62 protein-coding genes and 1 tRNA gene (2 of these 63 running past the window's edge) are annotated in these 54,282 nt (G+C 61.9%); 26 read left to right on the top strand and 37 right to left on the bottom strand.

What is annotated here, in order from left to right; all coding sequences use genetic code 11:
- Both pncB and gcvA (OHD62_RS02170) read right to left on the bottom strand, forming a co-directional pair.
- Positions 1 to 241, bottom strand: the start of a protein-coding gene (gene pncB / locus OHD62_RS02175; RefSeq protein WP_263780586.1) for a nicotinate phosphoribosyltransferase. 1,064 nt of this gene lie to the left of the window's left edge; only the first 241 of its 1,305 coding nucleotides appear in the window; its start codon is at positions 239 to 241; the stop codon falls past the left edge of the window.
- A gap of 245 nt (positions 242 to 486) precedes the next feature.
- A complete protein-coding gene (gene gcvA, locus OHD62_RS02170; RefSeq protein WP_263780585.1) occupies positions 487 to 1,458 on the bottom strand; it encodes a transcriptional regulator GcvA in 972 nt (323 codons plus the stop codon).
- A 210-nt stretch (positions 1,459 to 1,668) separates the two neighbouring features.
- Here gcvA (OHD62_RS02170) and speB point away from each other — a divergent pair, with 210 nt between their 5' ends.
- The 5 genes from speB to OHD62_RS02145 all read left to right on the top strand — a co-directional run bounded on the left by speB (position 1,669) and on the right by OHD62_RS02145 (position 5,630).
- On the top strand, positions 1,669 to 2,730 hold the full coding sequence (speB, locus tag OHD62_RS02165; RefSeq protein WP_263780584.1) for an agmatinase: 1,062 nt from the start codon (positions 1,669 to 1,671) through the stop codon (positions 2,728 to 2,730).
- Between the two features lie 82 nt (positions 2,731 to 2,812).
- Entirely contained in the window at positions 2,813 to 3,613 is an 801-nt protein-coding gene (locus OHD62_RS02160) for a transporter substrate-binding domain-containing protein (RefSeq protein ID WP_263780583.1), read from the top strand.
- Positions 3,614 to 3,696: 83 nt separating this feature from the next.
- Positions 3,697 to 4,365 carry an amino acid ABC transporter permease gene (locus tag OHD62_RS02155; RefSeq protein WP_263782267.1) on the top strand — a complete coding sequence of 223 codons (669 nt, stop codon included), beginning with the start codon at positions 3,697 to 3,699 and terminating at the stop codon, positions 4,363 to 4,365.
- A complete protein-coding gene (locus OHD62_RS02150) occupies positions 4,362 to 5,009 on the top strand; it encodes an amino acid ABC transporter permease (RefSeq protein ID WP_263780582.1) in 648 nt (215 codons plus the stop codon). The genes OHD62_RS02155 and OHD62_RS02150 overlap by 4 nt, the downstream gene beginning before the upstream one ends.
- 255 nt (positions 5,010 to 5,264) lie before the next feature.
- Positions 5,265 to 5,630, top strand: a complete 366-nt coding sequence (locus OHD62_RS02145; RefSeq protein WP_263782266.1) for a hypothetical protein — start codon at positions 5,265 to 5,267, stop codon at positions 5,628 to 5,630.
- A 55-nt stretch (positions 5,631 to 5,685) separates the two neighbouring features.
- Here the strand turns inward: OHD62_RS02145 and OHD62_RS02140 are convergent, their stop codons facing one another.
- Positions 5,686 to 7,089 carry an MATE family efflux transporter gene (locus OHD62_RS02140; protein ID WP_263780581.1) on the bottom strand — a complete coding sequence of 468 codons (1,404 nt, stop codon included), beginning with the start codon at positions 7,087 to 7,089 and terminating at the stop codon, positions 5,686 to 5,688.
- Positions 7,090 to 7,351: 262 nt separating this feature from the next.
- On the opposite strand from OHD62_RS02140, the gene OHD62_RS02135 reads away from it, so the two are divergent.
- Positions 7,352 to 7,930, top strand: a complete 579-nt coding sequence (locus OHD62_RS02135) for a histidine phosphatase family protein (protein WP_263780580.1) — start codon at positions 7,352 to 7,354, stop codon at positions 7,928 to 7,930.
- A gap of 8 nt (positions 7,931 to 7,938) precedes the next feature.
- Here OHD62_RS02135 and OHD62_RS02130 read toward each other — a convergent pair whose 3' ends face one another.
- From OHD62_RS02130 to gcvA (OHD62_RS02090), 9 genes are all read right to left on the bottom strand, one after another.
- Positions 7,939 to 9,525: an FGGY-family carbohydrate kinase gene (locus tag OHD62_RS02130; RefSeq protein ID WP_263780579.1), complete on the bottom strand. Its 1,587-nt coding sequence runs from the start codon at positions 9,523 to 9,525 to the stop codon at positions 7,939 to 7,941.
- Positions 9,522 to 10,205 (bottom strand): HAD family hydrolase, encoded by a 684-nt coding sequence (locus OHD62_RS02125; protein WP_263780578.1) that lies wholly within the window; start codon positions 10,203 to 10,205, stop codon positions 9,522 to 9,524. The genes OHD62_RS02130 and OHD62_RS02125 overlap by 4 nt, the downstream gene beginning before the upstream one ends.
- 13 nt (positions 10,206 to 10,218) lie before the next feature.
- Complete coding sequence (locus OHD62_RS02120) at positions 10,219 to 11,697, bottom strand: mannitol dehydrogenase family protein (RefSeq protein WP_263780577.1); 1,479 nt, start codon at positions 11,695 to 11,697, stop codon at positions 10,219 to 10,221.
- Positions 11,698 to 11,769: 72 nt separating this feature from the next.
- Positions 11,770 to 12,540 (bottom strand): L-iditol 2-dehydrogenase, encoded by a 771-nt coding sequence (locus OHD62_RS02115; protein WP_263780576.1) that lies wholly within the window; start codon positions 12,538 to 12,540, stop codon positions 11,770 to 11,772.
- Complete coding sequence (locus OHD62_RS02110) at positions 12,537 to 13,541, bottom strand: ABC transporter ATP-binding protein (RefSeq protein WP_263780575.1); 1,005 nt, start codon at positions 13,539 to 13,541, stop codon at positions 12,537 to 12,539. The genes OHD62_RS02115 and OHD62_RS02110 overlap by 4 nt, the downstream gene beginning before the upstream one ends.
- A gap of 50 nt (positions 13,542 to 13,591) precedes the next feature.
- The gene (locus OHD62_RS02105) at positions 13,592 to 14,416 is read right to left on the bottom strand and encodes a carbohydrate ABC transporter permease (protein ID WP_263780574.1); all 825 of its coding nucleotides are present in this window, start codon (positions 14,414 to 14,416) and stop codon (positions 13,592 to 13,594) included.
- Between the two features lie 10 nt (positions 14,417 to 14,426).
- Positions 14,427 to 15,299 (bottom strand): carbohydrate ABC transporter permease, encoded by an 873-nt coding sequence (locus OHD62_RS02100; protein ID WP_263780573.1) that lies wholly within the window; start codon positions 15,297 to 15,299, stop codon positions 14,427 to 14,429.
- Positions 15,300 to 15,420: 121 nt separating this feature from the next.
- On the bottom strand, positions 15,421 to 16,731 hold the full coding sequence (locus OHD62_RS02095) for an ABC transporter substrate-binding protein (protein ID WP_263780572.1): 1,311 nt from the start codon (positions 16,729 to 16,731) through the stop codon (positions 15,421 to 15,423).
- Between the two features lie 223 nt (positions 16,732 to 16,954).
- A complete protein-coding gene (gene gcvA, locus OHD62_RS02090; RefSeq protein ID WP_263780571.1) occupies positions 16,955 to 17,863 on the bottom strand; it encodes a transcriptional regulator GcvA in 909 nt (302 codons plus the stop codon).
- Positions 17,864 to 17,973: 110 nt separating this feature from the next.
- Between gcvA (OHD62_RS02090) and OHD62_RS02085 the strand changes: the two genes are divergently transcribed.
- Positions 17,974 to 18,162 carry a hypothetical protein gene (locus OHD62_RS02085; protein WP_263780570.1) on the top strand — a complete coding sequence of 63 codons (189 nt, stop codon included), beginning with the start codon at positions 17,974 to 17,976 and terminating at the stop codon, positions 18,160 to 18,162.
- 112 nt (positions 18,163 to 18,274) lie between these two features.
- Here the strand turns inward: OHD62_RS02085 and OHD62_RS02080 are convergent, their stop codons facing one another.
- Positions 18,275 to 19,231 carry a sugar-binding transcriptional regulator gene (locus tag OHD62_RS02080; protein ID WP_263780569.1) on the bottom strand — a complete coding sequence of 319 codons (957 nt, stop codon included), beginning with the start codon at positions 19,229 to 19,231 and terminating at the stop codon, positions 18,275 to 18,277.
- 261 nt (positions 19,232 to 19,492) lie between these two features.
- On the opposite strand from OHD62_RS02080, the gene OHD62_RS02075 reads away from it, so the two are divergent.
- On the top strand, positions 19,493 to 20,128 hold the full coding sequence (locus OHD62_RS02075; protein ID WP_263780568.1) for an HAD family hydrolase: 636 nt from the start codon (positions 19,493 to 19,495) through the stop codon (positions 20,126 to 20,128).
- On the opposite strand, the gene OHD62_RS02070 is transcribed toward OHD62_RS02075, so the two are convergent.
- From OHD62_RS02070 to ureC, 8 genes are all read right to left on the bottom strand, one after another.
- On the bottom strand, positions 20,129 to 20,896 hold the full coding sequence (locus OHD62_RS02070) for a class II aldolase and adducin N-terminal domain-containing protein (RefSeq protein ID WP_263780567.1): 768 nt from the start codon (positions 20,894 to 20,896) through the stop codon (positions 20,129 to 20,131). It lies immediately after the preceding gene.
- 86 nt (positions 20,897 to 20,982) lie between these two features.
- Positions 20,983 to 21,624 (bottom strand): urease accessory protein UreG, encoded by a 642-nt coding sequence (gene ureG, locus OHD62_RS02065; protein ID WP_263780566.1) that lies wholly within the window; start codon positions 21,622 to 21,624, stop codon positions 20,983 to 20,985.
- Complete coding sequence (locus OHD62_RS02060) at positions 21,621 to 22,061, bottom strand: DUF3995 domain-containing protein (protein WP_263780565.1); 441 nt, start codon at positions 22,059 to 22,061, stop codon at positions 21,621 to 21,623. The genes ureG and OHD62_RS02060 overlap by 4 nt, the downstream gene beginning before the upstream one ends.
- A complete protein-coding gene (locus tag OHD62_RS02055; RefSeq protein WP_263782265.1) occupies positions 22,058 to 22,729 on the bottom strand; it encodes an urease accessory protein UreF in 672 nt (223 codons plus the stop codon). Before OHD62_RS02055 ends, OHD62_RS02060 begins: the two co-directional genes overlap by 4 nt.
- Positions 22,722 to 23,324, bottom strand: coding sequence for an urease accessory protein UreE (locus OHD62_RS02050; protein WP_263780564.1), 603 nt, complete (start codon positions 23,322 to 23,324; stop codon positions 22,722 to 22,724). The genes OHD62_RS02055 and OHD62_RS02050 overlap by 8 nt, the downstream gene beginning before the upstream one ends.
- Positions 23,325 to 23,373: 49 nt before the next feature.
- Positions 23,374 to 23,967, bottom strand: a complete 594-nt coding sequence (locus tag OHD62_RS02045; RefSeq protein ID WP_263780563.1) for a hypothetical protein — start codon at positions 23,965 to 23,967, stop codon at positions 23,374 to 23,376.
- Between the two features lie 63 nt (positions 23,968 to 24,030).
- Positions 24,031 to 24,525 carry a DUF29 domain-containing protein gene (locus tag OHD62_RS02040; RefSeq protein ID WP_263780562.1) on the bottom strand — a complete coding sequence of 165 codons (495 nt, stop codon included), beginning with the start codon at positions 24,523 to 24,525 and terminating at the stop codon, positions 24,031 to 24,033.
- 66 nt (positions 24,526 to 24,591) lie between these two features.
- Complete coding sequence (gene ureC, locus OHD62_RS02035) at positions 24,592 to 26,304, bottom strand: urease subunit alpha (RefSeq protein WP_412177335.1); 1,713 nt, start codon at positions 26,302 to 26,304, stop codon at positions 24,592 to 24,594.
- 178 nt (positions 26,305 to 26,482) lie between these two features.
- Here ureC and OHD62_RS02030 point away from each other — a divergent pair, with 178 nt between their 5' ends.
- Entirely contained in the window at positions 26,483 to 26,866 is a 384-nt protein-coding gene (locus OHD62_RS02030; RefSeq protein WP_263780561.1) for a hypothetical protein, read from the top strand.
- Between the two features lie 126 nt (positions 26,867 to 26,992).
- Positions 26,993 to 27,487, top strand: coding sequence for a hypothetical protein (locus OHD62_RS02025; RefSeq protein ID WP_263780560.1), 495 nt, complete (start codon positions 26,993 to 26,995; stop codon positions 27,485 to 27,487).
- A 127-nt stretch (positions 27,488 to 27,614) separates the two neighbouring features.
- Here OHD62_RS02025 and OHD62_RS02020 read toward each other — a convergent pair whose 3' ends face one another.
- From OHD62_RS02020 to OHD62_RS02000, 5 genes are read right to left on the bottom strand one after another with little or no spacing between them, the layout of a single operon-like run.
- The gene (locus OHD62_RS02020; RefSeq protein ID WP_008872958.1) at positions 27,615 to 27,920 is read right to left on the bottom strand and encodes an urease subunit beta; all 306 of its coding nucleotides are present in this window, start codon (positions 27,918 to 27,920) and stop codon (positions 27,615 to 27,617) included.
- 8 nt (positions 27,921 to 27,928) lie between these two features.
- Complete coding sequence (locus tag OHD62_RS02015; RefSeq protein WP_263780559.1) at positions 27,929 to 28,522, bottom strand: HupE/UreJ family protein; 594 nt, start codon at positions 28,520 to 28,522, stop codon at positions 27,929 to 27,931.
- Positions 28,523 to 28,554: 32 nt separating this feature from the next.
- Positions 28,555 to 28,809, bottom strand: a complete 255-nt coding sequence (locus tag OHD62_RS02010) for a DUF1272 domain-containing protein (RefSeq protein WP_263780558.1) — start codon at positions 28,807 to 28,809, stop codon at positions 28,555 to 28,557.
- A gap of 25 nt (positions 28,810 to 28,834) precedes the next feature.
- Positions 28,835 to 29,137 (bottom strand): urease subunit gamma, encoded by a 303-nt coding sequence (locus tag OHD62_RS02005; protein ID WP_006325996.1) that lies wholly within the window; start codon positions 29,135 to 29,137, stop codon positions 28,835 to 28,837.
- Positions 29,138 to 29,180: 43 nt separating this feature from the next.
- Positions 29,181 to 29,966 (bottom strand): urease accessory protein UreD, encoded by a 786-nt coding sequence (locus OHD62_RS02000; RefSeq protein WP_412177351.1) that lies wholly within the window; start codon positions 29,964 to 29,966, stop codon positions 29,181 to 29,183.
- Positions 29,967 to 30,224: 258 nt separating this feature from the next.
- Between OHD62_RS02000 and OHD62_RS01995 the strand changes: the two genes are divergently transcribed.
- The 3 genes from OHD62_RS01995 to OHD62_RS01985 all read left to right on the top strand — a co-directional run bounded on the left by OHD62_RS01995 (position 30,225) and on the right by OHD62_RS01985 (position 32,531).
- Positions 30,225 to 30,479 (top strand): acyl carrier protein, encoded by a 255-nt coding sequence (locus tag OHD62_RS01995; RefSeq protein ID WP_006325998.1) that lies wholly within the window; start codon positions 30,225 to 30,227, stop codon positions 30,477 to 30,479.
- A gap of 4 nt (positions 30,480 to 30,483) precedes the next feature.
- The gene (locus tag OHD62_RS01990; protein ID WP_263780556.1) at positions 30,484 to 31,692 is read left to right on the top strand and encodes a beta-ketoacyl-[acyl-carrier-protein] synthase family protein; all 1,209 of its coding nucleotides are present in this window, start codon (positions 30,484 to 30,486) and stop codon (positions 31,690 to 31,692) included.
- 131 nt (positions 31,693 to 31,823) lie between these two features.
- The gene (locus tag OHD62_RS01985; RefSeq protein WP_263780555.1) at positions 31,824 to 32,531 is read left to right on the top strand and encodes a glutathione S-transferase family protein; all 708 of its coding nucleotides are present in this window, start codon (positions 31,824 to 31,826) and stop codon (positions 32,529 to 32,531) included.
- Between the two features lie 15 nt (positions 32,532 to 32,546).
- On the opposite strand, the gene OHD62_RS01980 is transcribed toward OHD62_RS01985, so the two are convergent.
- The 3 genes from OHD62_RS01980 to OHD62_RS01970 form a co-directional block, all read right to left on the bottom strand.
- Positions 32,547 to 32,918, bottom strand: a complete 372-nt coding sequence (locus tag OHD62_RS01980; protein ID WP_263780554.1) for a hypothetical protein — start codon at positions 32,916 to 32,918, stop codon at positions 32,547 to 32,549.
- Between the two features lie 87 nt (positions 32,919 to 33,005).
- Complete coding sequence (locus OHD62_RS01975; RefSeq protein ID WP_263780553.1) at positions 33,006 to 33,626, bottom strand: nucleoside/nucleotide kinase family protein; 621 nt, start codon at positions 33,624 to 33,626, stop codon at positions 33,006 to 33,008.
- Between the two features lie 82 nt (positions 33,627 to 33,708).
- Positions 33,709 to 34,833, bottom strand: coding sequence for a hypothetical protein (locus OHD62_RS01970; RefSeq protein WP_263780552.1), 1,125 nt, complete (start codon positions 34,831 to 34,833; stop codon positions 33,709 to 33,711).
- Between the two features lie 270 nt (positions 34,834 to 35,103).
- On the opposite strand from OHD62_RS01970, the gene OHD62_RS01965 reads away from it, so the two are divergent.
- The 3 genes from OHD62_RS01965 to OHD62_RS01955 all read left to right on the top strand — a co-directional run bounded on the left by OHD62_RS01965 (position 35,104) and on the right by OHD62_RS01955 (position 36,435).
- On the top strand, positions 35,104 to 36,045 hold the full coding sequence (locus OHD62_RS01965) for a D-alanyl-D-alanine carboxypeptidase family protein (protein WP_263780551.1): 942 nt from the start codon (positions 35,104 to 35,106) through the stop codon (positions 36,043 to 36,045).
- Between the two features lie 21 nt (positions 36,046 to 36,066).
- Entirely contained in the window at positions 36,067 to 36,234 is a 168-nt protein-coding gene (locus OHD62_RS01960) for a hypothetical protein (protein WP_412177334.1), read from the top strand.
- 124 nt (positions 36,235 to 36,358) lie between these two features.
- Positions 36,359 to 36,435, top strand: a tRNA-Arg gene (locus tag OHD62_RS01955).
- 148 nt (positions 36,436 to 36,583) lie between these two features.
- On the opposite strand, the gene OHD62_RS01950 is transcribed toward OHD62_RS01955, so the two are convergent.
- Positions 36,584 to 37,546: an AraC family transcriptional regulator gene (locus OHD62_RS01950; RefSeq protein WP_263780550.1), complete on the bottom strand. Its 963-nt coding sequence runs from the start codon at positions 37,544 to 37,546 to the stop codon at positions 36,584 to 36,586.
- Positions 37,547 to 37,760: 214 nt separating this feature from the next.
- Here OHD62_RS01950 and OHD62_RS01945 point away from each other — a divergent pair, with 214 nt between their 5' ends.
- The 4 genes from OHD62_RS01945 (at position 37,761) to OHD62_RS01930 (ending at position 40,718) form a co-directional block, all read left to right on the top strand.
- On the top strand, positions 37,761 to 38,531 hold the full coding sequence (locus tag OHD62_RS01945; protein ID WP_263782262.1) for an alpha/beta hydrolase: 771 nt from the start codon (positions 37,761 to 37,763) through the stop codon (positions 38,529 to 38,531).
- Positions 38,532 to 38,724: 193 nt separating this feature from the next.
- A complete protein-coding gene (locus OHD62_RS01940) occupies positions 38,725 to 39,585 on the top strand; it encodes an alpha/beta fold hydrolase (RefSeq protein ID WP_263780549.1) in 861 nt (286 codons plus the stop codon).
- Between the two features lie 68 nt (positions 39,586 to 39,653).
- Positions 39,654 to 40,148, top strand: coding sequence for a DUF302 domain-containing protein (locus OHD62_RS01935; RefSeq protein ID WP_263780548.1), 495 nt, complete (start codon positions 39,654 to 39,656; stop codon positions 40,146 to 40,148).
- 186 nt (positions 40,149 to 40,334) lie between these two features.
- Complete coding sequence (locus OHD62_RS01930; RefSeq protein WP_318528727.1) at positions 40,335 to 40,718, top strand: DUF924 family protein; 384 nt, start codon at positions 40,335 to 40,337, stop codon at positions 40,716 to 40,718.
- Here OHD62_RS01930 and OHD62_RS01925 read toward each other — a convergent pair.
- Both OHD62_RS01925 and OHD62_RS01920 read right to left on the bottom strand, forming a co-directional pair.
- The gene (locus OHD62_RS01925; RefSeq protein WP_263780546.1) at positions 40,624 to 41,850 is read right to left on the bottom strand and encodes an oxalate decarboxylase family bicupin; all 1,227 of its coding nucleotides are present in this window, start codon (positions 41,848 to 41,850) and stop codon (positions 40,624 to 40,626) included. The two genes, OHD62_RS01930 and OHD62_RS01925, sit on opposite strands and share 95 nt — an antisense overlap.
- A gap of 257 nt (positions 41,851 to 42,107) precedes the next feature.
- The gene (locus OHD62_RS01920) at positions 42,108 to 42,689 is read right to left on the bottom strand and encodes an HdeD family acid-resistance protein (RefSeq protein WP_263780545.1); all 582 of its coding nucleotides are present in this window, start codon (positions 42,687 to 42,689) and stop codon (positions 42,108 to 42,110) included.
- A 380-nt stretch (positions 42,690 to 43,069) separates the two neighbouring features.
- On the opposite strand from OHD62_RS01920, the gene OHD62_RS01915 reads away from it, so the two are divergent.
- The 4 genes from OHD62_RS01915 to rpoH all read left to right on the top strand — a co-directional run bounded on the left by OHD62_RS01915 (position 43,070) and on the right by rpoH (position 46,711).
- Complete coding sequence (locus OHD62_RS01915) at positions 43,070 to 44,509, top strand: ATP-binding protein (protein WP_263780544.1); 1,440 nt, start codon at positions 43,070 to 43,072, stop codon at positions 44,507 to 44,509.
- A complete protein-coding gene (locus OHD62_RS01910; protein ID WP_263780543.1) occupies positions 44,506 to 45,174 on the top strand; it encodes a response regulator transcription factor in 669 nt (222 codons plus the stop codon). The genes OHD62_RS01915 and OHD62_RS01910 overlap by 4 nt, the downstream gene beginning before the upstream one ends.
- A gap of 117 nt (positions 45,175 to 45,291) precedes the next feature.
- A complete protein-coding gene (locus OHD62_RS01905; protein WP_244734480.1) occupies positions 45,292 to 45,666 on the top strand; it encodes a response regulator transcription factor in 375 nt (124 codons plus the stop codon).
- 154 nt (positions 45,667 to 45,820) lie between these two features.
- Positions 45,821 to 46,711 (top strand): RNA polymerase sigma factor RpoH, encoded by an 891-nt coding sequence (gene rpoH / locus OHD62_RS01900; protein WP_263780541.1) that lies wholly within the window; start codon positions 45,821 to 45,823, stop codon positions 46,709 to 46,711.
- 451 nt (positions 46,712 to 47,162) lie between these two features.
- Here the strand turns inward: rpoH and OHD62_RS01895 are convergent, their stop codons facing one another.
- A complete protein-coding gene (locus tag OHD62_RS01895; RefSeq protein WP_263780540.1) occupies positions 47,163 to 47,378 on the bottom strand; it encodes a hypothetical protein in 216 nt (71 codons plus the stop codon).
- Positions 47,379 to 47,722: 344 nt separating this feature from the next.
- Here OHD62_RS01895 and OHD62_RS01890 point away from each other — a divergent pair, with 344 nt between their 5' ends.
- Positions 47,723 to 48,079: a hypothetical protein gene (locus OHD62_RS01890; RefSeq protein ID WP_263780539.1), complete on the top strand. Its 357-nt coding sequence runs from the start codon at positions 47,723 to 47,725 to the stop codon at positions 48,077 to 48,079.
- 284 nt (positions 48,080 to 48,363) lie between these two features.
- Here the strand turns inward: OHD62_RS01890 and OHD62_RS01885 are convergent, their stop codons facing one another.
- The 4 genes from OHD62_RS01885 to OHD62_RS01870 form a co-directional block, all read right to left on the bottom strand.
- Positions 48,364 to 49,902 (bottom strand): efflux transporter outer membrane subunit, encoded by a 1,539-nt coding sequence (locus tag OHD62_RS01885; RefSeq protein WP_263780537.1) that lies wholly within the window; start codon positions 49,900 to 49,902, stop codon positions 48,364 to 48,366.
- Between the two features lie 2 nt (positions 49,903 to 49,904).
- The gene (locus OHD62_RS01880) at positions 49,905 to 51,491 is read right to left on the bottom strand and encodes a DHA2 family efflux MFS transporter permease subunit (protein ID WP_263780536.1); all 1,587 of its coding nucleotides are present in this window, start codon (positions 51,489 to 51,491) and stop codon (positions 49,905 to 49,907) included.
- Positions 51,488 to 52,786 (bottom strand): HlyD family secretion protein, encoded by a 1,299-nt coding sequence (locus OHD62_RS01875; protein ID WP_263780535.1) that lies wholly within the window; start codon positions 52,784 to 52,786, stop codon positions 51,488 to 51,490. Before OHD62_RS01875 ends, OHD62_RS01880 begins: the two co-directional genes overlap by 4 nt.
- 429 nt (positions 52,787 to 53,215) lie before the next feature.
- Positions 53,216 to 53,752, bottom strand: a complete 537-nt coding sequence (locus OHD62_RS01870) for a hypothetical protein (protein ID WP_263780533.1) — start codon at positions 53,750 to 53,752, stop codon at positions 53,216 to 53,218.
- A 219-nt stretch (positions 53,753 to 53,971) separates the two neighbouring features.
- On the opposite strand from OHD62_RS01870, the gene OHD62_RS01865 reads away from it, so the two are divergent.
- Positions 53,972 to 54,282: the 5' end (the start) of an efflux RND transporter periplasmic adaptor subunit gene (locus OHD62_RS01865; protein ID WP_263780532.1), read on the top strand. Its footprint extends 862 nt past the window's final position; only the first 311 of its 1,173 coding nucleotides appear in the window; it begins with the start codon at positions 53,972 to 53,974; its stop codon lies off the right edge, out of view.

The following is a 54,282-nucleotide window of genomic DNA, read 5'->3' as shown; positions in this document are numbered from 1 at the left end:
AGCGCAAGGTGCGGGCATGGTCGAGCTGGTCGCGCAGCTCCGCCTCATCGATCTCGTCGGCAAGGCGGACCGGGGTGGTGCGGTTGATCAGCGAGAAGGTGGCGTCGACCTTGGGATACATGCCCCAGATCATCTGCAGCATCAAAAGCTTGTAGAAATCGGTGTCGAGCAGGCTGCGGACGATCGGGTCGAGCTTCCAGGTGTGGTTGTAGACGCGCCGCGCTATATCGGTCTTAGCCATATCTCGATGCCGCCTTCGCTGCTCGCTTAAGCCTTTGTTTTATGCATGTCGTTTTTCCCAAAACCGCTACGCACCCTCGGGTCAAGCCCGAGGGCATGCTTTTGGGCGACATGCATTGGCCGAATGCCTATTGGGGCCGAATGCCTATTAGCATTGAATTTTCGAAAGCGCTGCCCGCTTTGCGGGCTGGCCTGACAAAAAGAAAATCTTGCGGCATGCACTGCGTTTCATCCGAAGCGGCCTCACTAGGCCGGTTTGGCGCCGATGACCCTGAGCGCCGGGCGCTTGCGGCGGATGCCTATGCGGCCCGCCACCGGTGCGTCGGCGCGGCTGTCGGCCTGCTCCTTCTCGGCGAATAGCCAGTCGATGAACAATTGCACGATCGGCGTCGAGCGCATCTCGTTGCGGCAGACGACGTAGAAATCATCGACCGCCGGCACCGACAGGCTGAACGGCGCGACCAGCAGTCCTCTGGCAAGCAGCGTGCTGGCGGTGACGGAATCGCCTAACGCCACGCCATGGCCGTGGACTGCAGCTTCGGTTGCCGTGCGGGCGTCGCCGAGATGGTGGCGGCGGCCGCGCTCCAGATCCAGCCCGTCGGCGGCCGCCAGCCAGGTGTGCCACTCGCGGCCGTCGTCGCCATGCAGGAAGACGTGGTCGGCGAGATCGCGCACGGTGCGGATCGGCCGGTTGTTGATCAGCGTCGGGCTGACCACCGGGAACAGTTCGAGGCCCGACCATTTGCGCATCCAGCAATCGGTCCAGCTGCCATCGCCATAGTGCACGCAGACGTCGATTTCAGGCGCGCGGATGTCCCTGGCGTCATTGGAGGGGATCAGCGTCAGCCTGATATCAGGATATTGCGCCATGAAGCTGCCCAGCCGCGGCGTCATCCAGAGCAAGAGCAGCGCCGGCACACAGGACACCGAGAGCGTGCCGGCGCTGGCCGGCCTGGTCATGCGCTGTGTGGCGGCGGCTATGCCGTCGAAAGCGGTCGACACCGCCGGCAAAAGTTCGGCACCGTGCGGTGTCAGCTTCACCCGCTGTCCCGTGCGTTCGAACAGCCTGACGCCGAGCGATCGTTCGAGCGCCTTGATCTGATGACTGATGGCGCCATGGGTGACGTTGAGCTCGGCGGCTGCCTTGGTCAATGAGGCGTGGCGGGCCGTCGCCTCGAAGGCACGCAGCGGATTTAACGGAGGCAAACGTTTGGCCATGGATAGCCGGATCCACTGTGAGATTTTCTCACAATCGACACCCTAACAATATCAATTGATTTTTCAATGCGGCTGCCAGACACTTTGCCTGCAATAACATCAAGACGTGACATCTGCAGGCAGCCAGCGGGACAGCGTCTCGGTCGGATGACGGTCATCGCCGAGCGTCGCCGATGGTCGCACTAGACCAGCCATCGAGGAGAAGCGGACATGGGTTATAATAGCGGCAAGCTCGAAGCGTTGCGTCGCAAATATGGCGAAAGCCATGGCGGCGAGATGTTCGACCCGAAATTCCGCAAGGTCGCCGACAAGATCTTTTCCAAGAGCGGCACGCGGCTGGCGCCCTATTCCGGTATCCCGACCTTCCTCGCCGCGCCCTACCGGCAAATCGCCGCCGACAATCCGGATTTTGGCGACCTGCAGGTGGCGATGATCGGCGTGCCGATGGATCTCGGCGTCACCAACCGGCCGGGCTCGCGCTTCGGACCGAGGGCGCTGCGCTCAATCGAGCGCATCGGCCCCTACAATCATGTGCTGGAATGCGCACCGACGCATGAGCTTCGGGTGGCCGACATCGGCGACACGCCTTTCCAGAGCCGCTACCGACTGGAGACCAGCCATGACGATATCGAGCGCCGCACCAACCAGATCGTCGATGCCGGCGTAATTCCGTTGTCAGTCGGCGGAGATCATTCGATCAGCCATCCGATCCTGAAGGCGGTCGGCAAGAAGGCGCCGGTCGGCATGATCCATATCGACGCCCATTGCGACACCAGCGGGTTGTTCGACATGACCAAGTTCCACCATGGCGGGCCGTTCCGCAACGCGGTGCTGGACGGCGTGCTTGACCCGACCCGCACCATCCAGATCGGCATCCGCGGCTCAGCCGAATATCTGTGGGAGTTCACCTATGAATCCGGCATGACCGTGGTGCATGCCGAAGAGGTGACCGGCCTCGGCGTCCCCGCCATCATCGAGAAGGCGCGCAAGATCGTGGGCGACGGTCCGACCTATGTCTCCTTCGACGTCGACAGCCTCGATCCGGCCTTTGCGCCGGGGACCGGCACACCGGAAGTCGGCGGCCTGACGACGCGCGAAGTGCTCGAACTGCTGCGCGGCCTCAAGGGCCTCAACATCGTCGGCGGTGACGTCGTCGAGGTGGCGCCGCAATATGACGCGACCACCAACACGGCACATGCCGGGGCGCAGGTGCTGTTCGAAATCCTCAGCCTGATGGTGTTCAGCCCGGCAATCACCGGCAAGCGCGCCTGACCCACTGACAAATCGAAGATGGCCGCCGCGCTGGAGCCGGCGGCCATACTCAACAAAACAAGCTTCCAGCAGGGGAACGACAATGACACTTCACATAAAGCTCAAATCATCCATCGCCGCCGCGCTGATGCTCGCCGGCTTTGGTTTCACCACTCAGGCCAACGCCGACGCGGTCGACGACATCACCAAGGCTGGCGCCATCAATGTCGGCATCTTCTCGGACTTTCCGCCCTTCTCCTCGGCCAGCGCCGATATGAGCATCAAGGGCTATGACGTCGACGTCGCGCAGGCAATCGCCGATTCCCTGAAGGTGAAGCTCAATTTGGTCAGCGTCACCGGCCAGAACCGCATCCCGTATCTCACCGACAAGCGCGTCGACATACTGATGAGTGTCGGCTACTCCAAGGAGCGCGAGCAGGTGATCGATTTCGCCGCTGCTTACGCGCCCTACTACATCGCCGTCATCGGTCCGGCCGCACTTGCGGTCAAAGGCAAGGAGGACCTTGCCGACAAGTCGATCGCCGTTAACCGCGGCACGCTTGAGGATACTTCGCTGACCGAGGCTGCACCATCTTCAGCCGACATCCGCCGCTTCGACAACTACAATTCCGTCATCCAGGCTTTCATCTCCGGCCAGACCCAGCTGATGGTCGTCGGTAACGATGTCGGCGCCCAGGTGCTTGCTCGCCAGGAGGCGCTGAAGCCGGAGCAGAAATTCCAGCTGCTGACCTCGCCCTCGCATATTGGCCTCAACAAGAACGAGGACCGGCTGAAGCAGGCGGTCAACGACGCCGTCGCCAAGATGCTGGCCGACGGCAAGCTGGATGAGAGCTCGAAGGCCTGGCTCAAGACGCCGCTCAATCCCGACAACCTCAAGGATTGATCTCCAGAGCCTGTTCCATCCCGATGGAATCGGGATGGGGCTCTGTTTTGGGGATCATGCTCCAGAGCGACAGGACCATTGCGATGGGCTATGGCCTAGACTTCGGCTGGCTTGCCGACGCGACGGGCGCGATTGCGCGCGGTGCGGTCACGACGATCCTGTTGATCGTCGTGACCACGCTAGCGGGCACGTTCCTCAGCATCCTCGGCGCGGCGGGGCGGCGAAACGGCCCCATGCTGCTCAAGCGGGCAATCGGCGTCTATGTCGAGGTGATGCGAAACACGCCGTTCCTGGTGCAGCTCTTCTTCATCTTCTTCGGGCTGCCCAGCATCGGCATAAGGCTCGATCCGATCCTGGCCGCCATGCTGGCGATGACGCTCAACATGGCGGCCTACACGATCGAGATCGTCGGCGCCGGGCTGGACGCGGTGCCGCGCGGACAGACGGAGGCAGCGCTGGCGCTTGGGCTCAGGCCACGCCAGGTGTTTATCAAGATCGTGCTGCCGCAGGCGCTGAAGGTGATCTATCCGGCGCTGACCAGCCAGATCATCATCATGATGCTGGAATCGGCCGTCGTGTCGCAGATCGCGGTGCGTGAACTGACCTATGAGGCCGACATGCTGCAGGCGCGCACCTTCCGCGCCTTCGAGACCTATCTGGTGGTGACGATTGTCTATCTCGTCTTGTCAATGGGGCTGCGCCGGCTGCTGGTGTCAGGCGGGCGCCGGGTTCTCGGAGCCGGCGTGTCATGATCGAATTCACCTTCTGGGACATTTTGCGCAACCTGCTGCTGGCAGCGCGCTGGACAGTGCTTCTGTCGCTGGCCGCCTTCGTCGGCGGCGGCGTGGTCGGCTTGGTCGTGCTGTTCTTCCGCATAGCCAAGAATAAATGGAGCCGGCGCATTGCCTCGGGCTACATCGCGCTGTTCCAGGGAACGCCGCTCCTGATGCAGCTCTTCCTGATGTTCTTCGGCCTGCCGATGCTTGGGCTTCGCATCGAGCCGTGGACGGCGGCAGCACTTGGCCTGACCTTATTCGCCAGCGCCTATCTGGCCGAGATCTGGCGCAGCGGCGTCGATGCGCTGCCGCGCGGCCAGTGGGACGCCGGCGCCAGCCTCGGCCTTCACTATCTTCAGGAGTTGAGGCTGATCATCCTGCCGCAGGCGTTTTCGATCACCCGCGCGCCGACCGTCGGCTTCCTGGTGCAGCTGATCAAGTCGACGGCGCTAACCTCGATCATCGGCTTCGAGGAGTTGGTGAGAACCTCCAACGCGATCAACAACGCGACCTTCGAGCCGTTCAAGGTCTACGGGCTGGTCGCCTTGATCTTCTTCGTCATGTGCTTTCCACTGACGCAGTACGCTCGCTCGCTCGAACGGCGCGCGGCTGCAAACTAGGAAGCTGTCTCGGCGGTTAATGGTCAGCAGTCATTCGGGATAGTCCGGTTCTGCGTTATAAAGAACGATTGATAACGACAACCGTGTTTCCGGCTGCCTCATCGGAGCTAGCGCCTTGTGGGACGAAGAGTTCTGTGTACTTTCCACGATGTTCTGGAGCAATTCCAGGAAAAGTGTGTAACGGTTTTCCCGGGAAAAGCGCGTAGCGCTTTCCCTAGGGAATTGCGTAAAAACAAATACTTAAAAGGCTTCGGGATGAGAATTGCAATGCTGGTCGCGTTGACCGCGACATTGGCTGGATGCGTGACCTCTCCGGTCGAGTACGAAACGTCGCTTTCGCAGCAGGACCCGAAATGGCTGTCGCCGGAATGCCAGCAAGCTCGCATGGCGGCTTCTGACTACGACGCTCGCGAAAAAGAGCATCCGGGGTGGGGCTTCGGCGTCTTGCTTGGCCCCTACTCACTAGGGCTCGTGGCAGCCATCAAGGAGCACGAGCAGAAGCAACGAAAGTTGTTCGCCCGCGAGGTACACTTGCAGTGCTCAGGTCTGCCACTGCCGAAGGAGCTGCAGGGCGATTCGAGCGCCCAGGACGCGATTGCAAATCAGACGAAATATCCATAGGCATCACGACCCACCCTCCTTCGCCGACCAAGGCTCTACGAGGGGGTACCGGCCATCAATGGCCGAAGGCGAGCGGCGGCGCGATGCGGTCGCGTCGCAGCCAGCGGGCCATGAGCAGCGCCGCCACCACCGCCAGTCCCGACGACAGACCGATCCAGATGCCGACGCCATTGAAGCCGAAATGGAACGCCAGCAGCACGCCAAGCGGCAGCCCGACGCCCCAATAGCCGATCGCGGCGTAGATCATCGGCACCTTGGTGTCGTGCAGGCCGCGCAGCATGCCAGAAGCAACCGCTTGGGCGCCGTCGAAAATCTGGAAAAGTGCTGCAAAGGCCAGGAACGACACGGCAAGTGCGATCACTCTGGCGTTGGCCGGATTGCCGAGATCGATGAAGGCGCTGATCAAGAGATGCGGCCACAGGATCATCACCAACCCCATCAGCGCCATGAAGGACACGCCGATGACAAAGGCGGTCCAGCCGGCACGGGAAACACCTTCCGGATTGCCGGCGCCATGGGCAAGCCCGACCCGCACCGTGGCGGCCTGGTTGAGGCCAAGCGGCACCATGAAGGAGATCGAGGCGATCTGGATGGCGATGGCGTGTGCTGCCAGCGAATCCGCGTCGATCAGACCCATGAGCAGAGCCGCCGCATTGAAGATCGTCACCTCGAAGGCAAGGATGCCGGCAATCGGCAGGCCGAGCCGCAGCAACCCCTTGAAGCGCGGCCAGTCGGCCCGCCAGAAGCGCCCGAACAGACGGTAGCGGCGAAACTTCGGCTCCAGCATCAGCACCGCCGCCATGCCGGCGAACATCAGCGTGCTGGACAGCGAGGTGGCGAGGCCCGAGCCGGCAATGCCCATCGCCGGCACGCCGAGATTGCCGAACATGAACACCCAATTGAACAGGGCGTTAAAGACGACAGCGACGAAGACAATGATCAGCGCCCAGCCCGGCCGCTCCAGCGCCGAGATGAACGAGCGCAGCACGATATAGCCATAGAAAGGCAGCACCGCCCATTCCAGCCAGCGCAGATAGATGCCGGCCTGATGCGCCAACGCTGGCTCCTGGCCCATGGCCAGCAGAATTGGCTCGCCGTACCAGAGAAAGATGAAGATCGGGATCGAGATGAGGATCGCCAGCCACAGGCCCTGCCGCACGGTGCGGCGCAGGTCACGCACGGAATGGCGGCGGCGGCCGAGCTCGGTCGCCATCATCGGCGAGGTCGCCAGCATCAGGCCGAGCCCGAAGATCATCGGCATGAAATAGAGGTTGGCGCCGAGCGCGCCGCTGGCCAGCGTGTCCGGCCCCAGCCGGCCCATCATCATGACGTCGGTGGCGGTCATGGCGGTCTGGCCGAGATTGGTCAGCACCATCGGCCAGGCGAGCGCCAGCATCGCCCTGATTTCCTGACGCCAAAGATTTTCCGGCGCGCGAGCGCCGGCTTCTACCGCAGACATTGTTTCGCCTATCCGATTGCGGCGCATCGGCCGAAAGCCGGAAGCCGCGTCTCAGCGCGGAAAGTGGCCATGGTCGGCCCGGATTCCGCATTACGGCACGGCTTGTCCACGAAATGGGCAGCTATGGCAAGAGGCTGGTCTCGGCAAAGGTTAAGCCAGCAAGCTGCGTGGTATTCAAACTCGCACTTGGCGGCGCTGCGGAAGCCGCTATGGTTTGCGCCACCGGCAGTTCTGCCGGAAACTGCCATCGAAAGGCATGCGGATGAGCGCGTTTGCGGAAATCACTCTGGTCCGGCACGGGGAGACCGAATGGAGCGCATCCGGAAAGCACACGGGGCGGACCGACATACCGTTGACCCCTGCCGGCGAGGAGGCCGCCCGCCGGGTCGCTGAGCGCCTGCAGAGCCTGTCGTTCCGGGCCGTGTGGTCGAGCCCGTCACAGCGCGCCTTCAGGACCTGTGCGCTGGCCGGCTTCGGTTCGGCTGGCCTGAAAAAGCCTGATCTGGCGGAATGGGACTACGGCGCCTACGAAGGGCTGACCACGAAGCAGATCCTCGCCGAGCGTCCCGGCTGGCGGCTTTTTCGCGACGGCTGTCCGAACGGCGAGATGGCGCAGGATGTGGGCGCGAGGGCGGACCGGATCGTCAGCAAGCTGCGTGCCGTCAACGGCAATGTCCTGGTGTTTTCAAGCGCGCATTTCCTGCGGGTGCTGGCGGCGCGCTGGCTCGGCCTGCCGCCGCAACACGGCGCCCTCTTTGTCCTGGATACCGCCAGCATAAGCGTGCTTGGCTACGAGCACGACCTTGGCGAACCGATCGTCCGGCGCTGGAACCAGAGATAGCGGCGAAACTACCTGACCTCGTCCAGCGCCCGCCTCTGCCGGTGCATCTCGAGGAATACATGGTAGTCGCGGTCGAACTGGCCGGCGGCGGCTGGGTTCGACGCTCGCTTCTTGCCGCCCTGCTGCATGGCGACGCAGGCGGCATTCAGACCGGGAAAAAGTCCGGCGGCGGTGGCCGCCACCATGCCGGTGCCGAGCAGCACCGCTTCGTCGGCCAGCGGCTCGACCACCGTGCAGCCGGTCGCGTCCGCATATAACTCCATCAACAGCGGGTTCTTGGTGTGGCCGCCGGTGACATGCAGCGTGTCGATCAGATAACCGTTCTCATTCAGCGCCTCCAGCACATGGCGCACGCCAAGCGCGATGCCGACGGCGGTGCGCCAATAGAGCTTGCACAGGCTGTCGAAAGAGGAATCGAGCGTCAGCCCGCTGATGACGCCGACGGCATGCGGATCGGCGAGCGGCGAGCGGTTGCCGTGGAAATCCGGCAGCACATGCAGCCTTCCCGCCAGGTTCTCGCCATCGGCGGCGCGCAGTTCGGCGACACGCCGGGCGATCCTGGCATGCATGGCGGCGTCCGGCTCGCCGCCGGCGCCATGCCAGCGGATGATGTGGTCGAGCAGCGCGCCGGTGGCCGACTGGCCGCCTTCCGACAGCCATAGGCCGGGAAGGGCCGCGCCATAATACGGACCCCAGACGCCGGCGAAGGGCTGCGGATCGGGCGACATCGCCATGACGCAGCTCGACGTGCCGGCGATCAATGCCAGGTGCCGGCCGATATTCTTGTCATCGCCGGCGAAGCCGCCGAGAACGCCGAGCGCGCCGGCATAGGCGTCGATGACGCCGGCGCCGACGCGGCACTTTTCGGTCAGGCCAAGCTCCGCCGCGGCTTCGGCGCTCAGCGAGCCGATATCGGCGCCGACCGGACTTGCCTTCTCCGGCAAATTGCCGTGTTCGAAGAGATCGCCCAGTCCGACCGTTTTGAAGAAGTCGCGCCGCCAGCCGGTCTCCTCATGCGCCAGGTAGGTCCATTTGGCGGTCAGCGTGCATTGCGAGCGCGCCAGCGAGCCGGTTGCTTTCCAAGTCAGGAAATCGGCAAGGTCGAACAGATAGCCGGCTTCATTCCATGTGCCGGGCAGATTGCGCTTCACCCACATCAGTTTCGGCGTTGCCATTTCGGGCGACATGACGCCGCCGATATAGTCGAGCACGGCATGGCCGCTTGCAGTGCATTCATCGGCTTCGGCAATGGCGCGGTGGTCGAGCCAGACGATGGTGTCCCAGCGCCTTTCGCCTGACACCGAGACGCTGAGCTGGCCGCCGTCCCTGTCCCGCACGACAAGCGAACAGGTGGCATCGAAGGAGATGCCGACAATGTCCTTCGCTGCCACGCCCGACTTTTCGCGCGCGGCGCGTACGGCAGTACAGACCGCCGACCAGATATCTTCAGAATTGTGCTCGGCGTGATCGGCCTTGGGCTGGTTCATGGCGATCGGATGCTCGGCGCGGCCGAGCAAGGTGCCTTTGACGTCGAGAATGCCCGCACGGGCGCTCCCGGTGCCGACGTCGACCGCGCAAACGAAACTATTGGTCAAGATGCTTTTACTCTCGCTCCCAGGCCTGCAATCAGATCGGGCAATTGCAGCATGTCAGCGAATATAAAGTCCGGCTCACTCGACGCAAGCCGCGCTTTCAAAGCCGGGTTGCCGGCATGCGAGCCGCCGGTGAAGGCAAACACGCGCATGCCCGCCGACCGCGCCGCCGCGATGCCGGCCGGACTGTCTTCGATGACGAGGCAGTTCCTCGGATGTGCCCGCATGCTGGCTGCAGCGTGGAGGAAGAGGTCGGGTGCGGGTTTGCCGCGCGCCACCATGGCGGCGCTGAACAGATGCGGCTCCATGAGCTCGAGCAGCCCGGTGACATCGAGTGCGTAGCGGATGCGGTCGAGCGTGCCGGAGGAAGCAACGCAGTATGGCACGCCGAGCCTCGGCAGCACCTCGTTGACGCCAGGGATCGGCTTCAGCTCCTCGCGAAATTTGCGCATCAGCTCGACGCGCATCGCGGAGAGATGCCCGTCGGTGATGTCGAGCCCGAAGTCGCGACTAAGGATTTCGCGGACACTCTTCATGCTCTTGCCAAGGAAATGCTCATAGGCGGCATCCTCGCCGATCGTGCCGCCGGCGAGGGCGATCATGCCGAGCAGTGCGGCGACCGACAGCGCCTCGCTGTCGACCAGCACGCCGTCACAGTCGAAGATGACCAGCTCGGGCGTCATCGCAGTGGCGATCTCAGAGCTCGCCGGCGAGATATTGGGTCAGCGTCGCACGCGTGCCATTCGCCCAAAGCAGTTTGAGCGCACGCGCGAAAGCCTCGGCAAAAGGCGCCGAGCGGCCGACATCGCCATAGATATCCTCCATGGCAAGCCAGGCGGCCGGCGCATCCTTCGCTGCTTTTGCCGTCGTCTGCAGCCGGTCCCAGCTCGGATCGTTGGGCTCGATGACGGCGCCGCTATCCGTCGTGCCGAAGCAATAACGGCACCACAGAGCCGATTCCAGCGCGAGACCGGTTACGCTTTTTCCCGCTTTCAGCCGGTCGGCGATGGTCGGAATGATGAATTTTGGCTGGCGGTTGGAGCCGTCGAGACAAAGCCGCCTGATGGTGTCGCCGATCTTCGGGTTGGAGAAGCGGCTCTCGATGAGCTGGTAGTAATCTTCCAGCTTCGTGTTCGGCACCGGCGGCACTGTCGGGATGATCTCGTCATGTTCCAGCTTGGCGAGAAAGCCGCGCACCAACGGTTCCTGCATCGCCTCGTGGACGAAATGGATGTCCATCAGCCCGGCCGGATAGGCAATGGTTGCATGGCCGCCATTGAGGATACGGATCTTCATCAGCTCATAGGGCGCGACATCCGCAACGAACTGCACGCCGACCTTTTCCAGCGGCGGCCTTCCCTCGGTGAAATGGTCCTCCAGCACCCATTGCCGGAACGGCTCGCAGAACACCGGCCAGTTGTCCTCAATGCCGAACTCGCTGGCCAGGATGCCGCGCTCGCGGTCGGTGGTGGCCGGGGTGATGCGGTCGACCATGCCGTTCGGAAAGGCGACGTTCTGGCTGATCCAGTCGGCGAGATCCTCGTCGATCAGGCGGGCGAGGCCGATGACGCCATCGGACGTGACATGGCCATTGTGAGGGATGTTGTCGCAGGACATGACCGTGAATGGCACGATGCCGTCGTCGCGGCGGCGTATCAGGCCGGCAAGGATAATGCCGAAGACCGTCTTCGGTGTCGCCCCCGGCTGAGCGTCGGCGACGATGTCGGGATGGGAAGGATTGAACAGGCCCGACGCGGGGTCGATGAAATAGCCACCCTCGGTGATGGTCAGCGAGACGATCCTGATTGCCGGATCGGCAAGCTGCTTGATGATCGCCTCGGCATCGCCCGGCATCAGGAAGTCGATCATGACGCCGGTGACGCGGGCGCTCATATGGCCTGAGTCCTGCTCGACGACGGTGGTCAGCCAATCCTGCTCCTCGAGCTTGCCGCGGCCGACCTTCTCGCCTTCGAATACGCCGGCGCCAACAATTGCCCAGTCATGGCCGGCACCCGAATTGAACAGATCGTCGAGATAGATCGCCTGATGCGAGCGGTGAAAATTGCCGACGCCGAAATGCACGATACCGGCCTTCAGCGCGGCGCGATCGTATTTCGGGCCAGCAACCTTGGCAGGAAGATTGGCGAGGCTTGACGAAGAAAGTTTCACGGTCATCGGCTTTTTTACCCTTTGGCGGGACAGCTCTTCTCCTCGTGGAGGGACGGGGAGAAGAGCGCCCTCACCCCCTCAACTCATCCACTGGCCGCCATCGACATTGTAGGTCTGGGCGACAATGTATTCAGCCTCGTCGCTGGCCAGGAACACGGCCATGCCTGTCAAGTCTTCCGGCTTACCCATGCGGCCGTAAGGCACGCCTTCGCCGACCAGCCTCCTCTTCTCGCCCTTCGGCCGGTTCTCGTATTTGGCGAACAGCGAATCGACCTCGTCCCACATGTCGCTGTCGACGACGCCGGGCGCGATGCCGTTGACGTTGATGCGGTGCTTGATCAGGGCGAGCCCGGCCGACTGGGTGAGCGAAATGACAGCGGCCTTGGTAGCGCAATAAACGGCGACCAGAGGCTCGCCGCGCCGGCCGGCCTGGCTCGCCATGTTGATGATCTTGCCACCCTTGCCCCTGGCGATCATCGAACGGGCTGCCGCTTGCAACATGAACAGTGTGCCGGCGACATTGACGGAAAACAGCTTTTCGTAGCTCGCCTTGGTGATCTCGACGATCGGCGCCAGGTCGAAAAGCGCGGCATTGTTGATCAATATATCCAACCCGCCGGTCCTGGTTTCGACCGCCTTGACCGCCGCCTCGATCGAGGACAGGTCGGCGACGTCGAGCCTGACCGCATAGGCATTTTTGCCGATCTCCGACGCGGTCTTTTCCGCGGCTTCGAGATTGATGTCGGCAATCGCCACCGTGGCGCCTTCGCGAACATAGGCTTCGGCGAAGGCCTTGCCGATGCCGCGCGCCGAGCCGGTGATCAGCGCCGATTTACCCTGCAGTCTCACTGCGCCATCGCCTTTCCGTCGGCGCCGAAGCGGTGCAGCTTCGCCTTGTCTGGAGTCAGATAGATCGTGTCGCCGTGATGGACGGCCAGTTCGCCGTCGGCACGCACCGTCAATGGCCCGACGCCGTCGGCTTGCACGTGCAGGAAGGTGTCGGAGCCGAGATGCTCTGCGACGCCGACCGTGGCTTTCCAGTCGCCCGACGTCGTCGAGATGTTCATGTGCTCGGGCCTGATGCCGACGGTTTTGGCGCCATATTTGGCCGCCGGCGCGCCTTCGATCAGGTTCATCTTGGGCGAGCCGATGAAACCGGCGACGAACAGGTTTCGCGGCGTCTTGTAGAGCTCCATCGGCGAGCCGACCTGCTCGATATTGCCGGCATTAAGCACGACGATCTTGTCGGCCATGGTCATCGCCTCGACCTGATCATGGGTGACGTAGATCATCGTCGTCTTGAGCTGATGATGCAGCTCGCTGATCTCGAGGCGCATGGTGCCGCGCAGCGCCGCGTCGAGATTGGACAGAGGCTCGTCGAACAGGAAGGCCGAGGGCTGGCGCACAATGGCGCGGCCGATAGCAACGCGCTGGCGCTGGCCGCCGGAGAGCTGGCCGGGGCGGCGATCGAGATAGTTGGTGAGGTTCAGCACACGCGCGGCGTCCTTCACCTTCCTGTCGATGGTCGCCTGGTCTTCGCCAGCCATCTTCAGCGGAAAAGCGATGTTCTTGGCCACCGTCATGTGCGGGTAGAGCGCATAGGACTGGAACACCATGGCGAGTTTGCGCTTGGCCGGCGCCTCGCCCGTCACGTCACGTCCGTCGATGTCGATATTGCCGCCGCTGGTGTCCTCGAGCCCGGCGATCAGCCTGAGCAGCGTGGACTTGCCGCAGCCCGACGGACCGACGAAGACGACGAACTCGCCGTTCTCGATCACCAGATCGATGCCCGGGATGATGACCGTCGACCCGAAGGACTTGGAGACGTTCTTGAGCGTGATGTTTCCCATGGTTTCCTCCCCGAGGGGTTATTTTTCGCCAGATGCTTTGAGCAACGTCCCTATTTCACGGCACCGAATGTCAGGCCGCGCACCAACTGCTTCTGGCTGAACCAGCCCATGATCAGGATCGGCGCGATCGCCAGCGTCGAGGCCGCCGACAGCTTCGCCCAGAACAGGCCTTGCGGGCTGGAGAAGGAGCTGATGAAGGCGGTGAGCGGCGCTGCTTCGGTGGTGGTCAGCCGGATCGTCCAGAACGCCTCGTTCCAGGCCAGGATGATGTTGAGGAGCATCGTCGAAGCGATGCCCGGCACCGCCATCGGCGTCAGCACATAGACGATCTCGTTCCACAGCGAGGCGCCGTCCATGCGCGCCGCTTCGAGGATCTCGCCCGGGATTTCGCGGAAGTAGGTGTAGAGCATCCACACCACGATCGGCAGGTTGATCAGCATCAGCATGATCATCAGGCCGATGCGGCTGTCGAGCAATCCGGTGTCGCGGAAGATCAGGTAGATCGGGAACAGCACGGCGACCGCCGGCATCATCTTGGTGGACAGCATCCACATCAGGATGTCCTTGGTGCGCTTGGTCGGCGAGAAGGCCATCGACCATGCCGCCGGTATGGCGACAAGCAAAGCCAGGATGGTCGAGCCGACCGACAGCAGCACTGAGTTGAGGAAGAACTTGAAATAGCCGCTCTGCGCCTGGACCTCGGAATAGCTTTCCATGGTTCCCGACGGGAACAGGTTGAAGCCCTGGATCGCCTCCTGTTCCGACTTGAACGAGGTGATGACCGTATAGAGGATCGGGAAGAAGATCAGCAGGGCGACGATCCAGGCGGCCGCGGTCGCGAACGTCTTGTGCTGGGTGGTGACTGCACGTGCCATCTTGTCCTCCCTATTTGTCCAGGTTCTTGCCGACGGCGCGCATGGCGAAGAAGGCAACGATGTTGGCGAGAATGACGGCGATCACGCCGCCGGCGGATGCCTGGCCGATTTTGAACTCGAGCAGCGCCTTCTGGTAGACGAGGAAGGGCAGGTTGGTCGAAGCGTAGCCCGGACCGCCATTGGTGGTGACCAGGATCTCGGCATAGACCGACAGCAGGAAGATCGTCTGAATCAGGATGACGACGGTGATGGCGCGCGACATGTGCGGCAGCGTCAGATAGATGAAGCGGCTGACGAAGCCGGCGCCGTCCATCTCGGCGGCTTCCTTCTGCTCGCCGTCGAGCGACTGCAGGGAGGTCAGCAGGATCAGCGTCGCAAAGGGCAGCCACTGCCAGGCGACGATGATAATGATCGCGGTCAGCGGATATTGCCCGAACCAGTCGATCGGCTGCCCGCCGAAGAAGCGCGCAATGTCGGCAAAGACGCCGTATTGCGGATGCATGATCATGTTCTTCCAGACCAATGCAGCCACCGGCGGCATGACGAAGAACGGCGAGATGACGAGGATGCGCACGATGCCTTGTCCCCACATCGGCTGGTCGATCAGCAGCGCCAGCAGGATGCCGCCGATCACCGTGATCAGGAGCACGGCGACGACGATGGTCAGCGTGTTGAGGATCGACTGCAGGAAGGCTGGATTGGAATAGAAAAGCGCATAGTTGGAGAAGCCGACGAACCCATCGCGGATCGGATTGAGCGGATTGTACTGCTGGAAAGAGAACCACAGGGTGAATGCCAGCGGCACGATCATCCAGACGAACAGCAGCACCACGGATGGCGCCATCATGAGACGGGCAAGCGAACGGGTCTGTTGAGTAGCCATGACGGTCACCCTTCAAAGGTCAGCCACAATTTTCAGGTGGTGAAGGTGGCCGCCCGAACTGGGATTCGGGCGGCCGTTACCGGTCATGATGCGCTACCGGCTTTCGGCACCGGGAGGAGCCTTACTGGATATAGCCGCCTTCGGTCATCGCCGCGGTGGCGGCGTCCTGGGCCTGCTTCAAGGCATCGTCGACGCTCGACTGGCCGGCGAGTGCCGCCGAGAAAAGCTGGCCGACCGTGGTGCCAAGTCCCTGGAATTCGGGGATAGCGACGAACTGGACACCGACATAAGGCACCGGCTTGACGGTCGGATGCGTCGGATCGGCGGCGTTTATGGAGTCCAGCGTCATCTTGGCGAAGGGCGCTGCCTTCTGGTACTCGGGATTGGCGTAGAGCGAGGAGCGCGTTCCGGGCGGAACGTTGGCCCAGCCTTCCTTCGAAGCGACGAGTTCAGCGTAGTGCTTGCTGGTTGCCCAGGCGACGAACTTCTCTGCCGCTTCCGCCTTTTGCGTGCCGGCGGGAATGGCCAGCGACCAGGCCCACAGCCAATTGCCGCGCTTACCAAGGCCATTGTCTGGTGCCAGCGCATAGCCGACCTTGTCGGCGACGGTCGAGTTCTTCGGGTCGGAGACGAAGGACGCGGCCACGGTGGCGTCAATCCACATGCCGCATTTGCCCTGCTGGAACAGCGCCAGATTCTCGTTGAAGCCGTTGGACGAGGCGCCTTCCGGACCGTCGGCCTTCATCAGGTCGACGTAGAACTGCAGCGTGTTCTTCCATTCCGGCTGGTCGAATTGCGGCTTCCAGTTCTCGTCGAACCAGCGGGCGCCGAAGGAGTTCGACATGGCGGTCAGGAAGGCCATGTTCTCGCCCCAGCCGGCCTTGCCGCGCAGGCAGACGCCGTTCACGCCATTGGCGCGATCGGTCATCTTGTCGGCGGCCTGCTTGATGAAGTCCCAGGTCGGCGCGTCAGGCATGGTCAGCCCTGCCTTTTCCATCAGGTCCTTGCGGTACATGACGAAGGAGCTCTCGCCGTAGAAGGGCGCGGCATAGAGCTTGCCGTCGACCGAGAGACCGCCGGCGATGGCCGGGATGATGTCCTTGGCGTCGTAGTCGTCGCCGAGCTTGTCGAGCGGCAAGAGCCAGCTCTGCTTGGCCCAGATCGGAACTTCGTACGTGCCGATGGTCATCACGTCATACTGACCGCCCTTGGTGGCGATGTCGGTGGTGACGCGCTCGCGCAGGACGTTTTCCTCGAGCGTGACCCACTGAAGCTGGATGTCGGGATTTTTGCTGGTGAAGTCGTCGGTCAGCTTCTGCATGCGGACCATATCGCCATTGTTGACGGTGGCGATGGTGATGGATTCGGCATGCGCGGCGAATGCAAGGGCGCTGGCCGACAACAGGCCCAGGGTGAGCGTGCGAAGTTTCATCAAATTCCTCCCATAAACCAAGATGAGCATTTGCCTTGGCTTTGGGCAATTACTCACTCTCCGTTAATTATGTCAAGCCGGATTCGTTGCTGCAGCGCAGCACAAAGCTGCAGCACGACGCCTTGCGCCGGACGTTTTGGGACATTGGAAGACGGTTCGAATGGGTCTGCCAGCCGCGAAACGGACTTCCGGCGACCCGTCCTGTCCGAAGAAACTATCCCGCCTACTGACGAGCGATCTCGGCCAGGATCCAATCGCGAAAAGCACGGATCTTCGGCACGTTGCGCCGCGCCGTCGGGTAGACCAGCCAATAGGCATGGCCGTCATCGCCGACCAGATCGAAAGGCTGGATCAGGCGGCCATCGGCAAGCTCGGCCTTGAAAAGCGCCCCCGTCACGATCGCCACGCCCTGCCCGGCAATCGCGGCGTTCGCCTCATAGGCCTGCGCGCCCATGCTGGAGCCGGGTCGTTTGGCCAGTTCCTCGACCGGTAGGCCGGCGGCGATAAACCAGTCCCGCCACCAGATGTCACCGGGGTCGAGGATGGGCAGGCGCAGCAGATCGGCAGGCTCCTTGACGCCGCCGATGCTCGCCGCGAGTTTTGGGCTCAGCATCGGCGTGAAGTCCGCATTGAAAAGCTTGTGCACCTCGACGCCCGGCCAGTTTCCACCGCCCGAGCGGATGGCGATATCGATGTCCTCACGGGCGAAATCGACAAGGCGGTTCGACGTATCGAGGCGCACCGCCAGCGACGGATGCGCGACCTGGAACGAGCCGAGATGCTGCGCCAGCCAGTTCGAGGCAAAGGTCAGCAATGTACTGACGCACAGCACCCCGTCGGCGCCACTGCGCGCGGCGGCATAGGCTCCACTCAACAGGGCGAACGCCTCGCTGACCGCGGGCGCCAGGCGTTGTCCCGCCTCGGTCAGCACGATCTGCTTGGGACGGCGCAGGAACAGCGGCGCGCCGACGCGCTCTTCCAGGAGCTTGATCTGGTAGCTCGCCGCCGCCTGCGTCATGCCGAGCTCCTCGGCGGCCTTGGTGAAGGATAGATGCCGCGCCACCGCTTCGAACACCCGGATCGCGGCGAGCGGCGGGAGCTGTGAGATCTGCCGTGAGTTGAGCTCGGGCATAAGGCCTCCTTATGGGCCGTGATCGACGTTTGATTGGCAGCGGAGCACTGTCAGGCCGATATTTGTGGTCGACGATCCCTTTCTTCCAGACATAGCGAAGGCTGACGATCATGACCACGGTACAGGAAAAACTGCTTCTTCTCACTCCAGACCACGGCTGGTTTTCGCGGCTGGTACGCGGATTTGCACGGCACGTTGCGCGGAAACGGGCCTATCTCGACATAAGGGAATTGCCGCCGCATCTGCAACGCGACATGGGATTTCTCGATGGCAACGACCCATATGGCCGGCGCCAATAGCCTTGCCAGGGCTTATCGGAAATCAGATGCAGCGCCGCGTGTCCTGCGGACACGCAAAGGACGCTGCATTTCCATTTTCGCGCATGATCCTTTCCGAACCAAGGGTTCGGGGTCATGCGCCAGCCAGCAGCGCGGTTGCGGTTCGCTCGTCGGTGATGAGGCCGTTGACCAGCCGCCGGTTCACCGCCGCAAGAATGCCCGGCAGTTTCCGTTCGCCCATGGCGAGCGCGATCACCAGTGATTTTTCGCGCGACGGCAATGCTGCCGACGATACCCGTTCATTGGTGATGCCCTCGATCATCCGGCCTTCGCGGTCGAACACCCAGCCGACGATTTCGGCGACGCCGCCCGCCTTTTGCAGCGCTTTCAGCTCGCTCTCGGAAATGAAGCCGTCCTCGTAAAGCGGCGCCTTGGGGCCGAGGTCGCCAATGCCGACGAAGGTGACGTCAGCCTCCGCCGCAAGCGCCAGCGTCGGCTGGATCATCGGCTGGTTGAGCAGCATATCGCGTTCCTCCGGCGAGGAGGCGATGACCGGCAGTGGCATCGGGAAGGAGCGCGCCTTGACCCGGTCGGCCATGGTGAAGATGACGTTGTAGAAGGCGGCCGAACCGTCGGGCGAAATGTTGCCGGTCAGCGACACCACCTTATGTTGCGGGCATTCCATAGGCGGCAATTGCTCTATCGCCGCCTTCAGCGTGCGGCCAGTACCGATGGCCATGACGATCGGCTCCGGCGACCGGAGCCGCCGCTCGATCTCGGCAGCCGCCGCCTCGGCGACGCCGATGATGGTGGAGGACGAAGCGGGATCGCTCGGCACCACCTCGACAAGGTCGAGTGCGAAGCGCGATTTCAGCCGTGCGGCGAGGTCGAGGCAATTGGCGATCGGATGATCGACACGCACCTTGATCAGCCCTTCCGACACCGCCAGCGACACCAGCCGTTGCGCCGTCTGCCTGGAAATGCCGAGCGTTGCGGCGATCTGGTCCTGCGTGTTGCCGGCAACATAATAAAGCCAGCCGGCGCGCGCCGCGTCGTCCAGCCTGTTGCTGCCTTCCTGCCGCGAATTCAAAGTCCTGCCTCCCAAGCTCCGCTCAGCATCGAGCGAAGGTTCTATACTCTTGCAGGGAATGCGTTGGCGCGCAATTGTCTATTGCCGGAGCAATTGCTTGCATCCGCCAACGCGCTTGTAGTGGGCAATCGCCTCCTCCGTCATATTTCGAGCCGACCATATTTCCGGTAATTCGTCACCCTCCGCCACCGCCGATAACAGGTTCGACGGTTTATCTCCCGGCGCAAACCCGTTAAGGGGGATCGAAAGAGGGATTCTTGCATGACGCCGAAAGCGGTTTTCTGGGACATGGACGGAACGCTGGTCGACAGCGAGCCGCTGCATGAGGCGGCTTTGGTGGCGGCGCTGCACAGTGTGGGCATCGCGCCGCCCGCCAACCTGCACGAGCGGGTGCTCGGCATTGCCGCATGGCCGGTCTACGAGATGCTGCGCGACGAGTTCGGCCTCGATCTGCCTTTCGACGACTGGATCGTGCGCAAATACGATCATTACCTGCCGATGGCCGAGACGCTGGTGCCGCGTGCCGGTGCCATCGAGATCTTCAACGAACTGCGCGCGCTTGGCGTGGAGCAGGCGGTGGTGTCCAATTCCGACCGACTGATCGTCGACGCAAACTTGAGCGCGGTCGGCCTTTCCTATCCCGGCATGAAGACCATCAGCCGCAACGATGTGCGCGAGGGCAAGCCGCATCCCGAGCCGTTCCTGCGCGCCGCCTGGCTGGCCGGTGTCGATCCCACACAGGCGGTGGCGGTCGACGACAGCCGGACCGGCGCCATGGCCGGGCTCGCAGCAGGGATGAAGACTATCTTCTGGCCGGAGGCGCGAATGGAGGGACCGCCCGGCGCCATCGTCATCAACAGCGCCGAGGAATTGCGGGCTGAGCTCGGACTTAGTTAATCAGTTCCGGTAGACCGGCTCCTGCTCGTCGAGGATCGCTTTCAGCTCTGAAAGGTGCCTCTCGGCCTGGCCAGGATAGTCTTCCTGCTCGAGCGCCGCCTTCTCGGCGATCTCGTCGGAAAGCACGCGCAGCGGCCGCCCGGTCCACAACGCCTTGATGTAGGTCTCGGCGGCGCGCTCGAAATAGAACATACGGTTGAAGGTATCGGCGACGCTGTCGCCGATGACCAGCACGCCATGATTGCCCATGACCATCACCTTGACCTTGGGGTCGACGAGCAGTTGTGAGCAACGTTCGCCCTCCTCCTCGAAGGCCAGCCCGCCATAATGGCCGTCGACGACATGGCGGTTGAAGAAGATCGCCGAGTTCTGATCGATCGGCGGCAGCGTCGAGTCGGCCAGCGAGGCGAGCACGGTGGCGTGGATCGAGTGCACATGCATGACGCAGCGCGCATGGGCAACATTGCGGTGGATGGCGCCATGCAGGCCCCATGCCGTCGGGTCGGGCGCATTAGGCCCGGACAGCGTGTCGGGATCGTTGGCATCGATCAAAAGCAGGTCGCTCGCCTTGATGCGCGAGAAATGCACCTGGTTAGGATTCATCAGAAATTGCGAGCCGTCCTCGTTGACCGCCAGCGAGAAGTGATTGGCCACCGCCTCGTGCATGTTGAGCCGCGCTGTCCAGCGGAAAGCGCAAGCGAGATCGACGCGCTCCTCATAGAAGGGCAGATTGGTCAGTATTTCCTTCTGCAGGCGGGCGATGCTCATCGAAAACCTCCGTCAAAAAATGAAGGATGCCGCGCACCGCCGACGCGCGCAACCGGTTTCGTTTGGTGCAGACGAGTGTCGATGGCTTACGCAGCAGTGCTTGTGGCGGCGCCGACCCGCAGCCCACCCTGTTCGACGATGAAATCGATCACCTCCTGCAGGCCCTTGCCGCGCGACAGGTCGGTGAAGCCGAATGGCCGCTTGCCACGCATGCGGGCGGCGTCTGCCTCCATGACATCGAGATTGACGTTCACGTAGGGCGCGAGATCGCTCTTGTTGATGACCAGGAAGTCGGAGCGTGTGATCGCCGGGCCGCCCTTGCGCGGGATTTCCTCGCCCTGGCAGACCGAGATGACATAGAGCGTCAGATCCGCGAGATCCGGCGAGAAGGTAGCGGCGAGGTTGTCGCCGCCGGATTCGATGAAAACGATGTCGAGATCCGGGAACTTTTTGTTCAGCTCGGCGATCGCCTGCAGATTGATCGAGGCGTCCTCGCGGATGGCGGTGTGCGGGCAGCCGCCGGTCTCGACGCCGACGATGCGATCCTCGGGCAGCGCCTGCAGCCTGGCCAGCATCATGGCGTCTTCCCTGGTGTAGATGTCGTTGGTGACGACGGCGATGGAGAACTCGTCGCGCAGCGCCTTGCAGAGCTTTTCGGTGAGCGTCGTCTTGCCGGAGCCGACTGGGCCGCCGATGCCGATGCGAAGAGGACCATTGGTCTGGGTCATGCGGAAAACTCCGTGATAGCGAGGACGGCGAAGCCTGCCCCGATCAACAGGCAGAGCGGCGAATAATAGCTGACATCAAGCCGCGCGAAAGGCTGTTCGGGCGCCAGCCGCCGCCACCAGGGCGTGAAGCCGGCAATGCCGCGGCCGAGGAAAACCAGCGCGATGAGCAGTGATGCGGCGGCAAGCCCGGCCTTGGGAAAGGGCGTGGCGAAAACACCCTCCAGCGCCATCGGCCACAGCGTCGCCAGGCCGAGACAAGCGGCGACGGCAAAACAGGCGAAGGGCGCCGGCATCTCGTCGACGTCGCGAAAGCCGACCACCGCATGGGCGCAGGAGGCGGCGTCCCTGCCAGGCCAGATGCCGCCGATGCCCCAATAGACATGCAGCGTGGTGATCAGCAGCAGGACGAATGAGAGAATGAGGGCAAGCACGATCATGAGCGGAACAGCCGGGAATACTGGGTTTCGTGCTTCATCGCCATGATGTCGGAGACGAAGGCACAGCCGCCAAGATCATCTGTGGTCGAGCCGGCGGCGCGAGACGCGGTTTCCAGCGCCAACGGCTCGAAGCCGGCGAGCAGCGCGGTGGCTTCCGTCTGGCCGACGACGCCGAGCCTGATCGCAGCCTGGACGAGGTTGGAGAAGAAGGCCTGCAGGAAGGCTGACAGCGCGTCCTGGAGCGCGATGCCGTTGCCGCCGGCCACCGCGCCGACAGCGACGCAATAGGGGCATTCGGCCGGTAGACGTTCCAGCACCCGGCAGGGCCAGGCGGAAGCCGCCTTCAGGAAGGCCGCGCCTTGCAGCATGGTTTCAGTGTGGCGCTCGCGCGAGCCGGCCAGGGCCTCGGCAAGCGCCGCGGTCTCATCGAGGTCGCCGCCGTTACGGGCGCGCCGCCAGCTCTCGGCAAACAGCACCGCGTCGTTCCAGCCCGATCCCATCTCAACAAGCGTCTCCAGCCACGCGGCAAGGCTTTCGCCGTCGGCGACCAGCCCGTCATGCACCGCGCGTTCGAGGCCATGGCTGTAGGAAAAGCCGCCGACCGGGAAAACAGGCGACAGCCACGCCATCAGCCGCAAAAGGGCGATGCTGGAAGGCTGGTCAGTCATGGTCATGGTGGCCGTCATCATGCGAATGGGAATGACCATGCGAGTGGCTGTGCGAATGAGAATGCGACTCGCCATGGGCATGCGAATGCGCTTCGGCATGGCTGTGTGCCTCGGCATGAGCATGACCATGGCCGGAATAGGCGCCGCGCACCGGTACGAACGGCTCCAGGACATCCGTGACCGTGGCGCCGAGCCCTTCCAACATCGCCTTGATGACATGATCGCGCAGGATGAGAATGCGGTTCGCCTCGATGCTTGCTGCGAGATGACGGTTGCCGATATGCCAGGCGAGCTCGGTGAGATGAACCGGGCTTAAGGCGCGGATATCGTAAAGCGGCTCCTCGGCGGCGATGATCTCGACATGGCGGCCATCCTCAAGCACCAGCCGGTCGCGGTCGTTGAGGGCGACGGGTTCGGGCAGATCGACCAGTACCTTGTCGCCGCCTGAAGTCTCGATGGCGCGGCGGCGCAAATGCCGCTCGTCATGGGCAAGCACGACACGATCATATGGTGTGGTCGTTCCCACCTCGCCGGCGGTCAGCACGGAAACGGCGCGCGGGAATTTGGTGAAATCGGTGCGGATGTCGAGCTTCATGTGGAATCTGCCTTTCCGAGGGAGCCTAGACTATCCCGAGCATCGCCGCTCAGGCGATCGTGTCGAAGAGCCGCAGAATGAACGATATCTGGTAGACCAGCGTGCCGGCGACGAAGGCGATATGAAAGCGACGGTCGCGCACCAGGATCGCGACAATGCAAAGCGCGACGAAAACCGGCGTGCGGATCAAATATTCAATGCCGAAATGGGCGAAATGCTCCGGCCCTTTCAGCAACGTGTCGATCACGTCGAGCAAATAGGTCGTCGCCAGCAGGCCGAAGAACCAGGCGCGGCGCGAATAGAAGAAATCCTCGTAGCTGGTGTAGTCGAGCATCGAATCCGGGAACAGCAGCGCGCACAGCATGAACAGGGTGATGGCGTAGAAGATGATGAAAAGGTACTTGCCGAAGGTCCAGGTCTCGAGAGTGTAGAGGCCGAATTCCCACCACCAGAAATGCACCAGCAACAACAGCATGGAGCCGACCCAGGCCAGATGCACGGAGTAGATCCGGTACTGGCCGGGATGCTGGACGATGCGGGCCAGCCCCGACAAAAGGCGGGTGACGCCGAGACCGATCACCATGCCCATGACGATGCGGATATGCGGGAAGACGTCATGGGCAGAAACGAGCTGCTGTTCCATGGGCGATCAACGAGGCTCCCAACGCAAGGAGGTTATGCAACTCATCGCGCTAGAAGGGACAATTCATTCGCGAACAAGCTGATCCGACGACCACGGAGCGCCGGGGAAAAAATCCCGATCCAGCACGTCTGCAATCGGATAGGGACAATCGGCAGGAAAATCCTTTTCGGGTAACCCCGTCTCGTCAGCCGCTTTCAATCTCGCAAATTCGAACTCGCTAGCGAGCTGCTTGCGTGGATAGGCCTTTAGGCTCGGGCTTTCGTTGATCAACTTCTTGATCTGATGTCGCTGTTCGCGGATCGTCAACAGCCACCCTGCTTTGCGCTTCTCTGCCTGGAACTGCCACTTAAGCAAGTGCAGGAGCAGAGTACCCAGCCTGCTCTCGATCTCTCGTTTGTCACTCCGCCCCAAACTTTCGATCTCCTCGGCAAGGTTCTCACGATCGAGGTCGGATAGACGACCTTCGCGCAGCAATGCGCCCTGTTCGGCGCACCACTGAGCATAGTCGATCTCGTAGGGTGTAGACTTATGCCGGCGCTGGATTTGGATCTTGTTCATGACTGCATAATGCCCCGTTTTCGATCCCAAGCCAATCACCGGGTGAAGCCCGCCCAGAATCCAGCATCAAAACAAAAAATACCTTTGCGCCATCGGCAGCACCGTTGCCGGCTCGCAGGTCAGCAATTCGCCGTCGGCTCGCACCTCGTAGGTTTCGGGATCGACCTCGACATAAGGGGTGGCGTCGTTGAGCACCATCGAATGCTTGCCGATGCCGCCGCGGGTGTTTTCGACCGCGACCATGGCCTTGTCGACGCCGAGCCTTGCTTGCAGGCCGTCATCGAGCGCAGCTTTCGAGACGAAAGTCACCGACGAGTTGGTCAGCGCCTTGCCATAGGCGCCGAACATCGGCCGGTAGTGCATCGGCTGCGGCGTCGGGATCGAGGCGTTGGGATCGCCCATGGGGGCGGCGGCGATCGAGCCACCGACCAGCACCATCTCAGGTTTTACACCGAAAAAGGCCGGGTTCCACAGCACGAGGTCGGCGCGTTTTCCCACCGCCACCGAGCCGATCTCCTTCGACAGGCCATGCGCGATGGCCGGGTTGATCGTGTATTTGGCGATGTAGCGGCGGACGCGGAAATTGTCGTTGTTGCCGGTCTCCTGCGGCAGCGAACCGCGCTGGCGCTTCATCTTGTCGGCGGTCTGCCAGCAGCGGATCGCCACTTCGCCGACGCGGCCCATGGCCTGGCTGTCCGACGAGATGATCGAGAAGGCGCCGATGTCGTGCAGTATGTCCTCGGCGGCGATGGTCTCCTTGCGGATGCGGCTTTCGGCAAAGGCAATGTCTTCGGGGATCGACGGCGACAGATGGTGGCAGACCATCAGCATGTCGAGATGCTCGGCCAGCGTATTGACCGTATAAGGACGCGTCGGATTGGTCGAGGACGGGATGACGTTGGGCAGGCCGCAGACCTTGATGATGTCCGGCGCATGGCCGCCGCCGGCGCCTTCGGTGTGGAAGGCATGGATGGTGCGGCCCTTGATCGCCGCGACCGTGTTTTCGACAAAGCCGGATTCGTTCAGCGTGTCGGTGTGGATCATCACCTGCACGTCGTAATCGTCGGCAACCGACAGGCAGCAGTCGATGGCCGCCGGCGTCGTGCCCCAGTCCTCGTGCAGCTTCAGCGAGCAGGCGCCGGCCAGCACCATCTCCTCAAGTGCCGCCGGCAGCGAGGCGTTGCCCTTGCCCGACAGGCCGATATTCATCGGGAAGGCGTCGAAGGACTGGATCATGCGCGCCATGTGCCACGGCCCCGGCGTGCAGGTGGTTGCCAGCGTGCCATGCGCCGGGCCTGTGCCGCCGCCGAGCATGGTGGTGATGCCGCTCATCAGCGCTTCCTCGATCTGCTGCGGGCAGATGAAATGGATATGCGCGTCGAAGCCGCCGGCAGTCAGGATCTTGCCCTCGCCGGCGATGATCTCCGTGCCGGGGCCGATGATGATGGTGACGCCCGATTGCGTATCCGGATTGCCGGCCTTGCCTATTGCCGCGATGCGGCCGTCCTTGAGGCCGATGTCGGCCTTGACGATGCCGGTCACGGCATCGACAACCAGCGCGTTGGTGATGACAGTGTCGACCGCGCCTTGCGCGCGCGATACCTGGCTCTGGCCCATGCCGTCACGGATCACCTTGCCGCCACCGAATTTCACCTCCTCGCCATGCAAGGTGAAATCCTTTTCGACCTCGATGAACAATTCGGTGTCGGCAAGCCGCACCTTGTCGCCGACTGTCGGGCCATACATCTGGGCATAAGCGGCGCGGGTGATTCTAGCCATCAGCAATTGCTCCCGAAATACGGCCCCAAGATACGGCTTGTCGAAGCCCGGCCCACATTGTCGCCATCCTATGGTCACGCAATGACCCGCTGAGCGACACCTTGCGCTCCCATTTACCCTTTGAGGTGGCCGGGTCACCCCAAACCGACCGTTTGCCAATCGATGGAAAGGAAAATCCATGCGCAAAACGATACTTCTCGCGGCAGCCGCCACTCTTGCCCTGGCGAGCGCCGCCAGCGCCCAGCAACAACCTGCCCAGCCCGCGCCGGCTCAACCGCCCGCAGCATCCCCGCCGGCGCCTGGAGCTCAGCCGGCCGCGCCGACGATCCAGAGCGTCAACATCGTCGACATCAAGGAGCTGCCCCAGGCTACGCAGACGCAGGTCAACCAGGTGATCGCCCAGCGTGGCGACGCCGGCCTGCAGAAACTGCGTAGTTCGATCGACGCGACCCCGAAGGTCAAGTCCGCGCTTGAAGCCAAGGGACTCACCTCGGCACAAGTGATCGCCGCCAGCATGAGCAATGATGGCGCGCTGACCCTGATTACCAAGAAAGCGAGTTGACGACCGGCTGCGGCGGGCCGGCACAAGGCCGGCCTGCCGCGTCGAGCGGGGAACCTTCTCCGGGCAGGATTCGTTTCGATCTTTTGGCCCTGAAGCCAAATTCGAAAAGGACACCGAGAGCGAACGATGGCGATAACCACCTTCCCCGATGCTAAATGGCTTCATGCGATCGCCGCGTTGGCGTTTCTCGCGGCCAGCATCCCCTATGCCAAGCTCAACGCGCAAAGTCTCGAGAACCCTGACACCGTCGACCGGATCGTCGGCTCGGAGGTCAGGCAGGAAGAGACCAACACGGCTGTGGAGGCCCGCAAGGTCGCTACTGCGATCGACCGGACGCGCGAAAACATCGGCACGGTGCGCAAGACATCCAAGCTCGACAAGGTCGATATCGTATTCCTGACCGACGCTGCACGCACGGAAGGCGGCCCGCCGCCGGCGATCGAGAGCAAGGTCGAGCAACATCAGGATGACATTGCGGAATTGCGCAAGGAGATCGAGGCGAATGCGCTGCTGTTCAACGCCATCGACTCGCATCGCGTGACGACCGAAGACGTTCTCGCCGTCGAATTCGACGATCCGGGAAGGATCGTCATCTACGCCGCGGCCAAGCCGTCCAACTAGAGCAGTATGAATTGAAGTCGAACCGGTCATCCTGCTCTAAGTCTTTGTTTTTCGCATGATCTTGTCCGAAAAGTCTGCAACTTTTCGGGATCATGCTCTAGGCCGAGGCCGCCTGACGCCCTCGATCTCACAGGGCGCCCATGATCTTCTGCTGAAATCCATAGACTTCGCGCTTGCCGCCGAGCGGCACCAGCGTGACGTCGCGCTCCTGGCCGGGCTCGAAGCGCATGGCCGTGCCGGCGGCGATGTCGAGACGCATGCCCCGCGCTCTGTCGCGATCGAATTTCAGCCCCTCATTGGTCTCGAAGAAATGGTAGTGGCTGCCGACCTGGATCGGCCGGTCACCGCTGTTGGCCACTTTCAAGGTGACGGTCGGCTGGCCTTTGTTCAGCTCGATGTCGCCGCTCGCAGTGATGATTTCGCCCGGGATCATCGCCAGCCTCACAGAACGCCGAAGACGAGGCCGACGCCGACAGCGGCGCATGCACCACCGGCGACACGTGCAAGGCCGCGGAATCGCAAGCCGAGACCGAGGCCGGCAGCGATGCCGACGGCATGGAGTGCTGCCGTGGCGACGGCAAAGCCGGCCATGTATTCCAGCCCACCGGCGTTTTCCGGCACCTCGGTGCCATGGGCATAGCCATGGAACAGCGCGAACAGGCCGATGATGGCGACGCCGGCCGAGACCGGCAGATCGACAGCCATCGCGACCAGCAGGCCGAGCGCTACGACCGACGCCAATATGCCCGGCTCGACGAAGGGTACGGGCACATGCGCCATGCCGAGCGCGCCACCCACCAGCATGACGCCGACGAAGGCGAGCGGCCAGGCCCAGATCGCCTTGCCGCCCTTGAACGCCGCCCACAGGCCGACGGCGATCATCACCGCCATGTGGTCGAGGCCGGAAAGCGGATGGAAGAAGCCAGCCGTGAAGGACGATGTCGTGCCGATGCCGACATGAGCATAGGCAGGCATCGCCGCGGCCAGAAGCAGGATCGCCGAGAGCGTGGTGCGTTTCATCGGAGCAGGGATCATCGATATGCCTTCTCTACTGGGGATCATGCCGGTCAGGCTGCTTTGCGCGGACCGCAGCCTTCGGCCTTGAGCACGCGCTTGGTCGAGGCGGGGTATTTCTTCAGTTTCGCCGCCGGGCGGATCGGGCGCGGCGCAAAATTGCCGCCGCAGTTCGGACAGGCGCCGCCCAGCACATTTGTCGCGCAATCGGCGCAGAAGGTGCATTCGAAGGTGCAGATCAGTGCATCCGTCGCCTCCGGCGGCAGGTCCTTGTCGCAACATTCGCAGTTGGGGCGCAGTTCAAGCATTTTTCTCTCCTCACCTTATCGGCCCTCATCTTATCGGCTCGTGCACCGTCACCAGCTTGGTGCCATCGGGAAACGTCGCTTCGACCTGAACGTCGTGAATCATCTCGGCGATGCCTTCCATCACCTGCGCACGGGTCACGACATGGGCGCCGGCCTCCATCAGCTCGGCGACCGGGCGGCCGTCGCGAGCGCCCTCGACGACGAAGTCGCTGATCAGGGCGATCGCCTCCGGATGATTGAGCTTGACACCGCGTTCGAGCCGCTTGCGCGCCACGATGGCCGCCATGGCAATGAGCAGCTTGTCCTTTTCCCTTGGCGTCAGGTTCATGCGTTTTCCCGGATGGCATCAACAAAGAGTGGCGTAATCGAAATCAAAGTGACCATAATTTGGGCAGACCCGCCCGTCCGTTGAGCAATTCGACGAGCGGAACCAGCCGCTTGCGGAGCTGGTAGCCGTCCGCGGCGAACAGCCTCGCAAGAAGCTTGCCAGATTTCTTCATGCTCCAGACACTGGCGTCGCCCTCAGCGCCGATGATCTGCCTGGCCGGGTCGAGCAAAGCCTCCGCGCGCGGCGAGACCATCAGCAGCGTCGCCATGGCGATGGCGCCGCCGGCCACAGCGGAACGTCCGAGAGTGGCCGCAATGTCTGGCCCGATGCGGAAATCCTCGGCATGAACGAGCACGCCGTCCTGGCTGACCCGCCAGCGGTCATGGAAACTGCCCTGGGCAGCGCGTTCGCCCATGGCGAGGCGGCCGAAGACGGTCGCCTCGAGAAACAGCGCCTCGGCATTGGCGGCAAGTTCCACATCGAGCCTGCGGGCAAAGGCCGATCGGTCAAAGATAATGGTTTCCTGCGGCAGCCAGGCAATGCGGCCATGCTCGCCGACGCTCAGCCTCACTCGCACCTCCGCACGGCCGGATTCCGCCCGATAGACCTTCTCGCAGGCCTGAGTCGTTATGGTGGCGGAAGCGCCGGTGCCGACATCGATCTCCCAGCCGAGGCGGTCGCCGCCGGTCAGTCCGCCGGCGGTATTGATCAGGACGGCTTCCAGCGGATCGGCTGAGACGGCCGGCATGCGGATCTTGGCGGAACCATCTTGATAGAGGCGCCGCAGGCGCGTGCGGTCGCTATTCCTGTCGCAGGCAAGCCGCGCCATTCCGGCGACGCGCTGGGCCGGCGGAACCGAAGTCTGGTCATGTTCGATCGTGTCCACGACGCCAACGTTAAGCACTCCCACGGCTTTGTCGATATATAGCTTGTTGCTTGACAGCGTTTCGGTTTCTATAGAGGGAGCCACCTTGGAGCGGTCATGCAACGCCTGATGGGGTAAAAGGGCGACGACGATCCGAATCCGGGGACAAAGGGGCGCTGATCAGTTGGCGTCGGGAAACGACAAGGTTGGGGAAGAAACCGAATGGCTGATCAGCTGGCAACGGACATCATCGCGAAGATCAAGGCTCATGCCGAGCCCGGTGGCGAAGAAATCACCACCAATACCGAGTTGACAGCACTGGGCATCCATTCGCTGGAACTGACCGAGATCATCTTCGATCTCGAGGAGGAGTATGGCATCGAGATCGAGATGAACACGGTCGATGCCTGGAGCAATCTGAAGAATGTTGGCGACATGGTCGAGGCGGTTCGCGCGCTGATAGCGAAAAAAGCCTGACTGAATGCACAAGCGCGTCGTCATTACCGGCATCGGCGGCATTTGCGGGCTCGGCACCAATGCGCCTGCGATCTGGAGCGAAATGCGCGCCGGCCGCTCGGCCATCGGCCCGATCGTCAATTCGGAGCTGCATGACCTGAAGGTCAGGGTCGGCTGCGAAATCAGGGAGCTTCCCGATCACGGCATCGACCGCAAGCAGACCGTGTCGATGGACCGCTTCAGCCTGCTGGCGACGATCGCCGCGCGCGAAGCCGCGCAGCAGGCAGGCCTGGCTCCGCACCAAGACAACACCTACCGGATGGGCACCATCGTCGGCGTCGGCGTCTGCGGCTGGGAGGCGATCGAGGAGAGCTATCGCTCCATCCTGCTCGAAGGAAAGAATCGCGCCGGCATCTTCACCGTGCCGAAAGTGATGCCGAGCGCCGCCGCCGGCCATGTCAGTATGAATCTCGGCCTGCGCGGACCAGTCTTCGGCATCACCTCGGCCTGCTCTTCGTCCAACCACGCCATTGCCTCGGCGGTCGACCAGATCAGGCTCGGCCGTGCCGATGTCATGGTTGCCGGCGGCACCGACGCGCCGCTGGTCTGGGGCATCCTGAAAGGCTGGGAGGCGCTGAGGGTGCTGGCGCCCGATACGTGCCGGCCGTTTTCGGCCGATCGCCAGGGCCTGGTGCTTGGCGAAGGCGCCGGCATGGTGGTGCTGGAAACCTACGAGCATGCGATGGCGCGCGGCGCCGATATTCTTGCCGAGGTAGCCGGCGCCGGACTTTCCGCCGACGCGTCCGACATCGTCGCGCCGACCATCGAAGGGCCGGAGGCGGCGATGCGCTTCTGCCTCGTCGATGCCGGGCTCAATCCGGAAGATATCGACTATCTCAATGCGCATGGCACCGGCACCAAGGCCAACGACCAGATCGAGACGGCGGCGATCAAGCGCGTCTTTGGCGACTATGCCCACAGGCTTTCCATCTCGTCGACCAAATCGATGCACGCCCACTGCCTCGGCGCGTCGGGCGCGCTCGAGTTGATCGCCTGCGTCATGGCGATCCGCGAAGGGATCGTGCCGCCGACGGCCAATTTTCGCGAAGCCGACGCCGATTGCGATCTCGACATCACGCCGAATGTGGCGCGCGAGCGCAAGGTGCGCGCCGCGATCAGCAACAGCTTCGCCTTCGGCGGCACAAATGCAGTGCTGGCGTTCAAGGCTATCTGACCGCAAGCACCGTGCCACGATCCCGCCAGGCTGAAACTTTTTGTGCGCATATTGATCGCGCCGGGCGCTGTAATAACTCTCTTTCGCCGTGCCCGCGCCGCCCGGCGTAAAATCCCCGCCCAGGAGTTCCGATGACCGACCTGTCCGCCTTTCCGATCGCCACGCGCTGGCCAGCCCATCATCCCGACCGCATCCAGCTTTATTCGTCTCCGACGCCGAACGGCGTGAAGATTTCGATCGCGCTGGAGGAGCTCGGCATGCCCTACGAGGCGCATTTTGTGGACATCGGCAAGAACGAAAGCTGGACGCCAGAATTCCTGTCGCTGAACCCGAATGGCAAGATACCGGCGATGATCGACCCGGACGGCCCCGACGGCAGACCGATCGGCCTGTTCGAATCCGGCGCCATCCTGCTCTACCTTACCGACAAGACCGGCAAACTCATTCCGGCCGACCCGGTGCGGCGCTACGAGACGATCCAGTGGGTATTCTTCCAGATGGCCTCGATCGGGCCGATCTTCGGACAAGTGGGCTTTTTCAACAAATTCGCCGGGCGCGAGATCGCCGACAAGCGGCCGCTGGAGCGCTATCGCGACGAATCGCGGCGGCTGATCGGCGTGCTCGAAACCAGGCTGAAGGGCCGCAAATGGATCATGGATGACGACTACACCATCGCCGATATTTCGATGCTGGGCTGGGTGCGCAATCTGATCGGCTTCTATGAGGCGCGAGAGCTCGTCGGCTTTGACGACTTTCCCGATGTCGCGGCATGGCTGGAGCGCGGCCTTGCCCGGCCGGCAGTGCAAAGGGGCCTCAGCATCCCGGCCCGGCCTGAATAAACCGACCGTAGCCGCCTATTTTGCCTTGGCCCTGGTTTTGGAGCCACCCTTGCCCATGACGGAAGCGGCTAGGGAAGCTGCGCCCCTGGCGGTGGCGACAACGGCGCCGGCGGCAACATTGGCTGTGGTCTTGACCGTGCGCATGGCGCTGCCCGCAATGGAGCCGCCGCTGGTTGCCGGTTTTTTGGGCTTGGCAGGTCTTGGGGCGGCTTTTGCAGCTGCCTTGGCCGCTGGCACGACCTTCTTCGGCGCTGCCTTGCCGAAAACCGGCTTTGCATCCTTGGAGCGCGCGGCGATCGCGGGACCGGCGCCCGTTTTCGACTGGACTGATTTGGATTGAACTGCTTTGCCCTTGGCGGGCGCAGGTTTCCTTGCCTTGGTTGCCATCGGACGGTTTCCCTCGTGGCGGCACAATTGCCGTGTCGACCACAACGGCCTGAAAGTCTTAAGGTTCCGGCCCAGGCCTTCGGCGAATTAGGCGGGATCGCCGATCACCAGATCGGCAGGCCGGCGGCGGCCAAGCACGCGGTCGATGTTCGGCATGTCGTTGGAAGCGATCCAGGCGCGGGCATCCTCGTCGGAGCGGCCATGACCGTGCCATCGCTCGAGCAGCCGGCGCTCGAGTTCGGCGCGCGGCACATCGACAAAGATCGAGAAGTCGAACAAAGGCGCCAGTCGTGACCAAGGTTCCTCGTCAAGCAAGAGATAGTTGCCTTCGACCAAGATGAATTTGGTCTGCGTGCCGACGATGGAGGCGGCGGCGCGCGACAGTTCCATGCTGCGATCGAACACGGGAATCGCGATATCCGGCTCGCCGGCGCGGATGCGCTTCAGCAGCGTCTCGAAGCCGGCAAAGTCAAAGGTTTCAGGAGCTCCCTTGCGAGCGCGCAGGCCGCGCTGCTCGAGCACGATGTCGTCGTAGTGGAAGCCGTCCATCGGCACGACCTCCGAGGTGCCCTCCGGCAGCAGATCATGCAGGCTGGCCGACAATGTCGACTTACCGGCGCCCGGAGGGCCGGCGATGGCGACAATGAAGCGGCTCGCCTTGCCGGCGCGCTTGAAGATGGTGGCAGCGAGATGGGCAATCTCGGACATCGGAGGGTCAGCCTGGATTCGTGAGACAATTTCGGCCGCATCTTGGCGACAATTCGCGGAAATTTCAAACCACGCCGCGCATTCAGGCTGGAGCGGACCGGCCGATCCGCAGGAAATCGCTGTCGAAAGCAATGTCTCGCGTCGTACCATCGGCAGCCAGGATGCGCATCTTTCCCTGTCCGGTCGCGATGTCGCGCGGCGGCTCGCCGTTGTTCTGCGATCCTTCCCGGGTCTGCGGCAAGGCGCCGATGACATGGCGGAAGGAGAGACTGCGGCCTTCGGCAAGGGCAAAGGCGGTCGCCACGCCTTCCCGTTTCAACCAGTTGTCGCCAAGCGACGCGGCATGGCCGAGTGCGGTGCGCCCATCCTCGATGCCGAGCACGCCACGATGGCGGCCGCTCCACGGTGCGTAGTCGCGCCCGCCATTGCTGATCCACAGCATGGTGACCGGCAGTTCGGCCGGGTTCTTCAGCACCAGCACCAGATCCTGCTCGGCATGCCGGGCCAGAGCGGTCCAGCCCGGCCCGCCATGGTCGGCCTCGACCAAAGTGAGAAAGTCCTCACGCTCAAGGTCCATCCGGTAGTCGCCGAGATCGAGCGTGCCGCCGTCGGCGGCGGGAAACCGCGTCAGGTCGGCTGAACGGGCGGGATAGGCAAGGCGGAAGCGGCCGCGGGCCGGATCGGGCTCCAGCGGATCGGCCGGCGTGGCGGCAAGCCGCTTCGGCGAGAAGGCGAGCCTGCCGCCATTCTTCATTGCCGTCATCGGATGATGGGCAACGGAAATCGCGCCCGAACCACCGGAAAAGACGTGCTCCTGGTAAAGAAATGGATGGCCGTCACGCAAGGTCAGGATCTTGTTGACCACAGCGCCCATGACCTTGCGGCGCAGCCGGAAGGTGGCCCGCCAGCCATCGGCCGTCGGCTCGGAGGCAACGACATCCCAGGGGCTGTTGGCCGTCCAGCCATGCAAGGGTGCTGCCTCGACGTCGCTGCGCGAAAACGGCGCACATAGGAAATCGCCGGAAAGGTGCACCGTGCCCTCGGGGAGGTCTTGCGGCAGCGTCTCGCGCGGCTCGTCGATCCAGGGCGCGCGATGCAGCGGCTTCAGCCGGCGGCCGTCGATGTCGGCCGCCATGTCGGCGAGATGGCCGACCGCAAGATCGACCGACACCGAAATACCTTTTGCCTTGATCGTGACAATGTCCATGCGCACCTGCCGATTCTGTCGCGTCAGCAAAACCCGCTCAGCGCCGGTTGCGCAAGCGCAGCCACAGGCAATTCACATCAGACAGCCGCGGTGCTGGCAGGAAACAGGCGATTTCCCGGCGACGCATCCGCGATGGCTCCAACCCGTCTTCGCTGCCTGTGGACGGGCGGCAATCCCGGGCAAGACCGGCATTAACCAAATGGACGGGGCAAGCGCGTTACGCTAGGTTCAATCCGTCTCAGCAACAGCTTGCCTTCAGAATAGACCATTTTGTCCAAACCGCGTCTCTTTCCGCTTATCCAAAGATTTGTCGCGGCCTTCGCGCTGTTGGCGCTCGTCGCCGGCTGCACGACGACATCGCCCGACAGCATGCTGGCGGTGCCGGCGGCGCCACAGAAATATGCGGCTATCGTCGTCGATGCCAGAACCGGCCAGACGCTGTTCGAGGTGAATTCGACGGCGCCGCGCTACCCGGCGTCGCTGACCAAGATGATGACGCTCTACCTGCTGTTCGAGGCGCTGGATTCAGGCCGCGTCAGCAAAGAGACGCAGATTCCGGTCTCGGACAATGCCGCAAGGCAGCCGCCGACCAAGCTGCGCTTCAGGCGCGGCGAGACGATCGATGTCGATTCGGCGATCCGGGCGATCGTCGTCAAATCGGCGAATGACGTGGCGGTTGCAGTCGCCGAATATCTCGGCGGCAGCGAAGAGGCATTCGCCGGCATAATGACGGCCAAGGCGCGCCAGATCGGCATGCGCAGCACCGTCTTCCGCAACGCTTCGGGCCTGCCGGACGGCGACCAGCACACGAGCGCGCGCGACATGGCGGTGCTCGGCATGGCGCTGCGCGCCCGCTTCCCGCAGCAGTTCCACTATTTTTCCGAAAGCGACTTCATGTTCCGCGGCCGGCTGGTGCGCGGCCATAACGACATGTTGGGCCGGGTGCGCGGTGTCAACGGCATCAAGACCGGCTATATCAGGGCCTCCGGCTTCAACATCGTCACCTCCTACGAGACCGGCGGGCGCCAGCTCATCATCGTGGTGATGGGCGCCGATAGCGCTCGCAAACGCAACGACCATGTCGAGGCGCTGATCCAGCGGAGTCTCTCGCCGATGAGCGCGGATGCCAAGACAAGGCTGATGTACGCAGGGCAGCAGCAGACCGCTTCGCCACTCCCCGGTTTGCCGCCACCTGGTTTGCCGGATCCATAGACAGTCGGCGAAGAGCTGGAAGTGCGGCACCTGCACGAAAAGCTCGACTATTTGATCTCGCGCCAATGGACGCGGTTGGCAGAGATGCAGCTGATGCAACTGGACGCGATGAGCTGGCGGGGCGAAGAAGCCGAAGCGGGCGACGTGGGGGTGCGGAGACGGGCGGCGAAGGGTGAGGCGGCGGGGTGAGGTCACGCTTATGCCCTAAGGAAGCTACCCCAATTGACCGTTGAAGCCTGCTTCCGCTTCCGCTAAGAAGCCGTGGCTGGCCGGTTTACCGGCTGGTTCGTTTTCCGGATCGTCGATCCTGAAGGCACCCGTAGCTCAGCTGGATAGAGCGCTGCCCTCCGAAGGCAGAGGTCACAGGTTCGAATCCTGTCGGGTGCGCCACTTCCGAACAAAACTGGGAACTCTGGCTGGAGCCGCTCCGCCGCCGCCCATCACCGGACCTTCCAGAACCGTCCGTCTTCCGTGAATACGGATTTCCGTGCCGTCCAATTTGACGTGTCGATCACGGCGCGGAGAACGGGCGAGCGGGTCAATCGGCGACTTCTGCTTCCAGAATCTCCCCTTGCCTTCGGCCACCGTCAGAGCGGCGAACTGCTCGGTAACGGCCAGGCGATAGGCCGTGATGTCGATGGAACAGCTTCGAAAATGCGGCCGCGGTCTCGTAGCCGACACGGTTCGCAATCCGTGCAATCCCGTCGTCGCTTGTTTCGAGCAGAAACGCGGCCTCCGACATCCGGCGTGCGATCAGATAGCGGTACATGGACTCGCCAACGAGCTTGGTGAAGCGAGCCGAAAACGCCGAACGACCAAGTCCCACGCTTTGCCCGAGGTCGCCAAGCGTCCAGGGCCGATCCGGTCGTTCGTGGATCAACTGAAGTGCCGGTCCTATGTGCGGGTCCGCCATCGCCCCCAGCCACCCGCCTTCTCCGGGGCCGAGCGACTTGATCCAGCTTCGCAACACCTCGACGAAGAGCACTTCAGTCAGACGTGAGAGCGCGACGCCTTGTCCGGGACGCTCGAACGCCGCCTCGCTCACCATGCGTTGCAGAATCGCCTCGAGCCATCCTCCGTCTTCCGTCGGCTTCAGGAGAAGCACGGGCGGAAGCAATTCCAAAACGCTACCGCGCGAGGGCCGTGCCACAGTGAAATTACCACAGATCATCGTCGCGAGCGGCTGCTCGCCGCCTCCGTGACGAACGAGGCCAAGACGCCCGGCTAGTCGATCGATGTCGAGGATCGGTAACGGCTCCGTCCGGCTATCCGAGTAGATCACGTGGGGCTCGCCACGCGTGACGACAACAAAGTCGCCCTCTGTCATGTGGAGTTCTCGTCCCTGTTCGAGCGCGAGGGTAGCCGAGCCACGGCTGAGATAGTGGAACAGGGCGTAGGGGCGCCTTGGCAACGCGAGATTCCAGGGATGGCCGAGCTCGAAGTGGAACAGCAAGGTTCCGCCAAGGCGAACGCGATCGAGCACTTCAGCGAGGATGTCCATGCCACTGACGTTAATCCTCCGGACGGTCAGACACAACATTCGGACGATTGTGCCCTAGCGTCCGCGACCTTCGCGGACGATCTCATGTCGCAGCGGCCCGATGCGTCGTGCGGTCATCCATTTCGCAAAACGGCAGATGGAAGAACCGCGGCTTCGCACAGACGGCTGCCCATCCCCGGACGCGCGTCGTCCGTCATCCCAACAGGAGCAATCAATGCGAAATCTTCTACTTTCAGTCGCTACAGTCCTCATGGCCGGTGCAACAATTGCCGCACCCGCCCAATCGGCTCAACTGCCCAAGGGGGCGGCTCGCAATATCGTGCTCGTCCATGGCGCTTTCGTCGACCAGACAAGCTGGAAGCCTGTTGCCGATATCCTCACGAGGAGGGGCTACAACGTAACGCTCGTTGAAAATCCGCTCACCTCCCTCGAAGCGGACGTTGATGCCACCAGGCAGGCGCTCGCGAAACAGAACGGCAAGACCGTTCTCGTTGGCCACTCCTGGGGCGGCGTTGTCATCACGCAAGCAGGTGACGATCCGAAGGTCTCGGCGCTCGTCTATGTCTCCGCATTCGCGCCCGACGTAGGACAATCCCTGGCCACCCTGGCAAAGAGCGGTCCGGCAACCGAAGGCGGCGCGGCGATTCATCCCGACGAAAAGGGCGACCTCTACATCGATCCCAAAGTATTTCCTTCGGCAGTCGCGGCGGACCTTCCTCCGGAGATCGCCGAATCGCTGGCAAACCATCAACTCCCGTTGAACCACACAGCGTTCGAAGCGCCGGTCGATACCGCAGCCTGGCGCGACAAGCCGTCGTTCTATGTGATCAGCACAAAGGACAAGGTCATCGCACCCGAGGCCCAGAAGATGTTCGCAACCAGGATGCATGCCCGGACGACGCAGGTCGCCGGCAGCCATGCCTCGCTCGTCGTCCATGCGAAGGAAGTCGCCGAGGCAATTGAAAAGGCCTCGCTCGTGAAGTGACGATACCGCTCCGGCACTTCCGTGCCGGGGCGCCCACATTTCGTTTGAGGCGTGTGAGATGCCTCGGACCGCCAACGGCCCAGACCCAGCGAAGACCGCGGCAGCTGCAGCGACATGCTTGAGGAAAGTTTCGGTCGCTGGGTCACGCCGGTTACTCCCACTCGATTGTTTATGCCAAGCATCGGAGAATGACATGACTGAACTCGACACCATGAGCCAGGACGCCGCGACACTGGAAACGGCGCCCACCCGTTACATCGAAAGCAGCGGAATCCGCTTCGCCTATCGCCGCCTCGGCCGATCGACCGGAACGCCGCTCGTTCTCCTGCAGCATTTTTCGGGCAACATCGATGCATGGGATCCCGCCGTCGTGAATGTCCTGGCCGCCGATCGCCCGGTGATCGCTTTCGACAATGCCGGGGTCGGCCGCTCGACAGGCCAAACGCCCGACAATATAGCGGCGATGGCCCGAGACGCGGTCACCTTCATCAACCTGCTCGCCCTTTCCGAAGTCGATCTGCTGGGCTTTTCCCTTGGCGGCTGTATCGCCCAGCAGATCGCCGCCGAGCACGGACGGCTGGTCCGCAAACTCATCCTCGTCGGTACCGCTCCGAAAGGCGGAGAGGAACACCTGCTGGCAGTTCTCAAGGATGCGTTTTCCCAAGCCGAGGCCCCGGACCCTCGCCTGCCACTGTTCTTCACGAAGTCGTCCGCCAGCCAGTCGGCCGGCCTGGCGTTCCTGAAGCGCGCGAAGGTCCGTAAGGAAGATCGAGACATCGATAACGGCAGCACGGTGACTGATCCGCAAGCCAAGGCGCTTATTACCTGGTGCGCCACACCTGATCCCGAGCACGCCATCCTGCGCGCCATCCGCCAGCCTGCCCTTGTAGTCAGCGGCAGCCACGACACCATGCTGCCGGCGGACAATGCCTACGCAATGTTCAAGGTTCTAGGCAACGCCCAGCTGGTGCTCTATCCCGATTCCGGCCACGGCGCCCTGTTTCAGTACCACGATTTGTTCGTCAGCCACGTCCGGACCTTCCTGGAAGCGTAACCGGCGGTTGCATAATCGCGGCGCGATCGGTCGCACCTTTGTTCATGAAAACTGTTGCGGAGAAAGAAATGACAATCGCAAAGGTCGAGGTTGAGCGTTTCAGCCTCAAATGTTCCAAACCATTCGACGCCGTTGTGGCCGCGCTCAAGTTAGCGGTCGGGCAACCTGACATGGTCGAATTTTTCAAAGCGACGAGGGCTGCAGATTCCTTCACGGAACTGGAGCGTGCAGTGCAAAGCGGCCTGGGCCGCACAGGGCTTATGCTCTTCGCGGAATTCGACTTGGGCGCTATTCTGCGCCGCGAAACTGGATTCGACACTCCAAGGAGCATGCGATTCCTAGTGGGCAATCCACTCATCATGAAAGAAATGGTCAAGTACGTTCCCGATGCTGGATCTTACGCGCCAGTCACAGTCCTTGTCGATGAACGTCCCGATGGCGTGCATGTCTCCTATGACAAAATGGAGAGTTATCTGCTCTCTTATGGTAGTTTGGAGGCTCTTGCTGTCGCCCGCAATCTTGATGCGAACATCACAACTTTGTTGCGTGAATGCGCACGCTAGACCAATGATGACGCTTCAGGCGGATTAGAGTCCGTCCCGAAACGCATGACGTTCTCGCGATGGGACGGACGATCTCGACAGCGAGACGGGTTGCGGTCGCGACGCGCGGGCCTTGGTGGCCGGCGTCGGCGAAGACCCTCTCGCCCATGCCTATGACGAGAGGGCTCGCGCCTTTGGCTTGAAGGGCTGAAGAACGGCCATTTCGAAGCGCTGGAAAACGTCTGGCAGAAGACCACCTTCAAGATACCGCTGGAACACTGCGAATGCGCCGATCCGGCCGACCACCTCGCCAACCTCAACATCTCCATCGCGGACCGCATGATCGACGAGGCGCCACCGCATCTGCGGCAGGTCTGCGAGATGGGCGCAGCCCAGCCACGCAGGCACCGCGCGGTGATCGCCCGCTTCGGCCGCCACCCCCACCGCAATGCTGTTCTCAGGCGCGACAGCACGCCTAGAGATAGGGTGCGCGACGCTAGGCCGGCACGACGGGCGACTTCTCCCTGCGCAAGGCGTGCAGAAACTGCGAGTCGACGCGCAAACTGGCGCGGACCAATTCCGGCGGTGTGAGGGCAAGCCACTGATTCAGTGACACATCGGCGAAGTGGTCGCTCTTGAACACCTCCAAATATCGCAACGTCGTGTTGCCTGTGTTCTCGATGTAGTGGCCCATGGCAAAGGGTACGTAGCCGACGTCGTTGGCCTGGAAGTCGAATGTGCGGGCGGCGCCTGACGCCGCGAACACCCCCATACGGGCCTGACCCTGAATGTAGTACTGCCATTCGTTCGTATTCGGATGCCAATGCAACTCGCGCATAGCTCCCGGCTCGACCTCGACCAGGGCCGCCGCGATTGTTTTGGAAGCTTGGAACACGCTGCTGTCGGTAATTCGCGCAGTTCCATGTTTCATCTTGATCGGAGCCTGCGCCATCATGCGGTGGCTGAAGCTTTGCAGGACCTCAACCGCGCCCGCGATCTTGTCTGCGCCGAGCGGCCCCGGTACCGGCGCGGGAAACATGTAAAGCGCGCTGGGATCGGGGACGTTCGCAAGGCTCGATGCCGGAACGCCGAAATTCTTGGCGAGCACCTCGGGAGGCGTGTGCTTCAGAAAGTCGCTTAAAAGGAAGGTGTTGTCCTCGTCGAAGTCGCCGTCATCGAACACCAACAAAAATTCCGTCCCGTCTGGATCAAGGCCCTGGATCGAGTGTGGAATGCCCGGCGGGAAATACCACAGGTCACCCGCGCCGACGTCGTCGACGAAATTGTGGCCATTGGCATCGACCGCCGTGATGCGTGCTTTCCCGTACAGAACATAGGCCCACTCGGCCGCCTTGTGCCAATGCAACTCACGCACGCCGCCGGCATTCAGGCGCATGATCACGCCGGCAATGTCCTTGGAGACGCCGAGTTCGCGTGCGGTCACCTGCCGGGTCCAGCCGCCGGCGGACAGTCGGATATGGGCATCGTCGAACGAGAAACGCAGGTTCGGCAGGCTACCCGCATCCGTGTTCGGTGGGACCATCAGGTCCGGGTTCTGGGCTATTCGGGAAGGATTCATCGGACCAGGGTTGGTGCCGCCGCGGCCGTTGGCTATCGGGTCACTTTTCTGCGCCTGGGCCAGTGTCGCCGTCGTGAGCAAGCCGCCGGCTGCTGTCGCCGCCAGCATGGTTCGACGGGATATCTTGTCGGTGACTATGCTCATTTTGTTTCATTCCTTGCTGCGGTGGCTTCTCGACGGCGCGAATTGGTTCGGCCACGGACCGCATGAGTGTCCGCGTGGCACACGATATTGATCGGGCGCTGACGAGGTCTTTCTTGTTGACGCACGCAATAGCTGAATCGCACGATGATCGTGGCTGTCAGAGGTGGAGCGATGCGGAGGAACGCTGCTCGCGATCGTCTCAGGCGGCTTGCGGCAAATGGGAACGCTCAGGCTATCGCGCTCGCCTGTTTCTATTTTTACATCCATGACAACGCGCTGCTCTTCAGTCCAAAGCCGAATGCCAAGAGTGTCGCACCTTGCATGGTCAGGTCGATTGCCAGAATCGCGCCTGGCGCCGCCAAAGTATTGAGTGGCCGTCCGAAGAGGATGACAAGGCCCGCAACAAGCGTAACTACCCCTGAAAACGCAACCCAGCCCCAGGCCAGATGGCGCCTGGACTGGAGGCCTACCCAGAACCGCAGAATGCCTGCCGCAATTAGTGTGATTGCCAGCACGAGCGTGTAAGCCGAGGCTGCAAGCAGTGGATTGCGGAACGCGGCGATACCGGCGATTGCATAGGCGACGCCGCTTAACAGCCAGAATGCAAACGATCTCCATCCCTGAATATTGAAAGCGTGCACAACCTGCGCGATGCCGGCTACCGACATCAGCACGCCAATATAGAAGACGGATGGCACCGGAGCGGCGGACAAGTTCGCGAATCCCAGAAAGCCCAGGCTCAGCAGGGCGATGCCGAGCATGATAAAAAGCCAGCATTTTGCACGCAACTCCGGGAAGGCTGAGCCGAGACTGCCGGACCGTTCGATCGCATGTGCCATGAGTTCCTCCTTCAATTCAGCCGAGAAACGCCGCCGGATGTAAAAAGGCGAGCGGGTGGGTTCCGCCTAGGCGTTGAACCGGGCGTAATCCTGTTTCGTCATACCGCTCTCGTTGCCGCCAAGACTTGTGCGTTGTTGCCTTCGCCGGCTCTGATTTGCGTGTTTTCCGCAAGGCTCGCTCTCAAGCCTGTGTCGTTGACGGGCGCTCGATCCCTGGAGATTTGGTTTGCGGCGAGGCGTTGCAGTGACAAAGGTGCAATCAGGCACCGACGACCGCAATTTCGAACAAGCAGAAAGGATTCTGTTGGCTAGGGTGGAAGGTGCGCCACGGAGAGTCGATCAGCAGCGCAAGCGTCGACCAGGAACCGAGCAGAGACCTTATGCGGCACAGACTATCTCCGCCAGCATCCGGCAATTCGTGGCTGGTGGCGCCTCTAGCCATCCTGCTGGCGGCCGGAATATTCGTTGTCGATACGATTGATCCATTTTCTGGAGCGGTCGCGGTCCTCTATGTGGTCGTTATTCTGCTCGCAGGCGCCGCCTTCCGTAGGCGTGGCATTGTCTTGTGCTCATTCGCCTGTATAGCGCTCACCTCATTGAGCTTCTGGTTTGTTCACGGAGAGGAAGCCAGTGGAGGCGCGCTCAGCCGCTGCCTCATGAGCATCGCGGCCATCGCCATTACCACCCTTCTTGTGCTTAAAAACCAGTCGACCTCGACCGATCTATCTGAAAAGGCCCAACTGCTCGATTTGACGCATGATGCGATTTTCGTGCGCAGCATGGGCGGTATAATCACTTATTGGAATCGTGGCGCTGAAGCCATTTACGGCTGGTCCGCCCAATACGCGGCGGGAAAGTCCACCCATCAGCTCCTGCAGACAGTCTTTCCAGCCAAGTTGAACGAGATCAATCGGCAACTGCTCAGCTCCGAGCGCTGGGAAGGCGAGCTCGTGCACACGAAGCGGGACGGATCCGTCGTTGTCGTTTCCAGCCGCTGGTCGCTGAAGAAGGATGCCGATGGCCAACCGTTGGCGGTTCTCGAAACGAATACGGACATATCACAGCGCAGGCGCGCCGAAACCGAGGTCCTGAAGGCCCAGGCCGAACTCGCCCATGTGACACGCCTCACCACATTGGGTGAATTGACGGCCTCGATCGCGCACGAGGTGAATCAGCCGCTGGCCGGCATCGTTATGAATGGTGAGGCGTGCCTACGATGGATCGATCGGGACAAGCCCGATCTGGATGAGGTCCGCAGCGCGGTCAAGCGGAGCATCGCTGACGCTCAACGCGCCAGCGATATCGTCCATCGAATCCGGGCGTTGTCCAAGAAGGGTGACATCCAGATGGCCCTTGTCGACGTGAACGAGCTCGTCAACGAATCCCTCGTGTTGGTGCGGCATGAGCTCGTTGCAAATCGCGTTACCCTGAAACTGGATCTAGCCAACCGGCCGCTGCCCGCACTTGGCGACCGTGTCCAGCTTCAACAGGTCTTGATCAATCTGCTGATCAACGGGATTCAGGCAATGGCCTCCAGTAACACTGACTTCCGCGAAATTCTCGTTACGACGTCGATCGATGAATCGAACCAGGCAAATGTGAGGGTCCAGGATTCTGGACCAGGCATCGATCCCGATAGTGCGCGTCAGCTGTTCAAGGCCTTCTTCACCACCAAGGCGGATGGAATAGGCATGGGGCTGTCGATCTGCCGGTCGATCGTTGAGTCACATGGAGGCCATGTATGGATCGTGCCCAATCCAGGCGGCGGCGCGATATTCCAATTTTCCCTGCCACGCGTCGAAAAGGATGCCGGGTCATGATCCGACGCCCCGTCTCTCCCTCCCAGTCACAAGGCAACAACGGCGCCGTGCCTCCGACTGTTCTGGTCGTGGACGACGATCCGTCATTGCGTGAAGCTTTAAGCAGCCTCTTCCGATCTGTCGGTACGCGCGTCGAGCTTTTCGGTTCTGCTCCCGAACTGTTGAATAGTCGGCTTCCCGACGGTCCAAGCTGCCTTGTGCTCGATATCAGGCTGCCGGAGGTGAGCGGACTCGAATTTCAAACGCAGTTGGGCAAGGCAGGCATTCACCTGCCGATCATTTTCATGACCGGTCACGGCGACATTCCGATGTCCGTGCGAGCCATGAAGGCCGGCGCGGTCGATTTCCTCACCAAGCCCTTCCGGGATCAGGATATTCTGGATGCAGTCGCCGGCGCTCTGGAGCGCGACAGGCAACGGCGAGAGAGAGACCTGGCGCTGTCGGAGCTGCAGAGCCTTCTGCGCACCCTGACCCCTCGGGAGCGCGAAGTGATGGCATTTGTCGCGACTGGATTGATGAACAAGCAAATCGCCGGCGAGATGCAACTCAGTGAAATCACGGTGAAAATCCACCGCGGGCGCCTGATGAAGAAAATGGGCGCCAGAACTCTAGCCGACCTGGTGAAGATGGCCGGCGCCCTGGGGATAGACGCTCCCGGGAAATAACTTTGTTACACCTCTGTATAACTTTCGCTTTCGCGGCCGAAGGCGCAGTATCTCGCCGAGAAACAGTCGTTGAAACAGCAATGCTTGGGTCATCGGCAAGCACGGAGGAATAGTGAATTGACCCGTAACGCGATGATCTCGATCATCGACGACGATGAGTCCGTTCGACTTGCAACTGCAAGCCTCGTTAGATCGTTGGGTTTCATCGCATTTGCATTCGAATCGGCCGAGGATTTCCTGAGGTCATCTAATCTGGAAAACACGTCGTGCTTGATCTGCGATATCCAGATGCCCGGAATGACAGGAATAGAGCTGCAGGATCATTTGATCGAACATGGCTATCACATACCGACCATTTTGATCACCGCCTTTCCCGAGGAGCGTTTCCGCAAACGCGCTCGAGAAACGGGCGCCATCGGCTTCTTCCGCAAGCCGTTGGATAGCCAGGCCATGATCAGCTGTATCGATTCTGTGCTCCATGGCACGCCCTAGCGGCACCTGGGTGCACCTTCGCCCTTCAAGCGAAGGGGGCGGCAGATAGCGGCAGCGTCGAACAGAGAAGCCAACATCCAGAGAAGCCAACATCGAAAGTCCATGGGCGTCGAGAAACAACTGATTCCCCTGCGACGTAGGTAAGGAGTGCTTCATGGCACGCACAGCAGATTTTTCGAGCGAAAGCGGGCTTCGCCGTTATCTCGACGCCATCAAACATCTCCCCATGCTGACGCAGGGGCAGGAACAAACGCTGGCGAAACGCTGGCGCGAGAACAACGATCCGGAGGCCGCTCACCAGCTGGTGGTGTCGCATCTTCGCCTCGTTGCCAAGGTTGCCATGCGCTATCGCGGATACGGGCTGCCGATGTCAGAGGTAATATCAGAGGGCAGCATCGGTCTGATCAAGGCGGTCAATCGCTTCGAACCGGAGCGCGGCTTTCGTTTGGCGACCTATGCGATCTGGTGGATCAAGGCGTCCATTCGCGAATATGTCCTGCGCTCCTGGTCGCTGGTGAAGATCGGTACGACGCCCAATCAAAGAAAGTTGTTCTTCAATTTGCGGCGGCTCAAGGCTCGCCTCTCGGCGCTGGACGACGGTGACCTGCATCCAGATCAGGTGGAACTCATTGCAAGCGACCTTGGCGTGACGGAGAAGGAGGTTGTCTACATGAACAGCCGCCTGGGCGGTGACACGTCGCTCAACGCGCCCCTGCGAGGTCTGCCCGAAAGCGAATGGCAAGATCTGCTGGTCGAGAGCGAGGACAACCAGGAGTACAGGCTCGTTCAGTTCGAAGAAGCCTCCAACCGGCGCAGGGCGCTGATCGACTCGCTTGGCGTGCTCAACGCGCGCGAACGGTGTATCCTCGAGGCGCGCCGGCTTGCGGATGACCCGAGGAGTTTGGCGGATCTCTCCAACGAATTCGGCGTTTCGCGCGAGCGTGTGCGCCAGATTGAGATGCGCGCCTTTGAAAAACTGCAAAATGCGGTGAAGGTTGTCTATGCGAAACGGGATGAAATCCAGACCGTTGTCAGTGTGGAATAGATGGACGACGGCGCCGAAGGACAGGACGGTCGGACCGGAGCGCAAACCGGCGCTGAGCAGCACGGCTGCGCCCGGCTGGTTCCGGGAAAATCGCAAAAACCAATGAGGCGAGACAGCCGGCTTTAAGCAATTCCAGCCGCTCGTGAGCTGCCACGACATGGCCAGCAATCGCGGAGTTGCGTACTTCCCACCCGCCAGGATCGAAGCGCTGGCCGTCCGTAGGGCGAATTGCCGGCACTGCCAATGCGATCAAAAAGTAACGTGTGTAGTTAAGAGATATACGTATATCAAACAAGTGTATTATACTGAGAAATGCCTCCTGCATCTACATACAGGTAGCTTTCGACGACTTAGAAAGCTTCAACTACAGGAGTGTATTATGAAAAAGACAACAACAATCTTGGCGACGATTGCTCTGGGCGCAATGCTGGCAACCGGTTCGGCGACGATGTCAATGGCGCACGGCGGTGGCGGCGGCGGACACGGCGGAGGCTTTGGCGGCGGCGGCTTTGGCGGTGGCGGTCATGCCGAAAGCATGGGGGGCGGCGGCCATTTCGGGGGCTTTGGCGGCGGTCATTTCGGGGGCGGCGGCTTTGGCGGTGAGCACGGCGTAGGCGTTGCCGGTGGCGGTCGTATCGCAGGCTTGGGCGGTGAGGCGCATGTCCATGGCGTCCATGTCCGCGACGGTCACAGGTTCAGAAGGGGCCGCGGCTTCGGTAGTGATTATTATGACGACGGCTACTGCGGTTACCCGTATCCGTATCCATACGAAGGGTATCTCGGCCTTTACCCATATTGTCCGTGATATTGTCCGTGATCCACCACGGCCTCTTCGAATCCGGACCCCACGAGTGGGGGCCGGATTCGAACACCCAAGGATTTTGCCTCGCACGTCTACCGAACTGCGGCCCGGCTGGAATTCGTTTCGTACTGCCGATGCCGTCGTGCCCCCAACGAGTCATAGCCATAGATGATGATATATCTCTGTCAAACATAGGCGCTATTTCGAGAATGAAATACATGACTAATATAAGTACTGTTCTCAATTTTCAGGAGCGTATCGTGAGAAAATTAGCGACAACATTGGCGAAGATTACTTTGGGCGTGATGCTGGCGACCGGCACGGCGACGGTCTCCATGGCGCGCGGCAACGGCAGCGATGGTCATGCCGTAGACTTTAGCGACTTTAGCGGTGGCGGCATTGGCAACCGCCAGCACCAACACCCGCACCACAAGGTCGTTTTCAGCGATGGGGAATATCACTTTCAGCCTTGGTGGAACTACGACACCGATGCTGCTTACTGCTCGTTCGATGCCGTAAATCAGAGTTACGATGGGCCCAGTGGAATGTGGCACTCTTGCCCGTGATCCAACCTCGCCGACCGGGTGATCGGATCGAAGCGGTTTCCCCGATGGCGGCACAGTCCCATGGTGCAACGGTCAAGTCCGCCGAGAGGGGGCTTGACCGATTTCCAAAGGCGTGATGAGGCCCAGGAAGTGATCTAAAGCGCGTCGCGTTTGAACGGATTCATGCGACGCGCTTTAAGTTCTTGTTTTCATGCATGTCGTTGTCGCAAAACCGCTGCGCACTTTGCGCGACATGCATTAGCGCCGGCTTTCAGCACTGCGTGCCACAACAAACCTCGACATAGTCATGTTGGTTTCCTTGCCTTCGACGGTCGTTGGGCGCTGATCGGTGGCTCGGGTGGCGCGTTCGGATACGTCAATTCCCACCCGCCACCGAGCGCTTTGTACAATTGGACGAGGTCGATCGAGATGTTGGTCGTGCTCTGTGCGTGATCCTGTTCGGCTTGCAGCAATGTGCGTGCGGTGTCGAGCACGGTGGTGAACTCGGTGACTCCGTCATTGTAGCGGTCACGGGCCAGCGACAAGGCCTGTCGCAGATGCTCGACCTGCCTGGCCAGTCGGGCGCGCCGCTGCCGTTCGGTGCGGTAGTCGATGAGGGCATCGACAACTTCGTGCCAGGCTCGCAGCACTGTCCTGTGGTAGGCGATCGCCGCCTCGACCTGCTGGGCCTTGCGAAGCTCCAGTGTCGCCTTCAGCCGGCCGCCCTGGAAAATCGGTATCGAAATGCTCGGACCGAGATTGGTTGTGATCGCCCTGGCCGTCAACAGACTCCCGACCTTGAGGGCGTCGAAGCCCACCGACCCATTCAGCTGGATGGATGGATAGAATTCGGCAACTGCCACGCCGATGTCGGCGGTGGCCGCGTGAAGCTGCGCTTCCGCGGCGCGAATGTCCGGCCGCCGCCGCGCGAGATCGGAAGGAATGCCGGCCGGAACCCGGGCAGGCATCGGCACCACCTGTTTGCCGGTGGCGAGTTCGCCGCGCAGCGCATCGGGCGGCAGGTCGAGCAGAAAGCTCACGGCGTTGATCTGCTGCGCTTCCTGTTGTTGCAGGCTGGGCAGCTGGGCACGGATGGCTTCGACCTGCGCGGCGGCGTTCTCGACGTCCAGACTGGTCGTCAAGCCTTGCAGCTGGCGCGTTTGCGTCAGCTGCAAAATGTCCTGCTGGATCTTCAGATTGTGGTTGGCGATCCTGATCAGGGTCTGCGTGCCGCGCAGCTGGATATAGTCGCGTGCGGTTTCGGCGAGGCTCGAGACGAGCGCGTCACGCCGCTGCTCCTCGGAAGACTGGATCTGCGCATCCGCAGCTTCGACCTGGCGGCGGACGTGCCCCCAAAGATCGAGTTCCCACGAAGCATCGAAACCGCCAGTAAACAGATCGGCCGGCTTTGCGGAAGAAATGCTCGGCGAACCAAGGAGACCTTCGATCAGGCTGCCTTTGGCACTCACATCGCTAAGATTCTGATGTTGGTATCTGGCGCTGCCATTCAGGCCAGGCAGTTGGGCGGAGGCCACGGCGGCGCGCTGAAAACGGCTTTCTGCGAGCCGGACGGTCGCGGTCTTCACATCGAGGTTGGCGTCGGCGACGCGCTGCATGAGCGAGGTAAGGGTCGCGTCTCGAAAGGCCTGCCACCAAGCGGGGTCGACGGGCTCGATAACCGTCGCGCTGGACCCCTCGGAGCCCACCGGCGCAGCTGCCGCGCCGTCCGCAAACCAGCGTTTTGGCAGGCCCGGATCAGGCCGAATGAAATCCGGTCCGACAGTGCAACCTGCCAGCGCGAACATGACTGAAATCGCTGCAACGGCGCGCAAATCTTGGCCCATGATCAATCCGCGTGGCTGGCGCCCTCGCCGTCGGCTGCCTTCTTGCCGGATAGCAGGAGGCAAAAGGGAACGGCGAGGAAGGCGACAAAGGAGAAAAACAGAAAGACGTCCGAATAGGCGAGGACGGCAACTTGCGTCTGGAAGACCTGGTAGACCTTTCCAACCGCCATTCCATGAACCGATCCCGCGGCATGCCCCGTCGCCGTCAACGCACGTTCGTATTGATCAACCAGCACGTCGTAGGGTTGATGAAAGGGCGAGGCCCATTCCGACAGATAGGACTGCCGGATCTGGCTCCGCTCGGTGACGAGCGAGGTTGCGACGGAAATCCCTATCGAACCGGACACGTTGCGAACCATCGAAAAGAGGGCAGCCCCGTCGCCACTCAGTTCGCGTGGCAAACTGAGATAGGTGGTCGTACTGATGGGCACGAACAAAAACGCTAGCGCGGCTGCCTGCAAACTGCGCATCAGCACGAGTGTCGGGAAATCGATGTTCGGTGCCAGATGGCTCGAGAAGAAGAGCGCAAATCCCATCACCAGAAAACCGGCAGCCACGACGAACCGCGTCTGGACGATTGTCATGAGACGTCCCACCAATGGAATAAGGACGATGACGACGATGCCGCCTGGAGAAAGAATGAGCCCCGCCCAGGTTGCGGTATAGCCGAGAACCTGTTGTGCGAGCTGCGGGATGACGACGGCACTAGCGTAGAGGATACTGCCCATCACCGCGATCATTGCGCAGCCGGCGGTGAAATTCCTGTCCTTGAACACGTCGAGATTGACGATCGGTTTCTTGGCAATCAGCAGCCAGCCGATCGCGCCCGCGATTCCCAGGAAAGCGAGCAGCGCCATCAACACGATGAAGGGCGAACCGAACCAATCGTCATCCGTGCCGCGATCCATCATGATCTGCAGGCATCCGAGACCAAGCGTGATGAGCGACAGGCCAACGTAGTCGAGCCCCCGGCTCTTCCTGTTCTTCACCCAAGGCGGATCTTCGACGAGGATCGCGTTCAAAAAAACCGCGAGGATGCCCACGGGTATGTTGATGAAGAAGATCCAGCGCCAGGTCGACTGATCGGTGATGATGCCGCCCAGCGTCGGGCCGAGGACCGGTGCGACGATCGTAGCGATCGCCGTCACGCCGAATGCGGCCGCGCGCCTGGCCGGTGGGAACGTGTCCAGGATGATCGACTGCTGGTTCGGTTGCAGGCCGCCACCAAAGAAACCCTGCAGCAGCCGGAAGACGATCAGTTCGCCCAGACTGGTCGACGTCCCGCACAAGAACGAGAAGACCGTGAACATGGTGATGCAGATCAGGAAATAGCGCTTGCGCCCGAAGAGATCGCTCAGCCAGCCAGAAATGGTCAGCACGATCCCGTTTGCCACCAGGTAGGAGGTGAGCGCCCAGGTCGCCTCGTCATTGCTCGCCGACAGACTGCCGGCGATGTGCGGCAAGGCCACATTGACAATCGTCGTGTCGAGGACTTCCATAAAGGCGGCAAGGGTCACCGAAACCGCGATGAGCCAGGGATTGTAACGGGGCTTCCAGGTCGCGCTGGCCTCGGCTGGAGCGCTGCTCATCGAACCGATACCGTCGGAACCACCGATATGCCGAGCGGCAGCGGACGCTTGGGATCGAGCCCGCTGTCGATGACGATCTTGACCGGCACGCGTTGGACGATCTTTACGAAATTGCCGGTGGCGTTTTCGGGTGGGAAGGCGGTGAACTTCGAGCCGGATCCCATCTGGATACTGTCGACATGGCCACGCAGGTCGAGCCGAGGATAGGCATCCACGTCAATCTTTACGCTCTGGCCGGGCCGCAGACCATCAAGCTGGTTTTCCTTGAAGTTGGCCGTGATCCACATGTCCGGCGGAACGATTGAGAAAATCTGCTGCCCAGGCATGACGTAGTTGCCCATTTCCACGTTGCGCCGGGTTATCCAGCCGTCCTGCGGCGCCGTCACGACCGTCCAGGAGAGATTGAGCTCGGCTTGATCAAGCTGCGCTTGAGCCTGTTCGACTTGACCGTTCTGCTGTTCGACCTGCGCATCGCTCTGGCCGATGTGCTGCTCGACCGGTGAACTCAGCTGAACCTGGGCTTCGGCTTGCATGACTTGCGCTTTGCTTTGGCGCAGCGCCGCCAACGCGGCATCAACCTCCTGCTGCGTTGTCGCGGCTTTCGGCAAAGTGCTCTGCCGGTCATAGTCGGACTGGGCCTTTGTCAAATTGGCCTGTGCCGTCGCCAATTGAGCCTGGGCCTGTTGGAACAGGGCGGGGAAATTCTTGCGAGCGATCTCGGTCGCCAGCCGTTCCCCCGCAGCTTGCGCCCTGGCGCTGTCCAGGGTCCCCTGCGCCCGGTTCCGCTCGCTCATGTATGAGCGCGGATCGATATGGATCAGCGGATCACCCCTGTGAACATATTGGTTGTCAGTCACGTCCAGCGACACGACGAGGCCCGAAACCTGCGGCGCGATGGTGACAACCCGCCCATCGACATAGGCGTCATCCGTGCTCACCAGGTTGAGGTTCGCGTACCAGTAGTAGGACCCGCCGAGGACAAGAGCAGCCAGGACAATGAAACCGACGATGAAGACCGCTGGCCGGCGGTTTCGGTGTCCATTATCTGAACCGCCTGGTCCGCCCGCGCGCTCGCTTCCGACGCTCGCCTCGGGCTGCCCGTCCGCCGGCGGCGGGCCTCCTGGAGCTTGTTGGCCATGACCGCCTTCACCAGGGCGGCTATCGGCGGTTGTGGAGATAGTGCGGTTCGGCGCGCGAGCGATCGTAAATGTCTCCCCGATAGGGGCGCTTGCCGGCGGCATCTTGGATCCGCCACTGGCTTGGCGGAGCACACTGATCCTGGCGGTCTGGGACATCGGGCGCCTCTCTCATGCGAACTGATCTGAGACGTTTCCCGATGTCGTCGATTTCGCCTGTAGCGACCGCTATCGGTTTGCGAGGCCGCTGACAGGCTTCGGCGGAAGCCGGCTTGCCACTCAGGAACTAGCGGTCACGGGCTCGTTTCGACCCATGCGTTATTCGGGCAATTGGCTGTCTCTCCTTCTGTTTAGATTAGAGTGTTGGCGACCACGCGATCCATCCCACAAAGGTATACGAAAGCGCAGCATAAGTCTGAATGACTCATACATTGGTTTGCAGCGGAGACTTCACTTTGCGGAATGCGCGGGGTCGGCGTGCGAATAGGGAAATCCAGCCGCCTTTACGGAAGAGCGCTTCCCCCTCCATCTGGCATCCTCTCCGATCTGACCCGGCGAAATGCGTTCGAACGGCCCAATGACGTTCCTTTACGCATGCCTCTCCCGGACACACGAAACGACGGTAGTTCCAATGCAAAATGACAATGATGTTGCGACGCCAATCTTGCTGACCGCAATTGTGATCGCTCTGTTGTTCAGCGGGCCGAGCCTGGCGCAAGTCAGCACGCCCACAACAGGAATGACTTCGCCCCTCTCTGCAGTCGGTTCGCCCCTCAATCCGGTTGGTATTCCTCTGGGCGCGGTCGAACTCGATCCCGGTGGCTTGACCGCGCCTGGCTCGCCAACGACATCCGGCTCCATAGGCACGAGCAATCCCGGGTGCACCAATGTCCTGGCGCCAAGTGTTCTGGCGTCACCCTCCGAAGTTGCCGGAACGACCTCCACCCTTTCCACTTTCGATGGCGGAGGGGTTGACGGAACCACAACCATGAGCGGGACGTCTGTGAACCCGATGCCTTCAACAGCATTGGGTACCTGTAGCACGACGGCGTCGAGCGCGTCGCCTTCCGGCACCACATCGATACTGTCCACCACCACTGGCACATCGTCCGGGACATCGTCCACGGGTCTTGGGACCCCGGCTGGGATTCCGCTGGGGTCTTCGGAACTCAGCAATTTGGGAGTGAGCCCGATAATTAGCATTCCAACACCCGATTTAGCCGATCCGGTGACAAGTCCACTGGTAACGGTTCCAACCTGCGGCAGCACGGATGTGACAGGCACAAACACGCTGTCGGCGTCCGGCTGCTGAAAAAAGCGATCCCGTCTTTGTAGGAGCCTTCGATGCGCAAGCGACCCGTCATTGTTGCCGCGCTGCTGATCTTGATCGGCGGCGTTGGGTTTGCAGCCAAGCATATCTACGATCCTTCCGAACCTGCGGTGGCCTCTGTTCCCGCGCCGGCGGTTCCGGTCGTTGCCGGAAAAGTAGCCAGTCACGACGTGCCGATCTACCTTCGTGGAGTGGGAACGGTGATCGCCTACAACAACGTGGTGGTGCACAGCCTGATTTCAGGACCGATTACGAAGATCGCATTCACGCAAGGTCAGACAGTGAAAAAGGGCGATCTGCTGGCGCAGATCGACCCAGATCCCTA

Source organism: Mesorhizobium sp. YC-39 (assembly GCF_025753795.1).
In the GTDB taxonomy this organism is placed as follows: domain Bacteria; phylum Pseudomonadota; class Alphaproteobacteria; order Rhizobiales; family Rhizobiaceae; genus Mesorhizobium.
Note: the sequence above shows the minus strand (reverse complement) of the source record. Positions and strands in the feature narration are given on the sequence as shown.

Coding starts and splice junctions, on each gene's coding strand:
- gcvA (WP_263780585.1), bottom strand. CDS start 1,458: ATGGCCAAACGTTTGCCTCCGTTAAATCCGCTGCGTGCCTTCGAGGCG.
- speB (WP_263780584.1), top strand. CDS start 1,669: ATGGGTTATAATAGCGGCAAGCTCGAAGCGTTGCGTCGCAAATATGGC.
- OHD62_RS02160 (WP_263780583.1), top strand. CDS start 2,813: ATGACACTTCACATAAAGCTCAAATCATCCATCGCCGCCGCGCTGATG.
- OHD62_RS02155 (WP_263782267.1), top strand. CDS start 3,697: ATGGGCTATGGCCTAGACTTCGGCTGGCTTGCCGACGCGACGGGCGCG.
- OHD62_RS02150 (WP_263780582.1), top strand. CDS start 4,362: ATGATCGAATTCACCTTCTGGGACATTTTGCGCAACCTGCTGCTGGCA.
- OHD62_RS02145 (WP_263782266.1), top strand. CDS start 5,265: ATGAGAATTGCAATGCTGGTCGCGTTGACCGCGACATTGGCTGGATGC.
- OHD62_RS02140 (WP_263780581.1), bottom strand. CDS start 7,089: ATGTCTGCGGTAGAAGCCGGCGCTCGCGCGCCGGAAAATCTTTGGCGT.
- OHD62_RS02135 (WP_263780580.1), top strand. CDS start 7,352: ATGAGCGCGTTTGCGGAAATCACTCTGGTCCGGCACGGGGAGACCGAA.
- OHD62_RS02125 (WP_263780578.1), bottom strand. CDS start 10,205: ATGACGCCCGAGCTGGTCATCTTCGACTGTGACGGCGTGCTGGTCGAC.
- OHD62_RS02120 (WP_263780577.1), bottom strand. CDS start 11,697: ATGACCGTGAAACTTTCTTCGTCAAGCCTCGCCAATCTTCCTGCCAAG.
- OHD62_RS02110 (WP_263780575.1), bottom strand. CDS start 13,541: ATGGGAAACATCACGCTCAAGAACGTCTCCAAGTCCTTCGGGTCGACG.
- OHD62_RS02105 (WP_263780574.1), bottom strand. CDS start 14,416: ATGGCACGTGCAGTCACCACCCAGCACAAGACGTTCGCGACCGCGGCC.
- OHD62_RS02100 (WP_263780573.1), bottom strand. CDS start 15,299: ATGGCTACTCAACAGACCCGTTCGCTTGCCCGTCTCATGATGGCGCCA.
- OHD62_RS02095 (WP_263780572.1), bottom strand. CDS start 16,731: ATGAAACTTCGCACGCTCACCCTGGGCCTGTTGTCGGCCAGCGCCCTT.
- gcvA (WP_263780571.1), bottom strand. CDS start 17,863: ATGCCCGAGCTCAACTCACGGCAGATCTCACAGCTCCCGCCGCTCGCC.
- OHD62_RS02085 (WP_263780570.1), top strand. CDS start 17,974: ATGACCACGGTACAGGAAAAACTGCTTCTTCTCACTCCAGACCACGGC.
- OHD62_RS02075 (WP_263780568.1), top strand. CDS start 19,493: ATGACGCCGAAAGCGGTTTTCTGGGACATGGACGGAACGCTGGTCGAC.
- OHD62_RS02070 (WP_263780567.1), bottom strand. CDS start 20,896: ATGAGCATCGCCCGCCTGCAGAAGGAAATACTGACCAATCTGCCCTTC.
- ureG (WP_263780566.1), bottom strand. CDS start 21,624: ATGACCCAGACCAATGGTCCTCTTCGCATCGGCATCGGCGGCCCAGTC.
- OHD62_RS02060 (WP_263780565.1), bottom strand. CDS start 22,061: ATGATCGTGCTTGCCCTCATTCTCTCATTCGTCCTGCTGCTGATCACC.
- OHD62_RS02055 (WP_263782265.1), bottom strand. CDS start 22,729: ATGACTGACCAGCCTTCCAGCATCGCCCTTTTGCGGCTGATGGCGTGG.
- OHD62_RS02050 (WP_263780564.1), bottom strand. CDS start 23,324: ATGAAGCTCGACATCCGCACCGATTTCACCAAATTCCCGCGCGCCGTT.
- OHD62_RS02045 (WP_263780563.1), bottom strand. CDS start 23,967: ATGGAACAGCAGCTCGTTTCTGCCCATGACGTCTTCCCGCATATCCGC.
- OHD62_RS02040 (WP_263780562.1), bottom strand. CDS start 24,525: ATGAACAAGATCCAAATCCAGCGCCGGCATAAGTCTACACCCTACGAG.
- ureC (WP_412177335.1), bottom strand. CDS start 26,304: ATGGCTAGAATCACCCGCGCCGCTTATGCCCAGATGTATGGCCCGACA.
- OHD62_RS02030 (WP_263780561.1), top strand. CDS start 26,483: ATGCGCAAAACGATACTTCTCGCGGCAGCCGCCACTCTTGCCCTGGCG.
- OHD62_RS02025 (WP_263780560.1), top strand. CDS start 26,993: ATGGCGATAACCACCTTCCCCGATGCTAAATGGCTTCATGCGATCGCC.
- OHD62_RS02020 (WP_008872958.1), bottom strand. CDS start 27,920: ATGATCCCGGGCGAAATCATCACTGCGAGCGGCGACATCGAGCTGAAC.
- OHD62_RS02015 (WP_263780559.1), bottom strand. CDS start 28,522: ATGATCCCTGCTCCGATGAAACGCACCACGCTCTCGGCGATCCTGCTT.
- OHD62_RS02010 (WP_263780558.1), bottom strand. CDS start 28,809: ATGCTTGAACTGCGCCCCAACTGCGAATGTTGCGACAAGGACCTGCCG.
- OHD62_RS02005 (WP_006325996.1), bottom strand. CDS start 29,137: ATGAACCTGACGCCAAGGGAAAAGGACAAGCTGCTCATTGCCATGGCG.
- OHD62_RS02000 (WP_412177351.1), bottom strand. CDS start 29,966: ATGGCGCGGCTTGCCTGCGACAGGAATAGCGACCGCACGCGCCTGCGG.
- OHD62_RS01995 (WP_006325998.1), top strand. CDS start 30,225: ATGGCTGATCAGCTGGCAACGGACATCATCGCGAAGATCAAGGCTCAT.
- OHD62_RS01990 (WP_263780556.1), top strand. CDS start 30,484: ATGCACAAGCGCGTCGTCATTACCGGCATCGGCGGCATTTGCGGGCTC.
- OHD62_RS01985 (WP_263780555.1), top strand. CDS start 31,824: ATGACCGACCTGTCCGCCTTTCCGATCGCCACGCGCTGGCCAGCCCAT.
- OHD62_RS01980 (WP_263780554.1), bottom strand. CDS start 32,918: ATGGCAACCAAGGCAAGGAAACCTGCGCCCGCCAAGGGCAAAGCAGTT.
- OHD62_RS01975 (WP_263780553.1), bottom strand. CDS start 33,626: ATGTCCGAGATTGCCCATCTCGCTGCCACCATCTTCAAGCGCGCCGGC.
- OHD62_RS01970 (WP_263780552.1), bottom strand. CDS start 34,833: ATGGACATTGTCACGATCAAGGCAAAAGGTATTTCGGTGTCGGTCGAT.
- OHD62_RS01950 (WP_263780550.1), bottom strand. CDS start 37,546: ATGGACATCCTCGCTGAAGTGCTCGATCGCGTTCGCCTTGGCGGAACC.
- OHD62_RS01945 (WP_263782262.1), top strand. CDS start 37,761: ATGCGAAATCTTCTACTTTCAGTCGCTACAGTCCTCATGGCCGGTGCA.
- OHD62_RS01940 (WP_263780549.1), top strand. CDS start 38,725: ATGACTGAACTCGACACCATGAGCCAGGACGCCGCGACACTGGAAACG.
- OHD62_RS01935 (WP_263780548.1), top strand. CDS start 39,654: ATGACAATCGCAAAGGTCGAGGTTGAGCGTTTCAGCCTCAAATGTTCC.
- OHD62_RS01925 (WP_263780546.1), bottom strand. CDS start 41,850: ATGAGCATAGTCACCGACAAGATATCCCGTCGAACCATGCTGGCGGCG.
- OHD62_RS01920 (WP_263780545.1), bottom strand. CDS start 42,689: ATGGCACATGCGATCGAACGGTCCGGCAGTCTCGGCTCAGCCTTCCCG.
- OHD62_RS01915 (WP_263780544.1), top strand. CDS start 43,070: ATGCGGCACAGACTATCTCCGCCAGCATCCGGCAATTCGTGGCTGGTG.
- OHD62_RS01910 (WP_263780543.1), top strand. CDS start 44,506: ATGATCCGACGCCCCGTCTCTCCCTCCCAGTCACAAGGCAACAACGGC.
- rpoH (WP_263780541.1), top strand. CDS start 45,821: ATGGCACGCACAGCAGATTTTTCGAGCGAAAGCGGGCTTCGCCGTTAT.
- OHD62_RS01895 (WP_263780540.1), bottom strand. CDS start 47,378: ATGGACATGCGCCTCACCGCCCAAGCCTGCGATACGACCGCCACCGGC.
- OHD62_RS01890 (WP_263780539.1), top strand. CDS start 47,723: ATGAAATACATGACTAATATAAGTACTGTTCTCAATTTTCAGGAGCGT.
- OHD62_RS01885 (WP_263780537.1), bottom strand. CDS start 49,902: ATGGGCCAAGATTTGCGCGCCGTTGCAGCGATTTCAGTCATGTTCGCG.
- OHD62_RS01880 (WP_263780536.1), bottom strand. CDS start 51,491: ATGAGCAGCGCTCCAGCCGAGGCCAGCGCGACCTGGAAGCCCCGTTAC.
- OHD62_RS01875 (WP_263780535.1), bottom strand. CDS start 52,786: ATGTCCCAGACCGCCAGGATCAGTGTGCTCCGCCAAGCCAGTGGCGGA.